54 protein-coding genes and 1 tRNA gene (2 of these 55 cut by a window edge) are annotated in these 57,671 nt (G+C 64.7%); 25 read left to right on the forward strand and 30 right to left on the reverse strand.

Going from position 1 to position 57,671, the window contains the following annotated elements; translation table 11 throughout:
- The 3 genes from DFR67_RS06145 to DFR67_RS06155 form a co-directional block, all read right to left on the reverse strand.
- Nucleotides 1–93 carry the start of a phenylacetate--CoA ligase family protein gene (locus tag DFR67_RS06145; RefSeq protein WP_110468744.1) on the reverse strand. The gene continues 1,317 nt to the left of window position 1, outside the view, so only the first 93 of its 1,410 coding nucleotides appear in the window; its start codon is at nt 91–93; its stop codon lies off the left edge, out of view.
- Nucleotides 94–169: 76 nt separating this feature from the next.
- Nucleotides 170–931, reverse strand: a complete 762-nt coding sequence (locus DFR67_RS06150; protein ID WP_110468533.1) for an SDR family NAD(P)-dependent oxidoreductase — start codon at nt 929–931, stop codon at nt 170–172.
- A 293-nt stretch (nt 932–1,224) separates the two neighbouring features.
- The gene (locus tag DFR67_RS06155; RefSeq protein WP_158539910.1) at nt 1,225–1,806 is read right to left on the reverse strand and encodes a TetR/AcrR family transcriptional regulator; all 582 of its coding nucleotides are present in this window, start codon (nt 1,804–1,806) and stop codon (nt 1,225–1,227) included.
- 204 nt (nt 1,807–2,010) lie between these two features.
- On the opposite strand from DFR67_RS06155, the gene DFR67_RS06160 reads away from it, so the two are divergent.
- From DFR67_RS06160 to DFR67_RS06195, 8 genes are all read left to right on the forward strand, one after another.
- Nucleotides 2,011–2,334 carry a 2Fe-2S iron-sulfur cluster-binding protein gene (locus tag DFR67_RS06160; RefSeq protein ID WP_110468535.1) on the forward strand — a complete coding sequence of 108 codons (324 nt, stop codon included), beginning with the start codon at nt 2,011–2,013 and terminating at the stop codon, nt 2,332–2,334.
- Complete coding sequence (locus DFR67_RS06165) at nt 2,331–3,551, forward strand: NAD(P)/FAD-dependent oxidoreductase (protein WP_110468536.1); 1,221 nt, start codon at nt 2,331–2,333, stop codon at nt 3,549–3,551. The genes DFR67_RS06160 and DFR67_RS06165 overlap by 4 nt, the downstream gene beginning before the upstream one ends.
- Before the next feature lie 133 nt (nt 3,552–3,684).
- The gene (locus tag DFR67_RS06170; RefSeq protein WP_110468537.1) at nt 3,685–4,185 is read left to right on the forward strand and encodes a flavin reductase family protein; all 501 of its coding nucleotides are present in this window, start codon (nt 3,685–3,687) and stop codon (nt 4,183–4,185) included.
- 110 nt (nt 4,186–4,295) lie between these two features.
- On the forward strand, nt 4,296–5,405 hold the full coding sequence (locus tag DFR67_RS06175; RefSeq protein WP_110468538.1) for an LLM class flavin-dependent oxidoreductase: 1,110 nt from the start codon (nt 4,296–4,298) through the stop codon (nt 5,403–5,405).
- Between the two features lie 133 nt (nt 5,406–5,538).
- Nucleotides 5,539–5,883 (forward strand): Zn-ribbon domain-containing OB-fold protein, encoded by a 345-nt coding sequence (locus DFR67_RS06180; protein ID WP_110468539.1) that lies wholly within the window; start codon nt 5,539–5,541, stop codon nt 5,881–5,883.
- Complete coding sequence (locus tag DFR67_RS06185; protein WP_110468540.1) at nt 5,880–7,025, forward strand: thiolase family protein; 1,146 nt, start codon at nt 5,880–5,882, stop codon at nt 7,023–7,025. Before DFR67_RS06180 ends, DFR67_RS06185 begins: the two co-directional genes overlap by 4 nt.
- Nucleotides 7,022–8,260, forward strand: a complete 1,239-nt coding sequence (locus DFR67_RS06190) for a cytochrome P450 (RefSeq protein ID WP_110468541.1) — start codon at nt 7,022–7,024, stop codon at nt 8,258–8,260. Before DFR67_RS06185 ends, DFR67_RS06190 begins: the two co-directional genes overlap by 4 nt.
- Nucleotides 8,257–8,748 carry a hypothetical protein gene (locus DFR67_RS06195; protein WP_110468542.1) on the forward strand — a complete coding sequence of 164 codons (492 nt, stop codon included), beginning with the start codon at nt 8,257–8,259 and terminating at the stop codon, nt 8,746–8,748. Before DFR67_RS06190 ends, DFR67_RS06195 begins: the two co-directional genes overlap by 4 nt.
- A 70-nt stretch (nt 8,749–8,818) precedes the next feature.
- Here the strand turns inward: DFR67_RS06195 and DFR67_RS06200 are convergent, their stop codons facing one another.
- From DFR67_RS06200 to DFR67_RS06225, 6 genes are read right to left on the reverse strand one after another with little or no spacing between them, the layout of a single operon-like run.
- Nucleotides 8,819–10,438 (reverse strand): AMP-binding protein, encoded by a 1,620-nt coding sequence (locus DFR67_RS06200; RefSeq protein ID WP_110468543.1) that lies wholly within the window; start codon nt 10,436–10,438, stop codon nt 8,819–8,821.
- A gap of 20 nt (nt 10,439–10,458) precedes the next feature.
- The gene (locus DFR67_RS06205) at nt 10,459–11,295 is read right to left on the reverse strand and encodes an HpcH/HpaI aldolase/citrate lyase family protein (RefSeq protein ID WP_170135198.1); all 837 of its coding nucleotides are present in this window, start codon (nt 11,293–11,295) and stop codon (nt 10,459–10,461) included.
- Between the two features lie 23 nt (nt 11,296–11,318).
- On the reverse strand, nt 11,319–11,840 hold the full coding sequence (locus DFR67_RS06210; RefSeq protein WP_425451251.1) for a MaoC family dehydratase: 522 nt from the start codon (nt 11,838–11,840) through the stop codon (nt 11,319–11,321).
- Nucleotides 11,837–13,009 (reverse strand): acyl-CoA dehydrogenase family protein, encoded by a 1,173-nt coding sequence (locus tag DFR67_RS06215; RefSeq protein ID WP_110468544.1) that lies wholly within the window; start codon nt 13,007–13,009, stop codon nt 11,837–11,839. Before DFR67_RS06215 ends, DFR67_RS06210 begins: the two co-directional genes overlap by 4 nt.
- Nucleotides 13,006–15,033: an acetyl/propionyl/methylcrotonyl-CoA carboxylase subunit alpha gene (locus DFR67_RS06220; RefSeq protein ID WP_110468747.1), complete on the reverse strand. Its 2,028-nt coding sequence runs from the start codon at nt 15,031–15,033 to the stop codon at nt 13,006–13,008. Before DFR67_RS06220 ends, DFR67_RS06215 begins: the two co-directional genes overlap by 4 nt.
- Nucleotides 15,034–15,038: 5 nt before the next feature.
- Nucleotides 15,039–16,625: a carboxyl transferase domain-containing protein gene (locus tag DFR67_RS06225; protein ID WP_110468545.1), complete on the reverse strand. Its 1,587-nt coding sequence runs from the start codon at nt 16,623–16,625 to the stop codon at nt 15,039–15,041.
- Nucleotides 16,626–17,019: 394 nt separating this feature from the next.
- Between DFR67_RS06225 and DFR67_RS06230 the strand changes: the two genes are divergently transcribed.
- Nucleotides 17,020–20,571 carry an indolepyruvate ferredoxin oxidoreductase family protein gene (locus DFR67_RS06230; protein WP_110468546.1) on the forward strand — a complete coding sequence of 1,184 codons (3,552 nt, stop codon included), beginning with the start codon at nt 17,020–17,022 and terminating at the stop codon, nt 20,569–20,571.
- A 102-nt stretch (nt 20,572–20,673) separates the two neighbouring features.
- Here the strand turns inward: DFR67_RS06230 and DFR67_RS06235 are convergent, their stop codons facing one another.
- From DFR67_RS06235 to sucC, 8 genes are all read right to left on the reverse strand, one after another.
- The gene (locus DFR67_RS06235; RefSeq protein ID WP_110468547.1) at nt 20,674–21,309 is read right to left on the reverse strand and encodes a TetR/AcrR family transcriptional regulator; all 636 of its coding nucleotides are present in this window, start codon (nt 21,307–21,309) and stop codon (nt 20,674–20,676) included.
- Nucleotides 21,310–21,360: 51 nt separating this feature from the next.
- On the reverse strand, nt 21,361–22,032 hold the full coding sequence (locus DFR67_RS06240; protein WP_211324953.1) for a methionine ABC transporter permease: 672 nt from the start codon (nt 22,030–22,032) through the stop codon (nt 21,361–21,363).
- Nucleotides 22,033–22,034: 2 nt separating this feature from the next.
- Complete coding sequence (locus tag DFR67_RS06245; protein ID WP_245937756.1) at nt 22,035–23,111, reverse strand: methionine ABC transporter ATP-binding protein; 1,077 nt, start codon at nt 23,109–23,111, stop codon at nt 22,035–22,037.
- Nucleotides 23,104–23,973, reverse strand: coding sequence for a MetQ/NlpA family ABC transporter substrate-binding protein (locus tag DFR67_RS06250; protein WP_110468750.1), 870 nt, complete (start codon nt 23,971–23,973; stop codon nt 23,104–23,106). Before DFR67_RS06250 ends, DFR67_RS06245 begins: the two co-directional genes overlap by 8 nt.
- Nucleotides 23,974–24,356: 383 nt before the next feature.
- On the reverse strand, nt 24,357–24,821 hold the full coding sequence (locus DFR67_RS06255) for an RDD family protein (protein WP_110468548.1): 465 nt from the start codon (nt 24,819–24,821) through the stop codon (nt 24,357–24,359).
- Nucleotides 24,818–25,564 (reverse strand): hypothetical protein, encoded by a 747-nt coding sequence (locus DFR67_RS06260; protein WP_110468549.1) that lies wholly within the window; start codon nt 25,562–25,564, stop codon nt 24,818–24,820. The genes DFR67_RS06255 and DFR67_RS06260 overlap by 4 nt, the downstream gene beginning before the upstream one ends.
- 138 nt (nt 25,565–25,702) lie before the next feature.
- On the reverse strand, nt 25,703–26,593 hold the full coding sequence (sucD, locus tag DFR67_RS06265; RefSeq protein WP_084894088.1) for a succinate--CoA ligase subunit alpha: 891 nt from the start codon (nt 26,591–26,593) through the stop codon (nt 25,703–25,705).
- Nucleotides 26,594–26,606: 13 nt separating this feature from the next.
- Nucleotides 26,607–27,770, reverse strand: a complete 1,164-nt coding sequence (sucC, locus tag DFR67_RS06270; RefSeq protein ID WP_110468550.1) for an ADP-forming succinate--CoA ligase subunit beta — start codon at nt 27,768–27,770, stop codon at nt 26,607–26,609.
- A gap of 389 nt (nt 27,771–28,159) precedes the next feature.
- Here sucC and DFR67_RS06275 point away from each other — a divergent pair, with 389 nt between their 5' ends.
- Nucleotides 28,160–29,296: a M23 family metallopeptidase gene (locus DFR67_RS06275; RefSeq protein ID WP_245937757.1), complete on the forward strand. Its 1,137-nt coding sequence runs from the start codon at nt 28,160–28,162 to the stop codon at nt 29,294–29,296.
- A gap of 95 nt (nt 29,297–29,391) precedes the next feature.
- Here DFR67_RS06275 and DFR67_RS06280 read toward each other — a convergent pair whose 3' ends face one another.
- Nucleotides 29,392–31,908: a UvrD-helicase domain-containing protein gene (locus DFR67_RS06280; protein ID WP_211324954.1), complete on the reverse strand. Its 2,517-nt coding sequence runs from the start codon at nt 31,906–31,908 to the stop codon at nt 29,392–29,394.
- Between the two features lie 97 nt (nt 31,909–32,005).
- Between DFR67_RS06280 and DFR67_RS06285 the strand changes: the two genes are divergently transcribed.
- Nucleotides 32,006–33,538: a hypothetical protein gene (locus DFR67_RS06285; protein WP_110468553.1), complete on the forward strand. Its 1,533-nt coding sequence runs from the start codon at nt 32,006–32,008 to the stop codon at nt 33,536–33,538.
- On the opposite strand, the gene DFR67_RS06290 is transcribed toward DFR67_RS06285, so the two are convergent.
- Nucleotides 33,539–35,380: a hypothetical protein gene (locus tag DFR67_RS06290; protein WP_245937758.1), complete on the reverse strand. Its 1,842-nt coding sequence runs from the start codon at nt 35,378–35,380 to the stop codon at nt 33,539–33,541.
- Between the two features lie 69 nt (nt 35,381–35,449).
- Here DFR67_RS06290 and DFR67_RS06295 point away from each other — a divergent pair, with 69 nt between their 5' ends.
- A complete protein-coding gene (locus DFR67_RS06295) occupies nt 35,450–35,812 on the forward strand; it encodes a chorismate mutase (protein ID WP_110468554.1) in 363 nt (120 codons plus the stop codon).
- Nucleotides 35,813–35,923: 111 nt separating this feature from the next.
- Here DFR67_RS06295 and DFR67_RS06300 read toward each other — a convergent pair whose 3' ends face one another.
- Nucleotides 35,924–37,405, reverse strand: a complete 1,482-nt coding sequence (locus DFR67_RS06300) for an MFS transporter (RefSeq protein WP_110468555.1) — start codon at nt 37,403–37,405, stop codon at nt 35,924–35,926.
- A gap of 89 nt (nt 37,406–37,494) precedes the next feature.
- Here DFR67_RS06300 and DFR67_RS06305 point away from each other — a divergent pair, with 89 nt between their 5' ends.
- The 6 genes from DFR67_RS06305 to DFR67_RS06330 all read left to right on the forward strand — a co-directional run bounded on the left by DFR67_RS06305 (nt 37,495) and on the right by DFR67_RS06330 (nt 43,658).
- Nucleotides 37,495–38,175 (forward strand): TetR/AcrR family transcriptional regulator, encoded by a 681-nt coding sequence (locus tag DFR67_RS06305; protein WP_158539911.1) that lies wholly within the window; start codon nt 37,495–37,497, stop codon nt 38,173–38,175.
- Between the two features lie 99 nt (nt 38,176–38,274).
- Nucleotides 38,275–38,493: a hypothetical protein gene (locus DFR67_RS06310; protein WP_110468557.1), complete on the forward strand. Its 219-nt coding sequence runs from the start codon at nt 38,275–38,277 to the stop codon at nt 38,491–38,493.
- A 150-nt stretch (nt 38,494–38,643) separates the two neighbouring features.
- Nucleotides 38,644–39,513, forward strand: coding sequence for an FAD:protein FMN transferase (locus DFR67_RS06315; RefSeq protein WP_110468558.1), 870 nt, complete (start codon nt 38,644–38,646; stop codon nt 39,511–39,513).
- A gap of 135 nt (nt 39,514–39,648) precedes the next feature.
- The gene (gene pgi, locus DFR67_RS06320) at nt 39,649–41,331 is read left to right on the forward strand and encodes a glucose-6-phosphate isomerase (RefSeq protein WP_110468752.1); all 1,683 of its coding nucleotides are present in this window, start codon (nt 39,649–39,651) and stop codon (nt 41,329–41,331) included.
- Nucleotides 41,328–42,650 carry a condensation domain-containing protein gene (locus DFR67_RS06325; RefSeq protein ID WP_110468559.1) on the forward strand — a complete coding sequence of 441 codons (1,323 nt, stop codon included), beginning with the start codon at nt 41,328–41,330 and terminating at the stop codon, nt 42,648–42,650. Before pgi ends, DFR67_RS06325 begins: the two co-directional genes overlap by 4 nt.
- Before the next feature lie 51 nt (nt 42,651–42,701).
- On the forward strand, nt 42,702–43,658 hold the full coding sequence (locus DFR67_RS06330) for a mechanosensitive ion channel family protein (RefSeq protein WP_110468560.1): 957 nt from the start codon (nt 42,702–42,704) through the stop codon (nt 43,656–43,658).
- Between the two features lie 3 nt (nt 43,659–43,661).
- Here the strand turns inward: DFR67_RS06330 and DFR67_RS06335 are convergent, their stop codons facing one another.
- Complete coding sequence (locus DFR67_RS06335; RefSeq protein ID WP_110468753.1) at nt 43,662–44,195, reverse strand: hypothetical protein; 534 nt, start codon at nt 44,193–44,195, stop codon at nt 43,662–43,664.
- Nucleotides 44,196–44,247: 52 nt separating this feature from the next.
- Between DFR67_RS06335 and DFR67_RS06340 the strand changes: the two genes are divergently transcribed.
- Both DFR67_RS06340 and DFR67_RS06345 read left to right on the forward strand, forming a co-directional pair.
- A complete protein-coding gene (locus tag DFR67_RS06340; RefSeq protein WP_245937760.1) occupies nt 44,248–44,916 on the forward strand; it encodes a hypothetical protein in 669 nt (222 codons plus the stop codon).
- A gap of 140 nt (nt 44,917–45,056) precedes the next feature.
- Nucleotides 45,057–46,574 (forward strand): sensor histidine kinase, encoded by a 1,518-nt coding sequence (locus DFR67_RS06345; protein WP_245937761.1) that lies wholly within the window; start codon nt 45,057–45,059, stop codon nt 46,572–46,574.
- On the opposite strand, the gene DFR67_RS06350 is transcribed toward DFR67_RS06345, so the two are convergent.
- The 4 genes from DFR67_RS06350 to DFR67_RS06365 are packed head-to-tail and all read right to left on the reverse strand — an operon-like array spanning nt 46,491 to nt 49,920.
- Nucleotides 46,491–47,162, reverse strand: coding sequence for a response regulator transcription factor (locus tag DFR67_RS06350; RefSeq protein ID WP_110468561.1), 672 nt, complete (start codon nt 47,160–47,162; stop codon nt 46,491–46,493). The two genes, DFR67_RS06345 and DFR67_RS06350, sit on opposite strands and share 84 nt — an antisense overlap.
- 47 nt (nt 47,163–47,209) lie before the next feature.
- Nucleotides 47,210–47,950 carry an SDR family oxidoreductase gene (locus tag DFR67_RS06355; protein WP_110468562.1) on the reverse strand — a complete coding sequence of 247 codons (741 nt, stop codon included), beginning with the start codon at nt 47,948–47,950 and terminating at the stop codon, nt 47,210–47,212.
- A gap of 15 nt (nt 47,951–47,965) precedes the next feature.
- Complete coding sequence (locus DFR67_RS06360; RefSeq protein ID WP_245937762.1) at nt 47,966–49,048, reverse strand: Ca2+-dependent phosphoinositide-specific phospholipase C; 1,083 nt, start codon at nt 49,046–49,048, stop codon at nt 47,966–47,968.
- Nucleotides 49,045–49,920 (reverse strand): DNA-formamidopyrimidine glycosylase family protein, encoded by an 876-nt coding sequence (locus DFR67_RS06365; RefSeq protein ID WP_110468563.1) that lies wholly within the window; start codon nt 49,918–49,920, stop codon nt 49,045–49,047. The genes DFR67_RS06360 and DFR67_RS06365 overlap by 4 nt, the downstream gene beginning before the upstream one ends.
- A 25-nt stretch (nt 49,921–49,945) precedes the next feature.
- On the opposite strand from DFR67_RS06365, the gene DFR67_RS06370 reads away from it, so the two are divergent.
- Nucleotides 49,946–50,692: a 3'(2'),5'-bisphosphate nucleotidase CysQ gene (locus DFR67_RS06370; RefSeq protein ID WP_245937763.1), complete on the forward strand. Its 747-nt coding sequence runs from the start codon at nt 49,946–49,948 to the stop codon at nt 50,690–50,692.
- An 87-nt stretch (nt 50,693–50,779) separates the two neighbouring features.
- On the opposite strand, the gene cobF is transcribed toward DFR67_RS06370, so the two are convergent.
- Together cobF and DFR67_RS06380 are read right to left on the reverse strand one after the other, a co-directional pair.
- Nucleotides 50,780–51,544 carry a precorrin-6A synthase (deacetylating) gene (gene cobF / locus DFR67_RS06375; RefSeq protein WP_110468565.1) on the reverse strand — a complete coding sequence of 255 codons (765 nt, stop codon included), beginning with the start codon at nt 51,542–51,544 and terminating at the stop codon, nt 50,780–50,782.
- 4 nt (nt 51,545–51,548) lie between these two features.
- On the reverse strand, nt 51,549–52,355 hold the full coding sequence (locus tag DFR67_RS06380) for an SDR family oxidoreductase (RefSeq protein WP_110468566.1): 807 nt from the start codon (nt 52,353–52,355) through the stop codon (nt 51,549–51,551).
- A gap of 137 nt (nt 52,356–52,492) precedes the next feature.
- Here DFR67_RS06380 and DFR67_RS06385 point away from each other — a divergent pair, with 137 nt between their 5' ends.
- Nucleotides 52,493–53,512, forward strand: coding sequence for a hypothetical protein (locus DFR67_RS06385; protein WP_110468567.1), 1,020 nt, complete (start codon nt 52,493–52,495; stop codon nt 53,510–53,512).
- Here the strand turns inward: DFR67_RS06385 and DFR67_RS06390 are convergent.
- The gene (locus tag DFR67_RS06390) at nt 53,409–54,713 is read right to left on the reverse strand and encodes a family 1 glycosylhydrolase (protein WP_245937764.1); all 1,305 of its coding nucleotides are present in this window, start codon (nt 54,711–54,713) and stop codon (nt 53,409–53,411) included. The genes DFR67_RS06385 and DFR67_RS06390 overlap by 104 nt on opposite strands.
- Nucleotides 54,714–54,735: 22 nt before the next feature.
- Nucleotides 54,736–55,554, reverse strand: a complete 819-nt coding sequence (locus DFR67_RS06395; protein ID WP_110468568.1) for a maleylpyruvate isomerase family mycothiol-dependent enzyme — start codon at nt 55,552–55,554, stop codon at nt 54,736–54,738.
- A gap of 106 nt (nt 55,555–55,660) precedes the next feature.
- Here DFR67_RS06395 and DFR67_RS06400 point away from each other — a divergent pair, with 106 nt between their 5' ends.
- Nucleotides 55,661–55,909 carry a DUF2630 family protein gene (locus DFR67_RS06400; RefSeq protein WP_110468758.1) on the forward strand — a complete coding sequence of 83 codons (249 nt, stop codon included), beginning with the start codon at nt 55,661–55,663 and terminating at the stop codon, nt 55,907–55,909.
- A gap of 22 nt (nt 55,910–55,931) precedes the next feature.
- Nucleotides 55,932–56,007, forward strand: a tRNA-Arg gene (locus DFR67_RS06405).
- A gap of 86 nt (nt 56,008–56,093) precedes the next feature.
- Here the strand turns inward: DFR67_RS06405 and DFR67_RS06410 are convergent.
- Complete coding sequence (locus DFR67_RS06410) at nt 56,094–56,621, reverse strand: GNAT family N-acetyltransferase (RefSeq protein ID WP_110468569.1); 528 nt, start codon at nt 56,619–56,621, stop codon at nt 56,094–56,096.
- Between the two features lie 102 nt (nt 56,622–56,723).
- Between DFR67_RS06410 and dacB the strand changes: the two genes are divergently transcribed.
- On the forward strand, nt 56,724–57,671 hold the 5' portion of the coding sequence (dacB, locus tag DFR67_RS06415) for a D-alanyl-D-alanine carboxypeptidase/D-alanyl-D-alanine endopeptidase (RefSeq protein WP_110468570.1). The gene runs 714 nt beyond the window's last position; 948 of the gene's 1,662 nt are visible here — the first part of the coding sequence; the start codon lies at nt 56,724–56,726; its stop codon lies off the right edge, out of view.

Genomic DNA, 57,671 nt, shown 5'->3' on the forward strand with positions numbered 1-57,671 from the left:
GTCACTGCTCATCGTCTCGCGTTCCTCATCCCAGTACTTCGGGAATCCACGAGAGTCGGTCGACGAACTACGTGCTTCGGGGGATCTGGCCATCGAACTGGTCCATCCTTTACGAATGCTGGTGGAGGGGCTGATCAAGGCGTCGCCGGGTGCGACGCCTCGCCGCCGGTCAGCCGGCACTTCCCTTTGCGTTCCAGCCTCCGTCGACGGGCAGGATCTCGCCGGTACAGAACTCTGAGTCGTCGGAGAAGAAGAAGGCTGCTGCATTGGCGATGTCTTCTGGGCGGCCCAACCGGTGGATGATGTGAGCGTTCATGAAGTTCTCCCGCATGCTCTCCGTCGTGTTCGCCAGGATCGGGGTGTTTATCGTGCCCGGGCAGATGCAATTGCACCGGATGCCGCGTGGCCCGTACTCGAGTGCGACCTGCTTGGTGAGACTGACGACGCCGCCCTTGGCGGCGGAGTACGCGGCCAGGTTTTCCAGACCCTTCAGAGCAGCCATGGACGCGATGTTGACGATGCTCCCCGAACCCTTGGAGAGCATGTGCGGAATCACCGCCTGCATGCCCAGCCAGACACCGCGCAGGTCGGTCCCGACGACCAGATCCCATCCGTCATCATCGAGATCTACGACGGTGTCCGGTCCGAGCGTGTTGGTCACTCCTGCAATGTTTCCCAGAAAGTCCACACCGCCGAACTCCTTGAGGGCCGTCGCCACCAGATCATCCCAGCTGTCGCGTTGACGAACGTCCATCACCACGTGAACAGCCTTGCCGCCGTTGGCAACGATCTGCTTGGCAGTCCTGTCGTCGGCCTGCAGGTCACCGATGACCACCGCAGCCCCCTCGGACGCCGCGCGCAGCGCGGTCGCCTGCCCGATCCCCTGAACGCCACCAGAAATCACTGCGACCTTGTCAGCCAATCGATTCATCTCGCTACATCCTTTTCGTAGTGCCGCACTGGCGGTGAAAACCTCGCATTCGAGGATCGGACGTGTCGGCCGGTCATCGGGTTCGGCGGACTGGGAGTGATTGCACGCTGCCGGCAATCGTCCACGAGTGAGAACAGTGGCAGTCCACTTGCAACCGAAGGCAACCGTTCGTTTGCCTACACAAGACAAGTGTGTCCTAGGCCACTTTCACTGTCAAGCAGAATTTCAAACACCAGGTGGATTGCCGGGCCGGATTCATCGGCGATCCGGGCCGTGTCCGCCCCCGGGAACGGTCAACCACTCTTGCGCGCGAGGGAGCCAGAGAGAAATATGTCGGCCATCTGGCTGGCCTGCGCGCGGGCAACAGAACGATCCCCCGGGACGTACCACCGAGTCATCCAGTTGAGGGAACCCACCAGCATCCGCGCTGCGAGGTGGCTATCGATGGAGCTGTCGAATATCTGCATGCGTCGACCCTCGTCGATGATCTCGGTCAAGAGCGACAGGTACTCTCGGTCCATCGCCGCCCATTCCGGCGATATCCCTTTCCCGACGATCTCCTGCAGATATACCTGAACATACGGCAGGTTGTCCTCGATGATGTCCGCGTGGATCAACGCCACCCGGCGGACCTTTTCCGAGGGTGGCAGGTCCGACCCCGCAATCCTGCGGACCTCGGTGAGCAGATGATCCGCAGGTGATCTCACCACTGCGAACAGCAGGTCTTCCTTGTTGGTGATGTAGTTGTACAAACTGCCCTTGAACATGCCGACCTCGGCAGCGATGTCCTCCAGAGAGGCGGCGCTATAACCCTTCTGGCTGAACACCTTGGCAGCAGCCTGCACCACGTCAGGCCAGCGGCTCGGTCGCGGCACATCTTCTCCAATTGATCGATGGTTCAGTACTCCACATCATAGAACGCCCGCCCGGCTGCACTCGAACAATGCAGCCGGATCCACCGATGCCTTGGACCACGTCGCCGAGTGGTTCGCACTGGCCACCAGCTGGACTGTTTAAACTACCGTACGTTTGGTAACGTCTTGTTTCAGACGGTTCACCCGGAATCAAAGGAGGTCGACATGCCGATTGTCACGTACGTGGACGATGCTGGCGAAGCGCAAGAGATCGACGGCCAGGACGGAGACTCGGTCATGGAGACCGCGGTGACGAATGGCGTCTCGGGAATCGTCGGACAATGCGGTGGATCACTCGCCTGCGCCACCTGCCATGTCTACATTCATCAATCATGGAGAACCAGAACGGGCTCCGCCTCTGAACTCGAAGAAGAGATGCTGGAAGGGGCCCTCGCCGAGCACCGTCCGGAGAGCAGACTGTCCTGCCAGATCGTGCTCGACGACAGCCTGGACGGACTGACCGTGACCGTGGCACCGGACCAGTTGTGACCGGAGGAGTGGCCATCGTTGGCTCATCTCACGCCGGCGTGAACCTGGCCGCATCGCTCCGCGCGCTCGGCTACGCGAGCGAGATCACCATCTTCGGCGAAGAGTCCTCGGCTCCCTATCAGCGGCCACCGCTGTCCAAGAAACTGATGACCACGCCCACAGGGCCACTGCCGGTGCCGCTCCGGTCGCCGGCGTTCTTCGAGTCCCGCGCGATCAACGTCGTTCTCGGCACCCGAGTCCTCTCGGTGGATCGCGCGACGGGACTCTTGGAGACATCGCAACAGGCTCAGGTCCCGTTCGATCGGGTTGCACTCGCCACCGGCGCCCGCGCCCGCAAGTTGGACGTACCCGGTGGCGAGCTGACCGGTGTGCACTACCTCCGAACCTTGGAAGACGCAGGTCAGCTGCGTCAGCATGCGTGCGACGCATCCTCGGCAGTCATCATCGGGGGCGGTTTCGTCGGACTGGAGGTCGCATCGTCGCTGTCGGCGGCCGGAAAGTCTGTCACGGTTCTCGAGTCGAGCACCCAGCTCATGGGCAGATCCCTCACAGCGACCACGGCCGGCTTCTTCGAAAAGGTCCACCGCAGCGCAGGGGTGGACCTGCACCTGTGCGCACGAGTGGATGCGCTGGTCGGACAGGACGGTGATGTCATGGGCGTTCGGCTGGCAGACGGCACCGAGATTCCCGCAGACCTTGTCGTGGCAGGCATCGGCGCCGTTCCGCGGACCGACCTGGCCCAGCAGATGGGACTCGAACTCGCCGACGGGATCGTGGTGGATGAGTACGCCCGGGCCAGCGATCCCAGGGTCGTCGCCATCGGCGACGCCGCGGTCTTTCCCCATCCGCTCCGTACCGGCGGGCGGACCCGTCTGGAGTCGGTACAGAACGCCGATGAGCAGGCGACCATCGCTGCCAACACCCTGCTCGGAAACCTCGTTCCCTACACCTCGGCGCCCTGGTTCTGGTCCGATCAATTCGGTTTCAAGTTGCAGATGGTGGGCGCACCGAAGGTCGTCGACCTAGAGGTCGTCCGAGGCTCGCCCGACGGCGACGACCTGTCCGTGCTGCTCTACTCATCCGGCCGAATCGTCGGCGGCGAGTTCGTGAATTGTCCGGCAGATTTCGTCGCGGTACGTAAGGCCATCGGTGCCGGCACACATCTCCCACCCGAGATGGCCTGCGATCCCGGCGTCCCGCTGAAATCGCTCCTGTAATTGCCGACCTGCAGGTCTTCGATTGACCCGAGAAATTTCCTGTGATGGGCGCCACATCCGTGATAACCTACCGTTGGTTTGCATACGAAGTCCGCACCCGCCAGAGGTGCCCGCAACGAAGTCGAGGTGGAGCATGGAGGAAGTTACCGGCAGGTCTTTCGACCTCGGCGAACTGCGAAACATCTTCGGCAGCTTTCCGAGCGGCGTCACTGCCCTGTGCGCAATGGTGGACGACGTACCGGTAGGAATGGCTGCGAGCTCGTTCGCTTCCGTCTCGATGGACCCACCCCTGGTTTCGATCTGCGTGCAGAACGAATCCAGAACGTGGAAGCGGTTGCAGAACAGTACTTCTCTCGGAATCAGCGTGTTCGCAGAGGCACAACGCGAAGAATGCCTCAGGATGTCCCTGAAAGAGGGGGACCGTTTCGCGCGCGTCGAATGGGAGCAGTCCGGACGGGGTGCCGTCCACCTCAAGAACGCAGCGGCCACCTTGACCTGTCGGCTTCATTCGGTTGTTCCGGCCGGTGACCACGGCATAGCCCTGCTTCGAGTCGATGACGCTTCGTGCGACCACGACGTCGATCCCCTCATCTTCCATCGCAGCATGTTTCGAGCCCTTCAGCTACTGAGTTGATCCTGTACAGCGCGGTTCTGGCGAGTCTGAACAGCATCAGAAGATGCCTTCCCAACTGTTCCACCACAGCATTTTCGTTCAAATGAGTTTCCGATCAAGGAGGATTGACGATGAAATTTGGAATCTTCACGATGCCCGAGCATCCGCCACGGGAGAACTGGACTCTGTCCTACGACCGTGACATCGATGATGTCGTGCTCGCCGAGAAGCTGGGTTTCGACGAGTACTGGATCGGCGAGCACCACACCGGCGGCTACGAAAACGTGCCGGTGCCCGAATACATGCTGGCCAAAGCGTCGGCGGTGACGCATCGGATCAAACTCGCGACCGGAGTGGTCAATCTCCCCTTCCAAGACCCGTTCCAAGTCGCCGAGCGTCTCGCTTTCCTCGACCACCTGACCCACGGTCGGTTGATCTACGGATTTGGCGGCGGCGGTCTCCCGTCGGACAAAGCCCTGTTCGAGATGCCGGTCGAAGAAGGAACCCCTCGCACGAACGAGGCGCTCGAGATCATCGAAAAGCTCCTCGTCTCGGAAAGCCCCGTCGATCACGACGGCATCTTCTGGCAATACAAGAATCGTCAGCTACAGGTCGGGCCCCATCAGATGGTGCCGCCCTTCGCCGTCGCAGGCCTCACCGGCACACACAACTTTCGCAAGTGCGGTGAACGCGGCTGGATTCCGGTCAGCGTCTACTTCGCGCCGCTCGACTCCGCAGACAACCCACACGGTCCCGACCTAGTCGACCACGCGAATGCCATTGTCGCGGGCGCGAAGGATTCCGGCCTCGATCCCGATCTCGCCCGCGAACAATGGCGAATCTCGCGCGAGGTCTATGTTTCCGCGAACAAGAACCAGGCGATGAACGAGATTCGTGAAGGTGTCAACAGGTCGTACGATTACCTTCTCGGGTTGGGCCTGGGAGCGTTGATGAAACGTGACATCGAGATGGCCGATGCTGATCTCACCTTCGACTGGATGGTCGAGAACATTCCATGGGTGATCGGCAGCCCCGAGGATTGCACTCGCCAGATCAACGAGATCAACGAAGCCGTGGGCGGCTTCGGTCACTTCCTCATCAATTCACGCGACTGGGTCGGCACCGACTACTGGAACAGATCGCTCGAATCGTTCGCGCGCTACGTGATGCCACAGTTCCAACCGAACCAGCGACTCGCACGACGCGAGGCCTTGGCGGCGAAAGCCCTGGGCAAGAGCTGACGACGACCGCTGATTGCCCGCTCGCCGGCCGGTCCGGCGGGCGAGTGGGCATGTCCCCGGCGCCCCGTCAGCCGGGTGTGGGCGAGATACTGCCTGGCCCGAGAACATCGACTTGTCGAAATGAGGTAGGCAGATGAAGGATCCGAGGCCTGTGGTCACCGACCTGCGCGTGCACGGAGTGGTCTGTGAGACATGCGGATTGGCGATGGCGACCGCACGCCCGAGGTGCGCCGAGTGCCGAAGTTCAGTAACCGCTGCAGAATTCGGCCCCGAGGGCTCTGTCTTCGCATCGACCATCGTGAGAATTGCAGTGGCAGACCGTGAACCGCCCTATGCGCTCGCATACGTGAACCTCGACAACGGGCCACGGGTCCTCGCACACGTCGTTGGCCCACTCGACCTGCCGCCGCAAGTCGGTGGCAGGGTTCGCCTCCTACCCCAGGTCGACGGCGATCTCCGCGTCGAGGTGACTCGATGACTGCCTGGATCACTGCGGCCGGCACCTCCCAGTTCGGAAAACAGCGGGACAAGTCGATCAGCGAACTGGCCTGGACGGCCATTGGTGAGGCATTCGATGATCTGGATGCCACGGCGCCACCACGCATCGACGCCGTCTACGTCGGCAACGTCTTCGGGGAACCAGGTATCGCGGTCCGCGCGGTGCAGGGCTTCGGGATAACTGAAGTACCGGTCTTTTGTTTCGAGAATGCTTGCGCAAGTGGCTCGGTCGCACTCCACGAAGCCAGGATCGCCATCGAAACCGGCAGGTTCGAGCAAGTTCTCGTGCTCGGGATCGAGGCCATGACCGGGCTCTTCACAGGGCCCATCTCTCCTCAGCAAAGCGACGCGGAAGGACGCAGTGGGCTGGCGATGCCCGCGCTCTACGCAATGTCCGCGAGCAGGTGGCTCGCCGAGGATCGGGTGACGGTGGATCAACTCGCGGCGGTGTCGGTGAAGAACCACGCACACGCGCTGTTCAACCCGCGAGCCCAGTACAGCGGCAGTTACGACATCGCCCAGGTGCTGGCGTCCCCGATGATCAGCGATCCGCTCACCCTCTTGCAGTGCAGTCCGTTGTCGGACGGGGCGGCGGCCGTAGTCGTCAGCGCACACTCGACAGGCGCTCAATCGGTGAAGATCAGCGCAACCGAACATCGATCCGGCAAGGCCTGGGACCACCGCAGCGACGCGGTCTGGGGCTACGACATCGTTCGCGCGACCGCCACTGCGGCGTATGACGCAGCCGCTATTTCGCCAACGGACGTCGACTTCGCCGAAATACACGACGCCTTCACCATCGGTGAATTGGTGACCACCGAGGCTCTGCGCCTGGCGCCCGAGGGCGCTGCCGGACGGTACGCCCTGGGCGGCACCACCGCGCTCGGTGGATCTCTCCCGATCAACCCGTCGGGCGGACTGCTGTCGCGGGGTCACCCGCTCGGGGCCACCGGGGTCGCACAGGCCGTCGAGGCGGTGTGGCAGCTCCGTGGAGACGCCGGAGGCCGTCAGGTCGACGGGGCGCGCCGAGCCCTCACCGAGACGATGGGCGGCGGAGTCAGCGGCAGTGACGGCAACTCCTGCGTCGTATCCATATTTGAGCGAAATGAGGACGCAGCATGAGGTCGGGCGCCGACGATATACTGGGACCCACAGCGGTCGCAGACCCCTACTCGTACTTCGCCGAGTTGCGCGCCACTGATCCCGTGCACTGGATCGCTTCCTATCGGTCGTGGTTCGTCGTTCGGCACGACGACGTCTCCGAGGCTCTCAAGAGTGAGGATTTCTCGTCGGATCGTATCGCCCCGGTCATCGAGCGTCTGCGATCGAAAGACAGACCGGACATCTCCCTCATCGAGACTCTCGAATTGCTCAACGGGTGGCTGGTCTTCCGGAATCCGCCTGAACACACGAGATTTCGGCGACTTGTACACAAGGCGTTCTCGCCGCGCATGATCGCCGCCATGCGCGAAGAAGTCGTCTCCGTCGCAGGTGAGCTGATGGACCTCGCGGTCGCACGGAGTTCACCCGACCGGCCGACCGACCTCATCCACGAGATCGCTTACCCATTGCCCGCCATCGTCATTGCCGGAATGCTGGGTGTACCACCTGAGGACAGGGACCTTTTCAAGGACTGGTCCGACGACATCTCGGCGCTGGTCTTCGGTGCACTCGACGACGAGGGAAGGCATGAGCGGGCCCGGCATGGAATGAGCGAACTGGTCCGCTACATCGGCGAACTTCTCGATCGCGTCCGCCTCCAACCCGGCGATGACCTCGCGACTGCACTCGTCGAGTCACGCGACGGTGAGGACGGGCTGACGAACGAAGAACTCATCGCCATCTGCGTCAACCTACTGTTCGGCGGACACGAGACCACTACGAATCTCATCGCGAACAGCATGCTCGGCCTACTGAAGAATCCGGAGCAGAAGGAACTCCTTCGCACCGATCCTGCGATCATCGGGGCGGCCATCGAAGAGTTCCTGCGCTATGACGGGCCTGCAAAATCCGTCGTCCGCGTCGTCGCAGCCGACACCGAACTGGGAGGGAAGTCGATGAAGCGCGGGGATCGGGTATTCCTCATGCTGGCGGGGGCCAATCACGACCCCGAAGTCTTCGATCGACCCGACGAGCTCGATCTACGGCGTAAACCCAACAAACACATCGGCTTCGGTGCCGGCGTCCACTACTGTCTGGGCGCATCTCTGGCACGACTGGAGGCGAGCGTCGTGATTCCTCTTATGCTGGAGCGTTTTCCCGAATGCGAGCTCGGTTCCGAACAACTAGAGTGGGATCCCGTCCTGCTGACCCGAGGCATGAAGCACCTGCCGGTGTTCTTGCACGCCGATCGATGACCGCGCACCTCTCGCTCGCAACCCGCAGTCCCCTGCGACTGTTCATACCGACCCGGTGTGGTGCGGCGCCCGTCGACCCCTCGGACGCCCGACAGTGGAGGGAGTTCACAGACCCGTCTGGTGACGTCACGTTCATCCGTTCCGACTATCTCGCGGGTGCCCATCGGCTGACCCAGAATCTGCGCAGTCGCAGTTCATCACCTACCTCCCAGCCCACCGCGGTAGTACTTCAGATCGAAGTGGTGATCGATCGCGACCCGGCGACCGCTCGCCTAGCACTCGGGGGCGAGCCTCGCCGCGTCGACCATGGGCGGCCTACCTTCCAATTCGTGGGATCGCCTGCCGGGCTTACCGGATTGGTGGCAGACATCTACATTGCCGAGGTGGCCGACGGTGTCGCCTTCGTCCCGCTGCTCCGGGCTCAGCACGCGCAAGACATCTGCGGGGATGTCGCAGCCCGGCTGCGCCGAAGAGGGATGATGTCCTGAACCGCGGCGCATCCGACGCGACCCCGAAACGAGCGAGGACCTTCCCGGGCCGGGCCGGGCCGGCCCGGGATCACCCCCCGAGTAAGCCGACGGCCTGCTCTCGCATCTGCACTTTCCGGACCTTGCCGGTGACCGTCATCGGGAACTCGTCCACGATGTGCACGTACTTCGGAATCTTGTGCCGCGCCACCTTGCCGGCCGCGAACTCTCGCAGGTCTTGCGCCGTGAACTCTCCGGCGCCGTCGCGCAGCCGGACCCAGGCCATCAGTTCTTCGCCGTACTTCTCGTCCGGGACGCCGATCACCTGGGCATCGAGGATGTCGGGATGGGTATAGAGAAACTCCTCGATCTCGCGGGGGTAGATGTTCTCCCCACCCCGGATGACCATGTCTTTGATCCGGCCCGTGATCTGCACGTACCCATCGGCATCCATCACGGCGAGATCACCGGTGTGCATCCACCCGTCAGAGTCCAACGCCTCCGCCGTCTTGTCCGGCTGATTCCAATAACCGACCATCACGCTGTAGCCACGTGTACAGAACTCGCCTGTCTCACCGCGTGGGGCGGTTTCGCCTGTCACCGGATCGACCACCTTGATCTCCAGGTGCGGACCCACCCGACCCACAGTGCCCACCCGGCGCTCGAAGGTGTCGTCGGCGCGGGTCTGTGTGGACACCGGCGAGGTCTCGGTCATGCCGTAGCAGATCGACACCTCGGACATGTGCATCTTGTTGATGACCTGTCGCATGACCTCCGCCGGACACGGCGAGCCCGCCATGATGCCGGTGCGCAGACTGCTCAGGTCGTACTCGTCGAAATCGGCGAGCGCCAGTTCGGCGATGAACATCGTCGGCACGCCGTAGAGACTTGTACACCGTTCGCCCTCAACCGCTTTGAGAGACAGCGCCGGATCGAAGCCGGGTGCCGGGATCACCATCGCCGCACCGTGGGTGGTGGCCGCGAGATTGCCCATCACCATGCCGAAGCAGTGATAGAACGGCACCGGGATACAGATCCGGTCGGCGTCGGTGTAATTGCAGAGTTCGCCGACGAGATAACCGTTGTTCAGGATGTTTCGATGAGACAGGGTGGCACCCTTGGGATTTCCCGTCGTACCGGACGTGTACTGGATGTTGATCGGATCATCCGGTGACAGTGCCGCTGCCGCGGCGTCGAGTGCCGAGAGTTCTGATTCGTCCGGTGTCGAGATGAGTTCGGCCCATTCCGGCGAACCGAGGAGTACCGCCGTCTCGAAGTCCGGACATTTCTCGAGCGCGGTGGCGAGCATCGCGGCGTAATCGGCATCGCGGAATTGCGGTGCAGCGATCACGATGCGGGCGCCGGATTGGTTCAGCGCGAACTCGATCTCGGTCTGTCGGTACGCCGGGTTCAGGTTGACCAGGACCAGTCCGAGTTCTGCGGTGGCGTACTGGGTCAACACCCATTCTGCGCAGTTCGGAGCCCACAGACCCACGCGATCGCCCCGCGTGAGCCCACTGCGTGCGAGCCCGGCAGCCAGCGCGCGGACGTGCTCGCGGAACTCACGGTACGTCCAGCGCCGCCCCGTCGGGACGTCCACGAGGGCGTCGTTGCCGGAGAAGTTCTCTGCGGTCTGCCGCAGCGATTCTCCGATGGTGACGGTCAGCAGTGGCGGGTTCGACTCGCCCTGGGTGTACGACAACTCGCTCATCTTCGACGCTCCTGATTGGTTTAGGTGCCGATGGACTCGGCCCGGCGCATGATCGCCTCCGCCTGACCGAGCAACGGCGAATCGATCATCTGATTCCCCACCCTGAAAACGCCCCCTGGATTGTGCTGCGCCGCATCGAGAATTTCCCTGGCCCAACTGACCTCGTCCTCGGTCGGGCGATACGCCGAACGCACGATCTCCACCTGCGACGGATGAATACATGCGGTGGCCTCGTAGCCGAGGTTCACCGCGTCGAGGGCCTCCGCGTGCAGACCGTCGGTGTCGGCGATCTCGATGTGCACCGAGTCGATCGCGAAGCGGCCATGGGTGGCGCAGGCCAACCGGACCATCGCTCTGACCTGACGGACCACGTCGCGATAGCGTCCGGTGTTGTCCTCGGCGGCGGTGAAACGACTCGAGCGACCCCCCATGGCGGCGACCAGGTCTTCTGCACCCCACATCAGTCCGATGCAATTGGGTGCCGCCGCGATCTCATCGGCGTGCATGGCACCGGTGGGTGTCTCGATCAGCGCGATCACCTGGTATCCGACGCCGGCGACTTCCTCTGCGCTCTCCGCCTTGGCCAGCATGACCACGCGGTAGTCGGTCTGTGCGAGCGCTTTGATGTCCCTGAAGTGATCACCCGTGCCCGCGGAGTTGATGCGCACGATCGTGATGTTCGGATCGATCGGCGTATTGACCAGGGCTTCGCGCGCCTCGTCCCGAGATTCAGCGCGAACAGCATCCTCGAGATCGATGATGACGGCATCGGCTCGCTCCGCCGCCTTGGCGTACCGCTCCGGTCGATCGGCCGGGCAGAACAAAATCGCCGGCCCGGGTGGGCTCCAGTTGGTCACCGTGGTTCCTCCTGTGTGGTGTTTTACGGTTCCTTGCGTATCAGGGTCGAGCGCTGCGCGATGGCCACAACATCGCCGTGCTGGTTCTTTCCGACATGCCGCAATGACACCACGCCTTCACCGGGCCGCGATTTGCTTTCCCGTTTTCCCGTGCAGACCGTTTCGGCGTACAAGGTGTCGCCGTGGAACATTGGTTTGGGGAAAGCGATCTCCGAGAAACCCAGGTTCGCCACCAGAGTTCCCTGCGTCAGCTGGCTCACCGACAGACCGACGATCGTCGACAACGTGAGCATCGAATTCACGAGGCGCTCTCCGCCGAACCCCGGTTGGGTTGCGGCGAAAGCAGCATCGAGGTGCAGCGCTTGAGAGTTCATTGTCAGTGTGGTGAACAGTACGTTGTCTGCCTCGGTGACGGTGCGCCCGGGTCGGTGCTCGTAGACCGTGTCGACCTCGAACTCGTCGAACCACAAACCTCGCTGAGTCACCTTCTTGGGCTCGTCACCACCACCGACACCACCACTGTGATCGAGCTCCGAACCGCTCACGAGAACCCCAATTCGCGGGCGATCAGCATGAGCTGGACCTCGGTGGTCCCCTCACCGATCTCGAGGATCTTCGAATCCCGGTAATGCCGCGCAACCGGGTACTCGTTCATGAATCCGTAGCCACCGTGAATCTGCGTGGCTGCACGGGCATTGTCCATCGCGGCTTCACTGGAGACCAGTTTCGCGATGGCCGCTTCCTTTTTGAAGGGCTTGCCGGCCAGCATTTTCGACGCGGCGTGGTAGTACGCCGTCCGCGCGGTGTGTGCCCGCGCCTCCATCCGGGCGATGGCGAACGACACCGACTGGTACTCCCCGATCGCGCGGCCGAACGACTGCCGTTCCTTGGCGTATTTGACGCTTTCGTCGACGCATCCCTGCGCCACGCCGGTCGCCAGCGCCGCGATGGCAATGCGGCCCTCATCGAGGATCGACAGAAAGTTTGCATATCCGCGACCGCGCTCGCCGAGCAGGTTCTCCACCGGCACCCTGGCGTCGGAGAAGCTCAGCGGATGGGTGTCCGAGGCGTTCCAACCGACCTTGTTGTAGGCAGGTTCGGCCACGAATCCCGGTGTGCCGCTCGGCACGATGATGGTGGACAGCTCCTTGCGGGGCCGACCGTCCGGACCTGGTGTGCGATCGCCGGTGACCGCGGTGACCGTCACCAGCGAGGTGATGTCGGTGCCCGAGTTGGTGATGAACTGCTTCGAGCCGTTGATGATCCAGTGATCACCGTCTTCTTTCGCGGTGGTCGCCGTCGCCCCGGCATCCGACCCGGCACCGGGCTCCGTCAAACCGAAGCCGGCCAGTGCACGACCAGCGGTCAAGTCGGGCAGCCAGGTCTGCTTCTGGTCTTCGCTGCCGAACCGATAGATGGGCATCGCTCCCAGGCCGACCCCGGCCTCGAGGGTGATGGCCACCGACTGGTCGACCTTGCCCAGTTCCTCCAGTGCGAGGGACAACGCGAAGTAGTCGCCTCCCATGCCGCCGTATTCCTCCGGGAAAGGCAGTCCGAACAGGCCCATCTCCCCCATCTGGCGCACCACGTCGTAGGGGAAGCTGTGTTCGGCATCGTGTTTCGCCGATACCGGTGCAACTACGGATTTCGCGAAGTCGGCAACGGTTTTGCGTAGCTCGTCGTATTCCGTTGTCAGATCATCGGTCACGCTCATGCGGGGGTTCCTTCCGAATTGTCGGCCACGCTCGTATCGGTGATCGTGGCAAGAGTCGCACCGGAGGTGACCTTGTCGCCGACCGCAACGTTCACGGTGAGGTCTCCGGCTCGCGGGGCAGTGAGGGTGTGTTCCATCTTCATCGCTTCGACCACCAGGACCGGCGCTCCGGCCTCCACCGAATCGCCGCCCGCATTCAGCACGGCGACCACCGTGCCGGGCATCGGGCTGGTGATGACGCCGAGAGCTTCGGCGTCCCCGGAGGACTTGAGAATGCGCGCCTTTCCGACCTGCCAGGTGCCGGGTGCTCCCGCGACCGTGCCACTGACCCAGTAGGTGTGGTCGGTGTCGGTGACGTGTTCGAGTTGCGAACTCGGCTTCGTCTCTGCGATCAGCCAGCGCGCGCCTGCGCCGTCGATGACGAGCCGCTCGCCCACCAGGGACGCCTTCGCGGTCCACTCCCCGACGCTCACGTGGGCGTCGGTCTCAGGACCGGTGACATCCACCGTCACCACCTCCTCGCCCACCTGCAGTCGGGTGCGGGTCGGTGCCGCGCCGCCGATCCGCCAACCGACCTGTGAGGTCCACGGCGAACTCCCATGCCGGGCCTGCCGCACCCGATGCAAACCGATGAGCGCCAACGCCTCCGGAGGCACCAACGTAGGCCGGTAGTCCACGATCAGCCGATCGAGTAGCTCGGTGTCGAGGTCTCCGTCGCGCACCTTCGGCTGGTCGAGGACGAAGTCGCAGAAGTCGATGTTCGTCTGCACACCCAGCACGTGGGTGCCTGCCAGGGCGGCCCGCAGCCGATCGATGGCGTCGGCCCGGTCATTGCCGTGCACGATCACCTTCGCGAGCATGGGGTCGTAGTCGCTGCCGACTACGCCTCCGGTGACGATGCCCGAATCGACCCGGATGCCGGGGCCGGCCGGTTCGTCGACCAGCAACAGGGGTCCGCCCGTGGGAAGGAAACCGGCCGCCGGGTCTTCGGCGTAGACCCGGGCCTCGACGGCGTGCCCGGTCATCGTCACGTCGTCCTGCCCGAAGTCCAGTTTCTCACCGGCCGCGACCCGCAGTTGCCAGTCGACCAGGTCGATACCCGTGACCAGCTCGGTGACCGGATGCTCCACCTGCAGCCGAGTGTTCATCTCCATGAAGAAGAACTCGTCGGGCTTGTGCGCGGACACGATGAACTCCACCGTCCCGGCGCCGGTGTAACCGACCGAGCGGGCGGCATCGCGGGCGGCGGCGCCGATCCGCGCCCGGGTGACCTCGTCCAGCAGTGCCGATGGCGCCTCTTCGATGACCTTCTGGTGGCGCCGCTGCAGTGAACACTCACGTTCCCCGAGATGCACGACGTTGCCGTGGGCATCGGCGAGGACCTGCACCTCGATATGTCGCGGGGTGTCAACGAACCGCTCCATGAAAAGCGTGTCGTCCCCGAACGCGGCAGCGGCCTCACGGCGGGCTGTGCGCAGCGCTGCAGGCAGTTCGGCCGGATCGGCGACGCGGTGCATCCCCTTGCCGCCGCCACCGGCGCTCGGTTTGATCAGCACAGGGAATCCGATGTCGGCTGCTGCACCGATCAAATCGTCGTCGGTGAGTCCTGGGCGCGAGATTCCGGGCACCACGGGAACATCACGCTCCGACACCGCGGCGCGGGCGGCGATCTTGTCGCCCATCACCTCGATGGCCTTCGCCGGCGGCCCCAGGAAGATGATCGACGCATCCGCGAGCGCCGTGGCGAATGCGGAGTTCTCCGACAGGAAGCCGTAGCCGGGATGCACCGCATCGGCGCCCACCCGCTTGGCGGCCGCGATCACTGCCTCGATGCTCAGGTAGCTCTCGGTGGCGGAGGCCGGGCCGATTCGGACCGCTTCATCAGCGAGTCGCACGTGCAGGGCATCGGCGTCGGCGTCGGAATAGACCGCGACACTGCGAATTCCGGACGACTTGAGCGTCCGGATCACCCGGCAGGCGATCTCGCCTCGGTTGGCGATGAGGACCTTCTTGATTGTTGTCATCTCACTCACATCCGGAAGACGCCGTAGGAGACCGGCGCGAGCGGCGCATGACGCGCGGCCGCGAGTGCCAGTCCGAGGACGGTACGGGTGTCGGCGGGATCGATCACGCCGTCATCCCAGAGTCGGGCGGTCGAATAGTAGGCGTCCGACTGACGTTCGAACTGCTCGCGGATCGGCGTCTTGAACTGTTCCTCGTCCTCGCTCGACCATTCGTCACCACCGCGTTCGATCTGATTGCGCCGCACGGTGGCCAAGGTGTCGGCGGCCTGCGGGCCACCCATCACCGAGATCCGGGCGTTCGGCCACATCCACAAGAAGCGCGGCGAATACGAGCGCCCGCACATCGAATAGTTCCCCGCCCCGAAGGATCCACCGATCATCACGGTGAACTTGGGTACTCGCGCACAGGCCACCGCGGTCACCATCTTGGCGCCGTTCTTCGCGATACCGCCCTGCTCGTACTCCTTACCGACCATGAAGCCGGTGATGTTCTGCAAGAACACGAGCGGGATCTTGCGCTTGTCGCACAGTTCGATGAAATGCGCTCCCTTGAGGGCACTTTCGCTGAACAGGACGCCGTTGTTGGCGATGATGCCGACGGGATGGCCGTGGATGTGCGCGAAAGCGGTCACCAGCGAGGTACCGTATCCGGCTTTGAACTCATTGTATTCGCCACCGTCGCTGATGATCTCGATCACCGAACGCACGTCGTACGGCGTGCGCGCATCGGTGGGCACCACATCGTAGAGGTCGGTCTGCGGCACGCGAGGCTCGCGGATCGGCTGCACGTCCCACTGCGGCGGTTCGGCCGGGCCCAGGGTCGCGACGATGCCGCGCACCCGCTCGAGTGCGTCCTCATCGTTGTCGGCGAGATGATCGGTGACGCCGGAGACGGTCGAATGCATCAGTCCGCCACCGAGGTCCTCGGCCGTGACGTCTTCGCCGGTGGCGGCCTTCACCAGCGGCGGACCCGCCAAGAAGATCGTGCCCTGGTCGCGGACGATGACCGTCTCGTCACTCATCGCAGGCACGTATGCACCACCCGCCGTCGACGATCCCAGGACAGCGGAGATCTGCGGAATGCCCGCGGCACTCATGTTGGCCTGGTTGAAGAAGATTCGGCCGAAGTGATCACGGTCCGGGAAGACCTCGTCTTGCTGCAGCAGCATCGCGCCGCCGGAGTCGACGAGGTAGATGCACGGCAACCGGTTGGCGGCGGCGATCTCTTGCGCCCGCAGATGCTTCTTGACCGTGACGGGGTAGTAGGTACCGCCGGAGACGGTGGCGTCGTTGGCGATGATCAGACATTCGCGGCCGGCGACGCGGCCGATCCCGGCGATCACACCGGCGGCCGGCACCTTGCCCCCGTACATGTCCTCGGCCGCCAGCGGCGCTATCTCGAGGAACGGGCTGCCCGCATCGAGCAGGGTGTCGATGCGCTCCCGTGGGAGCAGTTTGCCGCGGCCCAGGTGCCGCTCACGCGCCTTGTCGCCTCCACCCAGCGCGACGCGATCGAGTCGGCGCCGCAGCTCGACGAGATTGCTCTCGTGCGCCTGCCGCCACTGGGACGTGGCTGCCGTCGTGGACACCAATGTCCACCCCTTTCAGTTAGGAGCGATTAACTGAAATCACCATAAGCGCTGGCAAGCCCATTGTCACGTGATTCGCCAGTTTGATTAGCCGGGACGAGCGAACTCGCACCGCCCGCGTGCGGCCCGCGTGCTCTGGACGAGGGAGCGAGGGAGCGCAGCGACTGAGTCGACCGAGGAAGAGCACGCGATAAAGGGCCGCACGCCCCGCGTAGCGAAGCGGAGCGAAAAAACACAGCTGGTGAGACGAAGAAACAAACCCGACCCACTCGCTACCCGACCACCACTCCCGTGACCACCGTCACAACCGTGCAGTACGATCGGCGTTACCCAAGTGCACGTCCTCGCCCCACCACCCCCGGGGCGGAACAACAACATAGAGAGCCGGGAAACACCCATGACCCTCGCAACGCAGCACCACAACGAAGGCGATCACGATCGCGATCCACTGGGCGGTAACGCCTCGCCCGTGGAATCCTTCTCGCTCGACGACCGGTACACCAGAGAGACCGGAACGGTGTATCTCACCGGTATCCAGGCCCTGGTCCGCATGGTCCGTGACCGCGCAAAACTGGATCGTCGCCAGAATCTCGACACCGCCTCGTTCATCTCCGGTTACGAGGGCTCACCGCTGGCAGGGTATGACCTGGAGATCGCCCGGCGCGCCCGGTACCTCGCCCCCTTCGACGTCGTTCATCGCCCCGGACTCAACGAGGAAATCGCCGCCACCTCGGTGATGGGTTCGCAGGTCGCTGCCCAGGTCGGCACGCTCGCCGGAACCACCGCGGGCATCGTCGGCTATTGGTACGGCAAGGCGCCCGGTCTCGACCGCGCGACCGACGCCCTGCGACACGCCAACATCATCGGCACCCACCCGACGGGCGGTGCCGTCGCCCTCGTCGGCGACGATCCCGGTGCGAAGAGTTCCACCGTCCCCTGCGCGTCCGAGATGGCGCTAGCCGACCTGTACATGCCGATCCTGTACCCGGCCGATTCCCAGGACATCCTCGACCTCGGCGTGCACGCCGCCATCATGTCCCGCGTGTCGGGTCTGTGGACCTCTATGAAGATCTCGGCGCACGTCGCCGACGGTGCTTCCACCGCCGACGTGCACCCCGACCGCATCCTCCCCGTGTACGGAGACCTCGGCACCAGCCCACACGTTCCGAGCGGAAAGTTGCTGGGCGCCAACCTGATGGAGCTCGAACAAAACCAACTCACCACCAGGCTCCCACGGGCGGTCGAGTATGCCCGTGTCAACCGACTCAACCGGATCACCACGCGCTCCGGCGACGACCGCATCGGAATCGTCGCGGCAGGCAAGACCTACATGGACGTCCGGGAAGCACTGCGGCTCATCGGGATCAGCGACGCCGACCTGGCAGGCCTCGGGATCCGCATCCTCAAGATGGGTATGGTCTACCCGTTCGAACGCGAGATCATGGACGACTTCATCTCGGGTCTCGATGAGGTGATCGTCGTCGAGGAGAAGCGCGATTTCCTCGAGACGATGATGCGAGACATCCTGTTCCGACGTCCCGACGTACCGAACATCGTCGGGAAACTCAACGAAGACGGTTCGACCCTGTTCTCGCGGTTCGGCGAGCTCGACATCGATTCGGTCACCCGCGGGCTGGCCAACCGACTGGCGAAACAGCACCGCGTGCCGGCCGCTGTCAACTGGCTCGAGACGAAAGGCCGCGGACGCGGACGCATCGAGCTGCCCCTGGCGGTCCGCACCCCGTACTTCTGCTCGGGTTGCCCGCACAACAGCTCGACGAAGGTCGCCGACGGCACCCTGGTCGGCGCCGGGATCGGTTGCCACGCGATGGTCCTGCTGATGGACCCGAGCCAGGTCGGCGATATCGCCGGCGTCACCCAGATGGGCGGCGAGGGCGCGCAGTGGCTCGGTATGTCGCCGTTCGTCGAGCAGCACCACTTCGTCCAGAACATCGGCGACGGCACCTTCATGCACTCGGGATCGCTGGCGGTGCGGTCGGCGGTGGCCTCCGGCGCCAACATCACCTACAAGCTGCTGTTCAACGGAACCGTGGCCATGACCGGCGGACAGGACCCCGTCGGCCAGATGACCCTGCCCCAGATCGTCAATCTGTTACTCGCCGAACGTGTTCAGAAGGTGGTCGTCACTTCGGACGATCCCATCCGCACCAGGGCGCTGGGCTTGCCCGGCGGTGTCGAGGTGCGTCCTCGCGACGAGATGATGCAGATCCAGCAAGATCTCGCGACCACATCGGGTGTCACCGTTCTCATCCACGACCAGGCCTGTGCAGCCGAGACGCGACGCAAGCGCAAGCGCGGCAAGGTCGAGACCCCGAAGCAGCGCGTGATGATCAATGAGCGGATCTGCGAGGGCTGTGGCGACTGCGGCGAGAAGAGCAATTGCCTGTCGGTGCATCCGGTGGACACGGACTTCGGACGCAAGACCCACATCGACCAGAGTTCATGCAACCTCGACATGTCGTGCCTGAAGGGAGACTGTCCCTCGTTCGTCACCGTCACCCCTTCAGACAAGGAACGGGCACGCCATACCGTCGCGGACATCGCGGCCGGTGTCCTACCTGCCCCGACGATCACGAAGGACATCAACGACGGGTTCACGTTGCGCGTCACCGGCATCGGTGGCACCGGCATCGTGACGGTGTCGCAGGTGATCGCGACCGCTGCCGTCCTGGACGGGCATGTCTCCCGGACCGTGGACATGACCGGGATGGCCCAGAAAGGCGGTGCGGTGGTCAGTGACGTGAAGGTGAGCGCGGGCGTCGTCGAGCAGGCCGCCAAGGTCGCCGCGGGCGACTGCGACCTCTACCTCTCGTGTGACGGCCTGGTCGGTGTCGATCCGGCGAACCTGAAGGTCGCGTCGCCGGAGAAGACGACTGCCATCGTGTCCACCACCAAGATCCCCACCGGCGCCATGGTCATCGACACCTCGGTGTCCTACCCGACCGACTCTGAGATCTCGTCATCCATCAACCGCTCCGTTCGTCGAGGTATCTACGTCGACTCCGGCGCACTCACGCTCGACCTGTTCGGTGACGAGCAGTTCGCGAACATGCTGATGGTCGGCGCGGCGTACCAGTCCGGTGCGATGCCGATCTCGGCCGAATCGATCGAACGGGCCATCGACCTCAATGGCGTTGCCACCGAACGCAACCTGCAGGCATTCCGGCGCGGTCGCCAGGTGGTCGCCGACCGCGACGCTGTCAGCGAGGCCATTGCGGCGGCTCACCCGGCGCCGGCACCGTGGCAACCCAGTGCCAGGGCCGTGGCTCTCACCGCATCGATCGCGTCCGCCAGTCCCGAGGTGATCGCCACGGTGCAACGACGTATCGACGAACTCACCGAGTACCAGGACTCGGCGTACGCATCCGACTACGCGCAGTTCGTTGCACGGGTCGCTCGCGCCGAGGGTGATCCGGCGGCGTCTGGTCTCACCGACACCGTGGCCCGGAACCTATTCAAACTCATGGCCTACAAGGATGAGTACGAGGTCGCCAGGCTCACCCAGGATGCCGCGTTCGCCAGTGAGGTCGCCGACCAGTTCGGTGACGACGCCAAGGTCGCGGTACGTCTGCACCCGCCGACGTTGCGGGCACTGGGCATGAAGAACAAGATCGCGATCGGCCGGTGGGGCGTGCCCGCCATGTCGGCATTGGCGAAGGCGAAGCGCCTGCGCGGGACAAAGCTCGACCCGTTCGGCCGTGCAGAGGTGCGGCAGACCGAGCGCGCGCTCATCGCCGAGTACCGGGACATGATCGATTCCCTCCTGGCTGCCATGGCCAAGGGAACCGTCGGGAAAGACCTGCGCCACAGCGCCATCGCGCTCGCCGGCCTACCGGACATGGTCCGCGGCTACGAGGACATCAAGATGGGCAACGTGGAGCGGTATCGCGCCGCGGTGGCCGAGCAGCGAGCGGCACTGGGCATCTGACTCGACCCCGCTCATTGCAGACGCTCCACCTTTGCGAGGACGCGCCACATATTTGTGGCGCGTCTTCGTACAGGTGGAGCGTTTGTGGGAGGAACGCCGTATTCAGCTCAACAAAGCCGAGTGTGCCATCTCGGCGAGCAACGCCGACTGGCGGGCAGTGTCGAGTTCGGGCAATCGGGGTGATGAGTTGATCAGTCCGAACACCGCTTGAACCCGTGTTTGGGCCTCCTGGCGTGGCATCGGATCACCTGGCATCGGATCACTCAGGCGGACGAGCACATCGGTCCACAGCTCGACGTACTTACGCTGCAAACGTCGGACTTCGCGCCTGGCTTCGGGTGTGAGCGATGACATGTCCCGATCCTGGACCGTGATCAGTTCGGGCTCGGTGGTGGCGAAGCGCACGTGGAAGGCGATCAACCCGCGCAGCGCGGTCTCCGCGTCGTCGGACTCGCTGAGTACATCCTGCCCACCGCCGAAGAGCCGTTGCGATATGTCGACGAGCATCTCCGCGAGAACTGCGTCCTTGCCGGAGAAGTGCCGGTACATGGCAGGGCCGCTGATACCGACCGCAGCACCGATGTCCTCCAGCCGCACTCCTGCGAACCCGCGTTCGGCCATCAACCTCGCAGCGGCCGCCAACAACTCCCGGCGCCGGGCTGCCTTGGCCTGGCCACGGCGGGTCACCGGCGCCGGTATCGGCGTCGGACCTTCTGCATCGTCAGCTGCTGCGGTCATCGTCGAATCAGACTACCGGCCCCGAGCAAGGCACCTACCCGGCGATCGGTGTCATCGATGCAGCGCCCGCTTGGCCAGCCAGTTGCCCAGCAGTTGGCCGAGCTGCACCAGGACGATCAGCATGGCGATGACGACAACAGTGAGCTTCCAATTGAACTGCTGGTAGCCGTATTGCTGTGCGAAGTCGCCGAGTCCGCCGCCGCCGACATAGCCGGCCATCGCGGACATGTCGACGATCGCCACGAAGACGAACGCATAACCCAGGATCAGCGGCGGTAGTCCTTCGGGGATCACCACGGTCAGCAGGGTGCGGGTGCGGCTGGTGCCCATCGCCCGGGCGGCTTCCACCACACCGGGGTCCACGGCGATCAGGTTCTGCTCCACCACACGACCGATGACGAAGACGGCCATGACGGTCATCGGGAAAATCGCCGCTTCGGTACCGATCCTCGTTCCCATCACCTCTTTCGTCAGCGGCGCCATCGCCGTGATGAAGATGATGAACGGGATGGGTCGCACGATGTTCACGGCGACGTTGAGGACGTGGTAGACCACGGCGTTCTCGAGGAGATTGCCCGGGCGGGTCGCGTACAGCAGGCCACCGAGTCCGAGTCCGATCACGCCGCCGATGACGAGGGTGAACCCGACCAACTGGAAGGTCTGAATCACCGCCTCCCACAACACCGGACGCAGTTCCGGGGTGATGATGTCTCCGAGAAACACGCCTACGCCTCCCCTGCGAGTGGTTTGTCCGTGAGGTGATGTTCGGTCACTGTGGTCAGCCCTCGCAGTCGCTCGATCACCCGGTCCACCTCGGCATCGGGGCCCTGCACAGCGAACGTGAGTGAACCGATCGGGCGCCTCGACAACTCGGTGATGCCCCCGAAGATGACAGAGGCGCTGACCCCGGGCACTGCGAAGTAGGCGGTGACATCTCCTGCATCGGAGTCGAATTCGCGGATCGCAACGGTCAGCAGTCGACCCTGATGGCGGCTGCGCAGACGCGCGAGTACCGCGTCGGTCGGTATGTCGCCGATGGCAGAACGCACCAGCCTGCGGGTGATCGGCGAACTCGGTTCGGAGAAGACGTCATAGACCTTGCCATGTTCGGCCAGGTTGCCGTCGTCGAGGACGGCAACGTGATCACAGATCTCCCGGACCACGTCCATCTCATGGGTGATCACCACGATGGTGGTTCCGAACTCCTGGTTCACGCGGCGCAGCAGTGCCAGGATCTCCGTGGTCGTATCCGGGTCGAGGGCGCTGGTTGCCTCGTCGGCGAGCAGAATTTTCGGATTCGTCGCCAATGCTCTGGCGATGCCGACCCGTTGCTTCTGACCACCCGAGAGTTGCTGCGGATACTGCTTCGACTTGTCGCCGATACCAACGAAGTTCAGCAACTCGGCGGCACGGTCGGCACGCTCGGCTCTGGGCATTCCCGCGACCTTCAGCGGATACTCCACGTTTCCCGCGACCGTCCGGGAGGCGAAAAGGTTGAACTGCTGGAAGATCATGCCGATCTCCCCGCGTACCCGTCGCAGCTGCCGCTCGCCCGCGGCGCTGATGTCCTCGCCGTCGATCAGTACCTGTCCGTCGTCGACCTTCTCGAGCCCATTGATCAGACGGACCAATGTGCTCTTGCCTGCACCCGAGTAGCCGATCACGCCGGCGATGGTCCCTGCGCTCACCTCGAGGGTGACGTTGTCGACCGCGATGAGCTCCTTGCCTTTTCGGCTTCGGAACTTCTTGGTGACCCCGCGCAGGGCTATCGCCGGCGCATCGACCAGTGTCTTCTCAGGCACCGCTGGTGTCGACCTGGGCTTCGAGTTCCTTGGTCAGTTCCTGGAGCTCGGTCGGCGGGTTCGTCTTGAACACACCGCTGTCCCCGAGGTCCTTCTTCGCCGCGGCCTCGACCTCGGGATCGTGATAGATCTCGGCCAGCTTCAGATAGTCGGCGTTGTCCTTGTCCTGCTCACGTGCGACAAAAGCGTTGATGTACGGCTTGGCGATGTCACTGTTCGGGTCGTCCTGAGCAATGACCTTGTCTGCACCCAGGTTCGCCGACGTCGCGTAGTTGTTGTTGACGATCGCAGCATCCACCGAATCGAGGCTCTGCGCAGTCTGACCGGCGTCTACCGCGGTCACCTTCACCTTGGACGCGGCCTCGTCGATGTCGGCGAGGGTGGAGAATGCGCTCCCACCGTTCTTCAGCGAGATCAGCCCCGCCTGCGCGAGCACGAGAAGTCCGCGCGCCTGGTTCGTCGGATCGTTGGGGATCACGACGCTGCCGCCTTGCGGAATCTGATCCACCGAAGTGTGTTTGGTCGAGTACAGCGGCAGCGGGTACACGGCTGTCGCCCCGATCGGCACCAGAGATTGGTTGTTCTTGGCGTTGTAGGTTGCCAAGTAGAGAAGGTGCTGGAACTCGTTGAGCTGCAGCTCGCCTTCGGCAAGAGCAGGATTGGGCTGGTTGTAGTCGGTGAAGTTCACCAATTCGACGTCGATGCCCTCGTCGGAAGCCTTCTGCGTGAACACGTTCCAGTAGCTTTCGCTGGCATCGGCCACGCCGATCTTGATGGTGTCGGAGTCGTCACTGCCACAAGCCGCCACCCCCAGTGCAAACAGCGGCACCACCAGCAGGAGGGCAAGTCTCTTCAGTCGCATGACACTCGTCACCTTTCGTTTCACGGCCCGGATCGACTCCGGCGCCTGAAAACTGTAACGACCACCATTGACGATCGGTGACAACAACGGCGACGCAGAAATGCATCAAAGTCATTGACCTGGTGCGATATCCGCGTGTCGAATTAGAATCCCGCAGATTCTAGGGAATACCTCGACCGTGCCCATCCGACCGTTCACCGTGCCATACCGGCGACCGAGTGGGCCGAAACACCGAGCCCTAGTTCGCCGGCGGGCATGACAGGGCCCGGTCGATGGTCAGTAGGGCCCGGTCGATGGTCAGTAGGGCCCGGTCGATGGTCAGTAGGGCCCGGTCGATGGTCAGTAGGGCCCGGTCGGCGGTCAGTAGGGCCCGGTCGGCGGGGTTACCAGGCGTAGATCACGCGGCTGCGCAACACGATGTCCTGCACCGACCGCCGACGGCGATCGACGGCAACCCAGGCCAGTCCGATCGGGAAGAAGGCACAGAACAGCGCGCGCAGCAGACAGCGCGAGGGGCCGATCCGTTTTCCGTTTCGGCTGACCACTTCCAGGCCCATGGCGACCGATCCCACAGTGCGTCCCGACACCGCCCAGCAGCCTGTGAGATACAGGATTGCGGTGGCGTAACCCACCACGCCCGTGAAGAGGATGTTCGGACTCGGCGGCGAGAAAGTACCCGAGTTGAACATCAAAGCGACGAGCAACAGACCCAGATACATCCCACCGAGGATGAGGGCGACGGCGGCCACGTCGATCCCGGCCGCGACACCGCGGCTGACGATGCCCGCAGTCCGACTCTCGAGGGCATCGTGATCGGTGTGTGGCGGCTGGGGCGCCAGTTCGCTCATGGACGGCTCACAGGCGGACCATCGGGATCGCGACGGTGCACATCGACGACAACCTCGGTGACCGATGTCGCGGAGTTCGGCACCGCGCCTGCCGGAATGGTCCCGTTCAGTCCGGGCCTGCCGCGTGGCGGCGGGACCGACCGGCCGAGCAGCCGTCCGAAGACCCCTGCGACGACGTCGTCCGCACGGGCGCCCTGCGTTCTCACATCATCGAGCACGCCCGTCGTCAACGTGGTCGTCGACTCCCGGACGATCGCCTGCAGGTCCACACCGTCGATGATGTCGTTGGCCAGACCGATCAGGTCGACCCGGCCGATGACCGCCTCGATGTCGATCTTCGCGGCGATGGCGTCGAGGTCCACACCGCTGACTGCCCGGTTCAGATCCACGGTCTCGATCACCGCGTCGAGGTCAACCCGGTTCAGGATGGCGTCGATGTCGATCCGGGCGGCGATGGTGTCCAGGTCGATCACGGTGGCGATCTGGTTGATGTCCACGTGGCGTTTGACGAGTTCGGTGAGATCGACTTCGACAACAAGCGCCTCGATCACCTCCCGGATGATCACCTTCAGCGCAGACCGGGTCAGCGCGAGTGCGGTGTCGAGTGCCCGTTCCCCCAGCAAGATTGCTTCTGACGTGGTTCGGGTCAGAACCGGTCCAACGACCGGGACCCGGGCGGCAAACGAGTACAGCGACCCGGCCCTTCGAACCAGGCCGGACCCCGATGTTCCGCCGGTGACCATCTGCGCGCGTTTCCTTCACTCGCTACCAGTAAGAATCAGAACATTACCCGCCAACGCGGTTGCGGGGCGGGACATGGCAAAGGGCGCCGGTTCGAGTGAACCGGCGCCCTTCGACGAGCGAACGTGTGGCGAGAAGCCTTACAGGTTCTTGTAGATCTCGCGCGCGAGATCGGCGGTCTCGGACGGCGTCTTGCCGACCTTGACGCCTGCGGCCTCGAGTGCGTCCTTCTTGGCCTGCGCAGTGCCCGAGCTGCCGGAGACAATGGCGCCGGCGTGGCCCATGGTCTTGCCCTCGGGAGCGGTGAACCCTGCGACGTAGCCGACGACAGGCTTGGTCACGTTGGCCTTGATGTAATCGGCTGCGCGCTCTTCGGCGTCGCCACCGATCTCACCGATCATCACGATGACCTTGGTGTCCGGGTCCTGCTCGAATGCCTCGATGGCGTCGATGTGAGTGGTCCCGATGACGGGGTCTCCACCGATGCCGATGGCGGTCGAGAAACCGATGTCCCGGAGCTCGTACATCATCTGGTAGGTCAGGGTGCCCGACTTGGAGACCAGGCCGATGCCGCCGGTGCCGGCGATGTTGGCCGGGGTGATGCCGACCAGCGACTCACCGGGGGTGATGATGCCGGGGCAGTTCGGTCCGATGATCCGTGTCTTCTTGCCCTTGGAGACGTTGTAGGCCCACGCGTAGGCGCTGTCCTGCACCGGGATTCCCTCGGTGATGACAACGAGCAGCGGGATCTCGGCGTCGATGGCCTCGATGATCGCGTCCTTGGCGAACTTCGGCGGCACGAAAGCGATCGACACGTCTGCGCCGGTCTCCTTGATGGCCTCGGCGACGGTACCGAACACCGGCAGCTCCACGCCGCCGTCATGGCTGACGGTGGTGCCGGCCTTGCGGGCGTTGACACCGCCGACGACCTGGGTGCCTGCCTTGAGCATCAGTGCGGTGTGCTTGGTGCCTTCACCGCCGGTGATGCCCTGAACGATGACCTTGGAATCTTTGTTCAGAAAAATCGACATTGATCTGTTGCTCCTACTTGCTCGCCAGTTCGGCGGCCTTGTCGGCGCCACTGTCCATGGTCTCGGCGAGCGTCACCAGAGGATGATTCGCGTCGGCGAGGATCTTGCGGCCTTCTTCGACCTTGTTGCCGTCGAGGCGAACAACGAGTGGCTTGTTGGCGTCGTCACCGAGCTTCTTCAGCGCTCCGACGATGCCGTTGGCGACCGCGTCACACGCGGTGATGCCGCCGAAGACGTTCACGAACACGCTCTTGACCTGCTCGTCGCCCAGGATGACGTCGAGGCCGGCAGCCATGACCTCAGCCGAGGCGCCACCACCGATGTCGAGGAAGTTGGCGGGCTTGACACCGTTGTGCTTCTCACCGGCGTACGCGACGACGTCGAGCGTCGACATGACGAGTCCGGCACCGTTGCCGATGATGCCGACCTGGCCGTCGAGCTTGACGTAGTTCAGGTCGTTCTCTTTGGCCTTGAGCTCGAGAGGATCGGTTGCGTCCTTGTCTTCGAACTCGGCGTGGCCTGCCTGGCGGAAGTCGGCGTTGGCGTCGAGGGTGACCTTGCCGTCGAGGGCCAGGATCTCGTCGGTCGGTGTACGCACCAGCGGGTTGACCTCGACCAGGAGCGCGTCTTCGTTGATGAAGACCTCCCAGAGCTTCTGGATGGTCACGGCTGCGGCGTCGAGCACCTCGGCAGGCAGCTTGCCGGCTTCGGCGATGCTGCGCGCGAACGCGAGGTCGACGCCCTTGACGGCGTCCACGGGGATCTTGGCCAGCGCGTCGGGGTTCTCCTCGGCGGTGACCTCGATCTCGACGCCACCCTCCACCGAGCACATGGCCAGGTAGGTGCGGTTGGTGCGGTCGAGCAGGAAGGAGATGTAGTACTCCTCAGCGATGTCACTCGCCTCTGCGACCAGCAACTTCTTGACGACGTGGCCCTTGATGTCGAGGCCGAGGATCGACTCGGCGTTCGCGACTGCCTCGTCTACGTTCTTGGAGTATTTGACGCCGCCGGCCTTGCCGCGGCCACCGACCTTGACCTGCGCCTTGACCATCACGGGCTTGCCGATTTCTTCGGCGATCTGCCGTGCGCCATCGACGGTGTCGGTGACACGGCCGGCCGAGGTCGGCACCTCATGCTTGGCGAAGAGCTCCTTCGCCTGGTATTCGAAGAGATCCATTCAGCTCACCATCTCGTAGATTTGCCCGCAGTTGGTGTTGCGGGCCGAAGTGACTGTAACGCCGCGAGAAACAGCACTTATCACTGCTCCCGCAGCTTGTGCCACAGATCACTGACTCGGTCCCGGTCAGTGGAAGCTCACGCTCTGGCACCGACGACCGGTGAGGTGACCTGGGAACCAGCGGTTCCACGGCAACGGACAAAGCGTACGCGGCCGAGTGATCCACCTCACATCGAGGACTCAATTCCCGCGTCCGGTTGCGCGCGTCGCAATCATTTCGTTACCGTCGCTGAGTCAGTCAGGTCACGGATCCATCACGTCGGGTCCGTGCGGACGCGCCACAGCACTCTGCTGCGGCCGTCGGATTCACGCCAGAAAGGTCCAATCTGTTGTCAGCCCGTGGAACGATCTCCGGTGGCGGCGCGCCAGCGCTCCCTTCGGCCCGAACCCGCGACGAGCTGTCGGCAGACATGCGACACGACGAGATCACCTCGATCATTCCCATCGAAGACTTCGGTCTCGAGGAGTATGCCGATGGACCGCTCACCGAATGGCGCAACGAGTCCCTGACCACCAGCGGTCGCCGCCGCGCCGACCGTTCCGGAGCTCGCCGTTTCGACCGCGACGCCTATGACCAGCCCCGGCCGGCAGAGATCACGCAAGACATCGTCGTCGCCGAGATCGAGTTCGACGAGTACGCCCACGAGCATCCCTTTCAAATCCACGGTGCCGAGTTCGACGACTTCGAACCAGAGTCCGAAGAGCCGTTGTGGACTCCGCAGAAGCAACAATCCCCACGGCGTGGATCCGGCAAACATCGCATCGCGGCGCCGCCGCAGGCCCTCAAGGGGCGCGCCGCGCTGCTCGCGGTCGCCGCGGGCGCCGCAGTCGCAGCGGCAACAGGAAACTTCGCCCAGCCGGCCCAGGACAACCCCCAGCCGGCGACTCCTACGCCTGTAGCCGTCACCAACGGTGATACCGAAGGTCCGGCCGCCGGCATCGCGGGCGCGCCCGTACCGGCCAACATGGACACCTTCACGAGCCAGCTCGCCGAGGGTCAGGAGATCGCCGCGGCGAAGGCCCAGGCAGACGCCGCAGCTCGCGTCCCGCTGTTCGTCTCGCCCATTGCACCCGGCGCGTACACATTCACGTCCACCTACGCGAACCGTTGGGGCTCGTTCCACGGTGGCATCGACATGGCTGCGCCCCTCGGGACGCCCATTCACGCCGCCACCGACGGCGAAGTGATCGACGCCGGTCCGGCCTCGGGATACGGCAACTGGGTGCAGATCAAGTCCGACGACGGCACCGTCACCATGTACGGCCACATGGCCTCGAGCGGCGTGCTGGTCACCAAGGGTCAAAAGGTCACCGCAGGGCAGATCATCGCGCTCGTCGGCAGTGAAGGCTTCTCCACCGGCCCGCACCTGCACTTCGAGGTCTGGAAGAACGGCACGATGAAGATCGACCCGGCGCCCTGGCTCGCCTCGCACGGCATCAGCCTCGCGTCATACACCGGCAGCTGAACCAACTCCCTCACACACCCACCCGCTCCAGGCAAACCCACTTGCCGCAGCGGGTGGTTTTGCCTGGGACGGGTGGGTTTGTGGCTGTACTCCCGCTAGAGCTTCTCGACGGGTAGCCCACCCAGGGACATTAGGGTGATCCGGCCGGCGCTGCCGAAGTCGAACATCACCCGCTCGGTCGGTCCAGAACCTTCTTTGCCGACGACCTTGCCCATGCCGTACTTGGGGTGGGTTACCCTATCCCCCACCTCGACGTGAATCTGCTTGTTACGCCCACGCGTCGGCGATCCGAACGAGTCCTGGCGTCGTGAGCCGCCGCCGAACGACCGCTGCTCACCGAAACCGCTACCGCTGAAGCCACGGCCGTTGTCACCGTAGTCACGACTGCCATCACTGGATCGACGACCCATGCTTCGCTTGGGTTCGGTGCGACGCCAATCGATGAGGTGCTGCGGAATCTCTTGCAAGAAGCGCGATTCCGGGTTCTGCATGGGCGTACCCCACGCCGAGCGCACCATCGCGCGACTCAGATACAGCCGCTTGCGCGCGCGGGTGATACCCACGTAGGCGAGGCGGCGTTCCTCCGACAACTCGGCCGGGTCACCGAGGGCGCGCATGTGCGGGAACTGTCCGTCCTCCCAGCCGGTCACGAAGACCACCGGGAACTCGAGCCCCTTCGCCGTGTGCAGCGTCATCAACGTGACGACGCCCTCCTCGTCGTCGGGAACTTGGTCGGCGTCAGCGACCAGGGCAACACGCTCCAAAAACGCTGCGAGAGAACCCGGGTCGGGTTCACCTTCAGCTGCGGCGAGGCCATCCTCATCCAACTCCGCCTCCGGCTGCGTCTCCGCCGCAGCCGCTTCGGCGCTGAATTCCCGTGCCACCGAGATGAGTTCGTTGATGTTGTCCAGACGGGCGCCGTCTTGGGGGTCGGAGGAACCCTCGAGTTCGTAGCGATATCCGGTGCGCTCGGCAATGGCCTCCACCAGCTCGCCGATGTCGCCGGCTTCACTACCCGCGTCCACCGAAGCGACGTCGGCGTCCGATGACCCCGCCGCACCGAAGCTGGACAGGAAGTCGTTGCGCAGGCCTTCGATCAGTTCCACAAAGCCTGAGATCTGTTTGACAGCACGGGTTCCCAACAGCGGAACCTTGCCGTCAGCGCCGTCGATGAGCGCCTGATAAAAGCTCGTCCCGGTATTCTCCGAGTGCACCGCCACACAGGCCTCCGCCCGGTCGCCGATACCGCGACGCGGGGTGTTGAGGATGCGGCGCAGGCTCACGGTGTCGTCCGGGTTGGCCACCGCACGCAGGTAGGCGACGATGTCGCGGACCTCTTTGCGCTCGTAGAAGCGAACGCCACCGACCACCTTGTAGGGAATGCCGAGCCGGATGAACACCTCTTCCAGGGCGCGCGATGCGGTGTTGGTGCGGTAGAAGGCCGCGACGTCCGAGTACTTGAACTCACCTGTGTCGGAGAGCGCATCGATCTCGCGGGCGATGAACTGAGCCTCGTCGTGCTCGTTGTCGGCGACGTACCCGACGATCAGCTCACCATCACCGCTGTCGGTCCACAGCTTCTTCTCCCGACGCCCGGCGTTGCGGGAGATCACCGCGTTGGCGGCCGACAGGATGGTCTGGGTCGAACGGTAATTCTGTTCGAGCAGAATGGTTTCGGTGTCGGGGAAGTCGCGCTCGAACTCCTCGATGTTCCGGATGGTGGCACCGCGGAACGCGTAGATGGACTGATCCGCGTCTCCGACCACGCAGAGTTCGGACGGGCTGACGTTGCCGACGCCACCGGTGCCGACGAGCTCCCGCACCAAGACGTACTGGGCGTGGTTGGTGTCCTGGTATTCGTCGACCAGCACGTGCCTGAACCGGCGCCGGTAATACTCGGCGACCTCGGGAAAAGCCTGCAGCAGTCCTACGGTCTCGCCGATCAGGTCGTCGAAGTCGAAGGCGTTCGCCGATCGCAGCCGCTGCTGGTACTGCCGGTAGATCTGCGCGATGGTCACCAGCGCAGGTTCGGCCTTCTCCTCCGCGTCCGCGATCGCGGCATCGGGGTCGACGAGTTCGTTCTTGTAGTTCGAGATCGCGATCGCGACACCACGCGGGCTGAACTTCTTGGGGTCCAGATCCAGGTCGCGCACGATCATCGACAGCAGGCGCTTGGAATCGTCCGCATCGTAGATCGAGAAGTTGGAGTTCATCCCGGCCAGCAGTGTCGCCTGGGCGCGCAGGATCCGGACGCAGGTGGAGTGGAACGTACTGACCCACATGCGATGCGCGCGCGGGCCCACCAGAGCGGCAACACGTTCTCGCATCTCGGCAGCGGCCTTGTTGGTGAAGGTGATGGCCAGCACCTGACCAGGGGTGACGTCGCGTTCGGCGAGCAGGTACGCGATGCGGCGGGTGAGGACTGCGGTCTTACCCGAACCGGCACCGGCCACGATCAGCAGCGGCGACCCCGAGTGCAGGACGGCCGCCCGTTGCTGAGGATTGAGTCCATCGAGCAGTTCGCGAGCGCGACTCGACTCGGACTGGGGAGTGTCCTGCAGGTTTCCAGTGGCCATTCCCGGGAGCGCGGGGTGCGGAGCAGTGCTTTTCATCGTGTTCCAAAGTTACCCGCTGACCCCGACAGTTCCTCCATCACGGCGCGAAACCGGCATTCGGTAACATCAGCGCCACTCGAGCTGGGGGCTGACGATGAGAAGCAAGGCACTACCGGGAGCGTTGCTGGGGGCAGCCGTCGTGGCCCTGGTCGCGGTGCTCGTGTTGATTTTTTTGCCACGCAGCGCCGACGGGACGGCCAGCGCCCCCGCGTCCGTCCTGGCCTACAAGTCGCTCACCGAGGTCGCGACCGCGTTCGCCGATCAGCCGGGCGCGAAATACACCGGGTCGGTCACCGCAGGCGACATGAAGATCAACCTCACCGACGTCGAGGTCTCGGCCAGTGGGGATCTGCAGGGCCAGATCAAGGTCGGCGGCGAATCCGCTGAGATCATCGGCGTCAACGGACTTACCTACGCCAAGGGTTCGGCCAGCTTCTGGAAGAGCCAACTCGAAAAGCCCAAGATGAACTATGAGGCGGTCGCGAGCGGCTGGGCCAAGCTCGATCCCGCGACCTTCCCGAATCTGGGGTGGCTGCTGGCCTCACCCAACCTCGCCTTCGCCCTCTCCAACGACGAGGAAGCCGTGGACCTCGAGTCCGAGGGGCAGGCGATGGGACTCGTCGACACCCCTGACGGCCGCTTCCTACCGGCAGGCCTGCCCGATGTGATCGTCGAAGGCGACAGCACCTTCGTCTCCGGCGGCACCATGCGCGCCACCACCGGACCCGACAAGATCCTGACGACCGTGAAGGGCCCGATCACCCAACCCGGCGGTGACCGGGTGGAGGTCGACGTCGCGGTGACGCCCATCGGGCCCAACGAGATCGGCCGCCTGTACGACCGGATCGATGCTCAGGCCCAGACCCTCGCCCATATCCCGGCGCCCTACCTGAGCCCCGACTTCGCCGCCAGCGGATTCCGGCTCACGGTGTCGCCGTGCGCTCCGCCTGTGTGCGAGTACATCGTCACCTATGTCGCCAGAACGCCCAACGCGACGCAACCCGGGTCCATCACGGTGGTCGGCGACATGACACTGACCCTCAACGATCGCCCCGTCGGCGGCACCTGCACACGTACCGTCACGGTTCCGCTCAACGGCCAGGCCGAGACCCGCTGCCCCTTCACCGTCCCCAACGAGGACGGCACCCTCAAAGGCGATGTGGCATATGTGTTCACCGCCTATGTCGATCAGGACCCCACTGTCCTGACACGCGCCCTCGCCGCCAACGAGCAGATCTCCACCGCCGAAGCCCAGGGCACCTGGACCCCGACCGGTTTCAAAGGCGACGTCGCTGCCAGGGACTACAACCTGCAGGTGACGGGCGCACCGTCGACGTACACCTACGTCGTGAACGACGCGGCCTTCGACGGACGTGCACCCGACGGCACCCTGCTGATGACGTTCGGGCCGGGTTACTCCCAACACATCGGCGCAGATGACGCACTCGACCCGGGCTGGGAGGCAACCGATGCTCTCGTCGAGACCGCGCGCGCACAGATCAGCGCGTCGAAGTCGACCCCTGTGCGCTGGGTGTTCGCGGAGCAGGACTCGGCCGACGCCGTCGCGAAAACACTGCAGGACAACGGGGTACGGGGTATCGACATCGTCCACCTACCGCCCGCCTAGTCACGGCACGCGCACCACTTCCCCGATGCGCGCGGAGCCGATGTGCAGGGCCAGCCCCGGCGTCCTCGGGCGGACCTGCAGCTCGGTGCCCGCGCCGGAGAGTTGGACGTACACCGAATGCAATCCGGCCCGGACCGGGACCGTCACCGGCTCGCCGCCCGCCAACCCGACCACCAACTCTCCGTCGGTGTTGGCGCAGTAAGGCAGGGCCACCGTCCACAGCCACTCGAGCAGCGGCCCGTCCAGACCGATCGACACCGGCCCGGTGACCTCAGGCCGGTCGCACGCACCGTCCCCGGCCTCAGTGGAGCGTCGTTGGGTCACCTCCGCGGGGGCGAGGTCCCCGTTGTCGTCGAGCACCTGCAGCTTGTCGGTCCACTCACCGAACTCCGGGCGCTCGGAGAGTCCACCGAACACCTTGCTCACCTGGTTGTAGGGATACGCCACCGGGAGCAGCACCAGCAACGGGAGCGGATGGTCGACCATCGGGGTGTCCTTCGCTGCCGCGAGCGACGTTCGAGCGTTCGACAGGTAGTTGGCGGTGGGATCATTGCGCCACTCATCGGAGAACCTGACTGTCGAGACGAGTGAACTGGCGATGAAGGCGAGGGTGGCCACCACCGCGACCGGACGAACCCACCGCGACCCGACACCGGAGATCTCAGATGCTTGCATCCTGCGTGGGGCCGCCAGGATCAGCGCGGCGCCCACCGCGATGATCAAGGCACTGTCGGGCAGATAGCGCAGTGTCTGCGCGAGTTCGAGCGCGGTGTTCTCGCTGGTACGGCTCCACAGCAGCGGAAGTTGCAGCACGGCGACGTAGCCGATCACCGCGCCGATCACCCAGCCTGAACGGCGCCTGGAGTACAGCGCGTATCCGATGCCGCCGATGACCACGAGCCAGCCGGCGGCGATGAGCCACCACGACGAGAACCCCATCGGCGGGCTGGGGATCCAACGCTCCCACTCCCAGGGACCGCCGACCGATGCCGGGACCAGTCCGTTGTTGATCGACCGCCACACCAGCGCAATCGTCTGACTGATCGAGTGTTCGCCCGCGGTGGCCGAGGTCAACGTCAGATACCCCACGGCCCATACGGCCGTGATGGTCACCAGAGCGATCCAGAGCTCGCGTGCTGCGCGCCAGGCCGACAGCAGCGCGGCCCGCGCTCCGCGCTCGTCGGCGAGCAGACACCAGAGAAAAGCTGTCGCCGCCGCCACCGGCAGGATCAGCACGGACTTCTCGAAAAACGCCAGCGCCACCACGAACACCACGAGCGAACGGATGATCACGCGGCGCCGGTCCACCCCACCCCGGCACAGGAGAACCACGTCGGCCGCCACCACCGCCATACCGATCTGCAGGGGCAACGTGTTGAGGCCTGCGGCCCACCAGTTGTAGGCGGGCACGGTCATCGGGGTGAAGAGGTAGAACGCAAACGGCACCAGCACAGCGGGCCGGTATCTCCCGACGATGACGATCAACAGCCGCAACACCGCCAGGGAGGCGAGCAGCTGGCCGACCACCAACGTGATTGCGGGTACCACCCAGTTCAGCGGAGCGATCTCCGTGGTGATGCCTGCGACGAGAAACGCTGCGGGCATGAGATGCCCGTCGTGGTCGTGCATGAGGAAGTCCCACGAGAAGATCGACCCGTCCGAGGCCCGGCCGATGATGATGAGGTCATCCCAGTAGAAGTTGCCCCGGACCACCAACCACGAGCGGACTGCGAGCTGGATGGCGATCAGGCCCAGCGCCACCGGAATCACCCACCGCGCCGTCGACGGCAACGCACCAGCCGCCGGGGCGGCCGGTGACACCGTGGAGCCGGTCGGTGACACTCACCGCTCCTTTCTGTGCAGTCTCGGGGGAACAGCGACGCAACAGTAAAAGAGTGCCGTAGCTCGCCGATGCATCGGACCACTCTTACCAGTGGCCCCACCTCGCGTGGCACACTTGGGCCCGTGACTGCTGACCAGCCAATCGATCTGTCCGGGCTCAATCTGGGCTCTGACGTGGGCGATATCCCCGAAGACATCGAAGAGTTGCGCTCCGAGATCGACCGTGTCGATGCGATCATCCTGGCGGCGATCAAGCGGCGCACCGCAGTCTCGAAAAAGGTCGGCCAGACTCGGATGGCTACCGGCGGACCCCGGTTGGTCCACAGCCGCGAGATGAAGGTCCTCGACCGTTTCAGCGAGCTGGGCCAAGAAGGTCACACACTGGCCATGCTGCTGCTCCGCCTTGGTCGCGGCCCTCTCGGTCGTCAGTGACACGAAGAGCAACACCACAAACGTCCCCGTGTGCGGCCGCCGAGGGCTATCTGCCCTTCGGCACCGCACACGGGGACGAATTCGGTGCGCTGTCGTTGTAAAACGGTCCGGTCAGCTCTCCGACCGCTGCATCAGCACACCGACGACAACCGCCGCGGCCAGCACCGCGACGGATGCGACCAGGAGCGCAGACTGCATGCCGCTCGCGAAGGCGACGTCGGCATGGGCGGCGATCTGACCGCCTGCATGTGAGGCACCCGCAAACGACTCCTTCGCCTTCGCCAGCATGTCCGCGGGGACGCCGGGCAGTTCGAGATTGCTGCGGTACCCCTGGGTCAGCACGCTGCCGAGAACTGCGATACCGAGTGCGCCGCCGACCTCGCGGGACAGATCGTTCATCGCCGATGCGACACCCTGTTGCGCCATCGGGAGTGCACCGGTGATGGCACTGGTGGCCGGTGTCATGGCGGTACCCATCCCGATACCGAGCGGTATCAGTCCGGCCAGCAACAGCCAGTACGAACTGTCGACGTCGAGCTGCGAGAGCACGAGCAGGCCTGCCGACACCAGAACCAGGCCGGCGACGCACACCGGACGCGAACCGAACTTCTCGGTCAGTCGAGGTGAGATGCGAGCTGACGGGATCATCACGGCGGCCATCGGGAGCATCGACACCGCGGAGATCAGCGGCGAGTCGCCGCGCACCAACTGCAAGTACTGCAGCACCACGAAGATGAAGCCGAAGAACGCGAAGAACTGCATGAAGATCGAGAGACTGCCCGCGCTCAGCCCTCGGTGGGCGAAGATCCGGGGGTTGAGCATCGGATTCTTGGTGCGAAGTTCGAACAGGATGAACACTGCCAGGATCACCAGGCCGCCGACGATGCCGATCAGGGTCCGGCCGCTGAGCCACCCGGCTTCAGGCGCTTCGATGATCGAGTAGACGACCACGACCAGACCTGCGACAGACAGCGCGGCGCCGATCAGGTCGAGCTTGGGTGCGGATGCATCGGCGGACTCCGGGACCACCCGCCACGCCGCGACGATGGCCACCGCTGCCAGTGCCACGTTCAACCCGAACACAGAACGCCACGAGAAGAACTCGAGCAACGTTCCCGACGCGAGAATTCCCAGGATCGCGCTGCCGCCCGCGACCCCCGCCCAGACTCCGACGGCTTGGGGCCGTTTGTTGTCCGGGAACGTGCTGGTGATGGTCGACAGCGTGGCGGGCATGACCAGGGCCGCACCGACACCCATCACCCCGCGCAACCCGATGAGCTCGGACGCCGAATCCGCGGTCATCGCCGCGATCGAAGCGATCCCGAAGATCGCCAGCCCGGTGAGCAATGTCTTGCGACGGCCGTAGCGGTCGCCGATCGCCCCGGCCGGCAGCAGCAGCGACGCAAAGACCAGCGAGTAGGCGTCGATGATCCACGACAGCTGGGTCTGACTCGCGTGAGTCGACCTCGCGATGTCGGGCAGGGCGACGTTCAGCGACGACATCGCAGCGACCACCGCCGCAAGGGCGAGGCACACCACGACCATCACGGCGCGCGTGTTGATCGGCTTCTGGGTGGTGGGAGGGGTGGTCATGGCAGATCCTTCGGAGTGAACCCGGCTTGGTTGGAGTGTCGTTCTAATGATTTAGAACGTCTTTCCAAAGCATGGCATACACTGGTCACATGGGCAAGAGTGAGACGAACAAGACGACCCGGCGCACCAGCAGGCAACGCGAGGCCGGAGCCGCCATCAGGGCCGAGACCCGACGTCGGATCCTCGAGGCAGCGATCGAGGTCTTCACCGAAAGTGGTTATGCGGCAGCGACTGTCACCAAGATCGCCGACCGGGCCGACGTTTCCGTCCAGAGCATCTATTCATCGTGGGGCAACAAGAGAGGCTTGCTGCGCGGGATGATGGAGTCCCAGGTGATCGGGACGCAGCCCGGGTCGGTCAACCCGCAGGACATGCCCGCCGCCATGCTGGCGAACTTCGACCCGGCCACGGCCGGGCCCCGGGAACTGCTCGCGCACCTCAGCCACCAATTCCGGCTGCTGACCGAGCGCGCCGCCAGCGGATTCCACACGTACGCCCAGGCGGCGGCCGTCGACCCCGAGGCCGCCTCCGATTGGCAGAACCTGATGGAGATCCGCCGGATGGCGATCCGCAATCTGGTGGGCGTCGTGCCCGCCGACCGGCTACGCCCAGGTCTGACGCACGACTCGGCCGCCGACACCGCCTGGGTGATCGCGAGCCCGCAATCCCACGACCTCCTCGTCGTGCGCGCCGGGTTCTCCTACGACGAGTTCGAGGACTGGATCCGCACCACGTTGACTTCTGCACTGCTGCCCGACGTCCCCGCCTGACTCGCGGGAACATTTCGTCGACCGCCGATCTCTTATCTCCGAAATGCAGCGAACAAGCTGCAGGACAGCGTCATCCACCTTCGCGAGAAAGAGAAACCCATGGAAACCCAGTACTTCGACACCAATGCAGACGGCATCGTCGACACCATCGTCACCGACACCAATGGCGATGGATACATCGATGTCACCGAATGGGACACGAACGCCGACGGGATCGCTGACGAGGCCGAGGTCGACACCGACTACGACGGCTACGTCGACGAGTACGTCTCCGACGTCGACTACGACGGGGTCTACGACATCTCGATCTCCGCATAGCGCACACCCCATCCGGGCCACCTCCCTCGAGGTGGCCCGGATTCGGGCATTTCACCAGGCTGCTCATCCCCTACTCACAGCCCCTTACCAGGTTCAACGCTCACAGTGGAAGACACCAAGAGAAGACAACCCGGACGAAGAGGTACGACGATGATCGCCACTACTGCGCTTTTCGGTCTCGACACCGACATCGTGGTGTCAGTCACCGCGCCCGACCACCACGGCCGTGCGGTCGACCACGTCAGCGCGCTCGCCGAGCGACTCGATCGCACCGTGAACCGCGCCCGGCCATCCGCCGAGGTGTTCGCGCTCGATCACGCCGCCGCGCAGCCGGTGATGGTGTCCTCGCTCCTCGATCAACTCATCATCGAGGCACTCTTCTTCGAGGACCTCACAGATGGTGCGACACGGGCGGTGCGGCGCTCGGACGCACCGGACTACCGCTACCTGCCGGGTCTGACGTTCTCCGCCTCGTCGGCGGGCATGACCTCGGCCGTCAGTTCTCCGATACCCGTGTGGCATCGCGTGCAGATCGGTCGTGGGACGGTGACCGTGCCGAACGAGGTCCGGCTCGAACTGCTGGCCACCGCCCGGGCGGTGCTGGCCGATCAGGCCAGTGCGCACCTGGCCGAACACCTGGGCTGCGGAGTAATGGTCCGGGTCGGCAACCTCGCCGCGACCGCGGGTGCCTCGCCGGAAGGTGGCTGGGACTGCGGATTCCCCGGCATGGACGATCTGCTCCCCGAGGGGATGGCCGTCGCCCGGGTCACGGCAGCGGACCACCGCAGCTTGCCGGTGGCGCCCGACGACGTCCCGCCCCAGAGTTTCCTCGAGTGCGTGAGCGTCGTGGCCGAATCAGCCGCCCTGGCTCAAGCCGCCGGCCTCAGATCTCATGTCGATCCCGCCGCCGCAGCTCACTGGCTCGCTGCCCAGGGCCTCACCGCTCGTATCGAGACCTCCGATTCCGACGTGGTCCAGGTCGGCCGGGTGCCCGCGACCGGACACGCGCTGGCCGCCTGAGGGATAGGAAACCCGAAGTCCTTCGACCGGTTATGTCGCTCGGGTACAAGTACGACCCCAAGCCTGACTAGGCTGATACTCAAGGTCACCAAGTGCAGATTTGGCAATCTGCAACCGATGAAGGGGTCTGTCGACATGAGCAGCGGTCCGAGCGAGTCAACCCGGGAGTTCGACCTCACCGGCTCCCACGCCTGGCAGGAACTGTCCGCACATCAACCGCACGTCTACGCGATGCACCTTCGCGAGATCTTCGCGGTCGACCCCAAGCGAGGCGCCGAACTCACCATCGACGTCGGCGACCTCCACATCGACTACTCCAAACATCGGGTCCTGCGCGAGACCATCGAGTTGCTGCTCGGCCTGGCGCGCGAGGTCGGCCTTGCCGAAAAACGCGACGCGATGTTCTGGGGCGAGCACATCAACACCTCCGAGGACCGCGCCGTCCTGCACACCGCCCTGCGCCTGCCCCGCGATGCGACCCTGAAAGTCGACGGCCAGGACGTGGTGCACGACGTCCACGAGGTGCTCGACGCGATGGGCGCGTTCACCGACAAGCTCCGCTCGGGTGAGTGGAAGGGGCACACCGGCAAGTCGATCAAGACCGTCGTCAACATCGGTATCGGCGGTTCCGACCTCGGACCGGTCATGGTCTACCAGGCCCTGCGGCACTACGCCGACACCGATATTCGCTGTCGCTTCGTCTCCAACGTCGACCCCGCCGACCTGGTTTCCACCCTCGCCGATCTGGACCCCGAGACGACACTGTTCATCATCGCGTCCAAGACGTTCACCACCCTGGAGACCCTCACCAACGCATCGGCCGCGCGCACCTGGCTGCTCGACAAACTCGGCGCGGGCGACGACGCAGTCGCGAAACACTTTGTCGCAGTGAGCACCAACGCAGAGAAGGTGTCGGCGTTCGGGATCGACACCGCCAACATGTTCGGCTTCTGGGACTGGGTCGGTGGACGTTACTCGGTGGATTCCGCGATCGGGTTGTCGGTGATGGCCGCGATCGGGAAAGAAGCGTTCGCCGACTTCCTCGACGGGTTCAACATCGTCGACCGGCATTTCCGGACCGCGCCGCTGCACCAGAACGCTCCGGTGATCTTGGGCCTGATCGGCCTCTGGTACTCGAACTTCTGGGACACCGCATCCCGCGTGGTGCTCCCCTACTCGAACGATCTGTCCAGGTTTGCGGCGTACCTGCAGCAACTCACCATGGAGTCGAACGGCAAATCCGTTGACACCCATGGTCATCACGTCACCACCGACACCGGTGAGATCTTCTGGGGCGAGCCCGGTACCAATGGTCAGCATGCGTTCTATCAACTGCTGCATCAGGGCACCCGGATGGTTCCCGCCGACTTCATCGGGTTCGCCGAGCCCACCGATGATCTCCCTACCGCCGATGGCACGGGCAGCATGCACGATTTGCTGATGAGCAACTTCTTCGCCCAGACCAAGGTGCTCGCGTTCGGCAAGACCGCCGACGAGGTCGCGGCCGAAGGTGTCGACCCACACGTGGTGGCGCACAAGGTGATGCCGGGCAACCGGCCGTCGACCTCGATCCTGGCGCCCAAACTGACCCCGTCTGTGGTGGGCCAGTTGATCGCCCTCTACGAGCATCAGGTGTTCGTCGAAGGCGCGATCTGGGGCATCAACAGCTTTGATCAGTGGGGTGTGGAGCTGGGCAAGAAGCAAGCATCTGAGCTTCTCAAGGTGATCACCGAGGACGAATCGCCCGAGACACACGACGACTCGTCCACCGATTCACTGGTGCGCTGGTACCGGACGCACCGGGGCCGCAGCGCGTGAGTTCCGCCGCCGGGGTCAGCCGCCTGGGTGTCGCGGACGACATCTTCTGGCGGACCCATCATGGAATGGGCATCCCCATTGCCATGCAGGGTCTCTGGCGCTTTGATGCCACGTTGACCGCGGCGGATCTCGAGTTGCCCCATCGCACCCTTGCGGCCGGCCCACTGACCAGGCGAGTGGTGCGGCGTCGGGTGTGGCCGGCCCGCAATCACTTCGCTGCCGGCGCTGCCCTGACTCCTGTCTACGTCGAACCCGAGCCGCTGGCGCCGGGAACGATCACGCAATGGGCTGATGGCCGCGGCGACATCGACCTCGACATCACTCACGGTCCGGTGTGGGAACTGTCACTGGCACACCTGGAGACGGGTGGTTCGGTCGTGTCGCTGTTGTGTTCGCACGTGGTGGCAGACGCCGAATCTCTCATCCGCGCCGCCGCGATGGCCGTGGACGAGTCCGGCGCAACGATGCCGGCACTGGCACTGCCGACTTTCGGCGATGACGCCCGAGATGCCGTGTCCCAGCTGCGGATCGCAGTCGGCGGTGTGGCCCGCAGTGTGTGGCGCGGGGTGCGCGACCCGGCGCACCGCGCAGAACTCTTCGCCGCCGCGCGTCGGCCGGCATCGCCGCAGGTGCCGAAACCTCGAGGATTTGACCTGTGGCGTGAGCCGACTGCCATCTTCTCGATCGACTCCGGCACCTGGAATGCTGCGGCCCGGCGACACGGCGGCACCCCGAACACCCTGTTCACCGCACTCATCGGCGAACTCGTCCTGCAGATCCGTGGATCTGGACCCGCGCAGTTGGCGGTGCCGGTCTCCTACGGCGGCGAGGGCGCCAACACACTCACCGCCGCCTCCATCGACGTCGCGTCGATCGACGAGTGCCGCGACCTGCCACTGCTGCGGGATCGGGCTCGCGCCGCGTTCACCGATGCCGGCGCAGGCCGAGGAATGGGACCGCCGGCGGGTATGCCCGAAGAGGCACTCGGGGTCATCGGCAACCGCGCCGCGCACGCGCTCGTGCCCGATCCCGGGTCGCGGGATGGGCTGGCCTCGAACATGGGCGACCTGGACGGGTTACTCACGATGCTCTCCGGACATCGGGGCCGGGCCATTGCAGCACGGTCGGTACATCCCCATCTGACCGCCGCCAAAAGCGCAGAGACCCGATGCTCCGTCTCAGGCTGGGCCGCAACGGCCGGTGGCGACGTCACCATATGTATCGGCATACCCGATCCCACCGTTGCGCATGATGCAGACCTTCGCGAGCTGATCAACAAGGTTCTCGGACATTGGGATCTGACCGCAGATCATTGGTGAACACGACCACTGCGGTTGGACAGATGACAACAAATCCGTAACGTCGGGGCCATGAGTGTTACCGCAGTCGCATTCGAATGGACTGATACCAACCGTCTTTGGCTCATCGAGAATCCGATCAGGATCGTGATCTATGTCGCGGTCGGACTGATCGCCCGATATGTCGCCCACCGGGTCATCAACCGGGCGACCCGGCGACCTGCCCCCGGCTCGGGCGAGGAAGGCAAAAAGCCTGCCTTGCTTCGCCATCTGCGCGATCGGAGCCCCAAGGCGCTGCGGGATCCACAGGTGATCGAACGTCGCCAGCAGCGCGCCGAGACCATCGGCTCTGTGCTCAAGTCCACAGCGTCCATCCTGATCCTCGCGTGGGTGGTACTGACCTGCCTGAGTGTGTTGCAGGTCAACATCGCGCCGTTCCTCGCCTCGGCGGGCCTCGTCGGTCTGGCGATCGGTTTCGGTGCCCAGAATCTGGTGAAAGACTTCGTATCCGGCGTTTTCATGTTGCTAGAGGACCAGTACGGCGTGGGCGACATCGTCGACCTCGGCGAAGCGATCGGTGAAGTGGAGACAGTCGGCCTGCGCGTGACCACCGTGCGGGACATCGACGGCACCCTGTGGTACGTCCGCAACGGCGAGATCGTCCGCGTCGGGAACATGAGCCAGGACTACGCGGTGGCGCGGATCGAGGTTCCGGTGGCGCACAACGTGGATCTCGAGCGGGCACAGCAGGTGGCGCTCGAGGCCGCGCAGGCGGCCGTCGCCGACGACACCGCCGCCAAGGACGTGCTGGGCGCCCCCGAAATGCTGGGTGTGCAGGAGATTTCGGCCGACATGGTGACGCTGCGGATCCTCCTCAAGACCCGACCCAATGCCCAGTGGGCGCTGCAGCGGCGCATTCGGCTACAGATCCTGGCGGCGTACGAGGTCAACGGGATCCGGATGCCGTACCCGACCGGGCGCGAGGTGGGTCCCTCGACTCTCGTCAAGGCCGGCCAGAGCGGCGAGTAGCTCTCATTCCCAGCGCGTTTGGTCGAAGATCTCGTCTGGGATCGGGTCGCCGGGCTGAACGTCGAGAGCTTGCAGCCGACCCATGATCACGGCGGCCAGCGCCACATGGGTCACCACGTCCCGCGGTTCGGTGACGCGTTCATCCGGTGAGCCACCGATGAACTCGAGTTCAACGGTGGGCGCGCATGTCGCCACCGCCAGTTCCGTGCTCCCCGTGTCGGCCAGCCACTTGGCGAACCCCGTCCCGTCGACCGCGTCGGTGATGTCGCCGCGGTCGATGGCGGCCATCAACTCGGGCAACGTCGCGAGTTCTCCGCTGTCGCCGGTGGACGGGTCGAACCCGAAAAGTTGCTGCGGGTCGACGCCGTCCTCGTCGTCGAGGGTGAAGTACAGGATTCCGCGCCAGTCGCCGGCCCAGCAGGTGAGGTCATCGCGCCCGAAGACGTCGGCCAGCAAGTCGCTGATCTTCACCTGCAGTTCGCTGCCGTAGAGCTGGAAGGCTCCGCGTCCGTACACCTCGTCCTGTTGATTTCCCATGGTGCACACCCTACGTCGCCCGGCTTCGGCGTTAACCACATACGATCAGCAGATGACTGTACGTAATGCCCTGGCGTTTGCCGTGGTCGCAGGATCGCTGCTGATGACTTCGGCCGCGTGTTCGAGCGACGGCGACTCGGACGAGACGACTCGGGCGACCCCCAGCGTGGCGGTGCCGACCTCCGCGAATGTCGCGCTACCGGCCGGACCGCTCGCACTGACTGATCCCGGCGAGGCACTGTTGTGGTCGGACACGGCGCTGCTGCCCTCGGACGCTTTTCGACCTGATCAGCAGCTCGCGGGTTTCACGGTCACCGGGATCGAACCGGCACCCGGCGGGGCCCTTCCCGACTCGTTCACCCACGGCGGCAGCCCCTTCTACATCCACCTCACCGTCACCCAGGCCGTGGACCGGCAACGTAACGCGCTGTCGACGGCAGGATTCGCCGGCAGTGCTGACGGTGTGACACCGGCGCTCACCCTCACCCCGCCGCCCAATGTCGCGGGGTGCCAGGCCGGCCCGCCGCCGCAGACACTCGCCAAAGGGCAGTCCTACGCCACCTGCCTTGTGGCGCTGGCAGATCCGGACACGACGCTGACGCGGGTCATCTACTGGGCCGACACCGGTGACGACCGGTACGACTACAAATCCGCACCGGTGGTCTGGTCGGACGGCACTGCGCCGGCGGCTCCGTCCTCGTCCACGCAGCCGACCGGCTGACTCAGCGCGCCCCGACGCCGATGAGCCTTCCCTACGCGACGCGGGCGAATCCGGCGCTGAAAGACTGCTTAGAGTACCTGCTGGTCAGGCTCAGGCCACGGGCATACCATCGGAAAAGCCCCCGCTAGGAGATCTCCCAGGTGTTCGCACACAGCACAGACGGTTTGCGCGCGGTGTTTCGGCGCAACCAGGGCGTCCGCGTGCGCTCCACGATCGTCGCGACGATCATCGTGGCCCTGGCGATGCTTGCCGGTGCGGCGATCATGCTGTTCATGCTGGACCGCCACCAGGATTCGCAGATGTACAAGTCGACCGGAACCCGGTCGTACGAGATCGCCCATCAGATCAACGAGGGCGGGATGAACAGCATCGATTCTGAACTCTTGCGTCCCACAACAGGTATCGACGTCATCCAGATCGTCGACAACAACGGCGTCGTACTGTTCAGCTCGCCGGGCGGCGACACGGCTGCCATCTCCGACATCACCCCCGGCTGGTGGAACACCGAACGCGTCGACGGTGTCGAACTCCCGGGCCGGTCGGGCACCTACTGCGGACAGATCACGGGGGCCCAGTTCGACGGCGTCGACTACAACGTCATCACCGCGGTGTCCACCCAACCGTACTTCTCCGGACTTCGCGGCACTGCAACGATTCTGGCGATCGAGTTCCCCATCGTCATCGTGATCGCCGGGGCAGGAATCTATTACTTCGTCGGCCGTGCCCTGGGGCCTGTGGAAAAGATCACCCGGCAGGTCTCGGCGATCACCAGTTCCGATCTCAGCCGCCGGGTTCCGGTCCCGTCCACAGACGACGAACTCACCACGCTCGCCGTCACGATGAACGACATGCTCGACCGACTCGAGCAGAGCCGGACCAGTCAGCTGCAGTTCGTCGGGGACGCCTCCCATGAGCTGCGCTCGCCGTTGACCACGCTCGTCGGCATCCTCGACCTCGCCGACGACACCGACTCCCCCATCGACGTCGACACCGTGAGATCCATCCTGCTGCCCGAGGCGCAGCGGATGAGCAACATGGTCGCCGATCTCCTGCTCCTGGCGCGAGCCGACGAACGAGGAATCCCGCTCACGGTCGACGATGTGGACCTCGACGACATCGTCGGTGCCGAGGTCACACGATTGCGGTCTCTGGGCCTGGCCAAGGTGGTCGCCGACGTGACGCCCATCCGGGTGATCGGCGACCCGGACAAGTTGTCACGGGCGATCCGCAACCTCACCGACAACGCCGCCCACCATGCGTCGTCGACCATCACGCTCGAGATGGAGCAGGATGCCGACGAGTCCGTGGCGATCATCCGGGTCATCGACGACGGGCCGGGAGTTCCGGGTGACGTGCGGGACAAGATCTTCGATCGCTTCTACCGGCACGACGCCGACCGCGGCCACCATCAGGCCGGCTCAGGTCTGGGTCTGCCGATCGCCGCGGAGATCGCCAGGGCCCACGGCGGCACCATCACGGTCTCCGACGGCCCGGACGGCGGCGCATGCTTCACGATGACGATCTCGACCGGACTCGAGGACGCGCAGTCGGCCATCCCATCACTCGTCGACCCATCACTCATCGACCAGGCAGTAACCCGTACCTCGAACGGTGCGAATCGAGTTGGCTCCGAACGGAATATCGATTCGCTTACGTAGATAGCGGATGTACACCTCGACGATGTTCACGTCACCGTCGTAATTCTCGTCCCAGATCGATTGCAAGATCTCGATTTTTGTCACAGCGCGACCTTTGTTCCGCATCAGGAACTCGAGCAGCGAGTACTCGCGCGGGGTGAGCTTGATCGGCGCGTCATCGCGGCACACCACGTGATCTGACGGATTGAGGGTCAGCGACCCCGCGGACAACACCGCAGGCCGCTCCTTGCCTCCGCGACGCAGCAGGGCGCGCAGGCGGGCCTTGAGCACCACCACCGAGAACGGTTTGATCAGGTAGTCGTCGGCGCCGTAGTCGAGCGCCTCGGCCTGGTCGTATTCGCCGTCCTTGGCCGACAGCATCAGCACCGGGGTCCAGACCTGACGATTCCGCAGCTCCTTGATGACCTGGAACCCGTTCATCGTGGGCAGCATGATGTCCAGCACGATGACGTCGAACTCGCGCTCGGTGCCCTGCCAGAGTCCATCCGCGCCGTCACGGGCGATGACCACGCTCCACCCGTCGCTGACGAGCATGCGGCGGACAGTTTCTGCGGCTCGGACATCATCCTCCACCACCAGAACGCGCACCTTGTGACACCTTTCGCAGTGTTGACCGGCCTGAACCAGCCCTTGGTTCAGACCATCCGGCGGGTGATCGCGGCCGGCAGGTGGCGCAGCGCGAGATCGATGGGCGTCCACGGCCACCGGGGCACCGGGGTCCGGGCGCGCTCGGCATCGATCGCGGCGACGAGCGCGCTCACGCCGGTGTCGCGATCGGCCATGAGCTTGGTCTTCACCCCGGCATTGATGTCGGTGGAGATGTAACCGGGCAGGATCACGCTGACCGTGATGGGTGATCGGGCGAACTCCGCCTGGAGTCCCTCTCCCAGTGCGGAGAGCCCGGCCTTCGACGCCGAATACGCCGCCTGCGCCTTCGGCAGGCCGCGGACCGCGCTCATCGAGCTGATCAACACCAGGTGCCCCGAGTTCTGCTCGCGAAAGATCTCGAGTGCCGCTTCAACCTGGGCCAGCGCTCCGACCAGATTCGTTTGCATCGTCTCGATGTTCGCGTGCGCCTTGCCGGTACCGATCGGGGCCCCTTTGCCGAGTCCCGCGTTGACGATCACCCGGTCGAGCCCTCCGAGGTCGTCCCGCAGTTGCCGGAAGACGGTCGGCACAGTCGGCAGGTCGGTGACGTCGAGACGGGCCACCGCGACCTGTGCCGCCTGCGGTTCGAGCTCTGCCTTGAGCTCATCGAGCCGGTCGGTACGGCGTGCACACAGGGCCAGCGCGCGCCCCTGCGCTGCGTAGGCTCGGGCCATCCCCTCGCCCAGACCTGAGCTGGCACCGGTGATCAGGATCTTGTTCCTCGTCATGGCTGCAACCTACCGCTACGCCATCCGCGACCGGATGGGGCAGTGACCGGATGGGGCAGTGACCGGATTGGGACGTACCGCCGCACCTGTCGGGAGTTGCGCCACGAATGAGCCGTCACCCCAACGAAACGCCAGCCCCGGTTGCGGGAAGTCTGTGCTGATCATCTGCGCACCGGACGCCATCGCGATCGCCGGCCGAGTGTGTTCGTCGGTCTTGGCTGTCGATACCGGCTCATCCGAACGGGTACGGACGAAGTAGCCGCGCCGCACCAGCTCCGTGATCTTGTCGGTGTTGGACCCGCGGGGATCGTTGCACATCACGAACGCCGAATCACGATGGCCTGCAGCAGGTGCCGTGAACGCAGCCCGCCCCTGCAGGCTCGGCCGTCCGCGCCGGTAGTGCTCGCGGACGTATTCATGGTCGCCGTAGTCCAAGAAGAACAGCACAGTTCCGCGCACATCGTCGACGAACGGCCACCCCGTGGTCGACACCGCTTCCTCCAGAGTCGTCGCGGCCCCGCGAATCCGGTCCGGGGTCAGCAGCGCCGACTCGTCGAACACCCGGCGGATGTCCTCGTCGAGGTCGTCCAGGATCTCCGGTGACCACCGCGGCACCCGGGCACCACCGGTCAGCAGCGCCCACGGCCAGGACGCCTTCAACTCGAGTTGGATCACGATCGGAACATGCCAGGGATGTGCCTGCGACCAGCCCCGGATGGTGCGCAGGGCACCGCTCAATGTCGGGCAGCTGGTGCCGTAGTCGGCGTCGGGGCCATGCATGACCTTGAAACCGGGCTCATTCCACAGGCTTTCGGTCCTGGGCCCGCGCCGCCGCCACCGTCGCGCAGAAGGATACCGATACCGCCCGCCATCCGGATCGGGGTAGAGGTCCAATTCGACGCCGCGCACACGTTGCTCCCCCAACTGGACGTCCAAGGGTGGGTGTTCGTATCGATAGGAGTCGAGATTCGACCCCATCAGCAGTGGGAAGCGTTCGTCAGGCGGCATCAGCTGATGGCACGAGTTGTGCGTCGCCATGAACTGGATCTCGTTGAGCCGCAAGCCCGGTGGCAACACATCCAGGTCGCTGCCGATCACTTCAGCAATCGCGACATCCGCCGGTCCGCCAAGACCTTGCCGCCGGTTTGGCAGGTCGGACAGTACTGGAACGAGCGATCGGTGAACGAGACCTCCCGCACGGTGTCACCGCATACCGGACACGGCATCCCCGTCCTGGCATGGACCCGCAGACCCGACCGCTTCTCGCCCTTGAGCCGGGCTACCTCCTGACCTTCGAGTCGACCGATCGCGCCGGTGAGCACCGCGTGAACCGTCGCGTACAGCACGTCGATCTGCTCGTCGGACAAGTTCTTGGAGGTCGCGAACGGCGACAGCTTCGCCGTGTGCAGGATCTCGTCGCTGTAGGCGTTGCCTATCCCGGCAATGGTGCGTTGATCGGTGAGCACGGTCTTGATCCGCGCCCCGGTGGTCGCGAGCAGCGCGGCGAACTCGTCGCGGGTCAGGGCAAGGGCATCGGGGCCCAGGGTCGCGACCCTCTCGACCTCGGCAGGGTCGCGGACGATCCACACTGCCAGGCGTTTCTGGGTTCCCGCCTCGGTGACGTCGAAACCCTCTCCCGGTAGGCCGCAGTGCACCCGCAGGGCGATCGGACCTTTGCCGCCTGGCCGGGGCGGGGTCGGCGAGAGATTGTCCGACCACCGCAGCCAGCCCGCACGCGACAGGTGGATGATGAGGTGAATCGGACCATCGTCCGTCCCGGTTGTGGTGATGACCAGGTATTTCCCGACCCTGCCCACGCGGTCGATCATCCTTCCGGCCAGCGCGGTGTACGGCGGATCGGCGGTCTTGAGGACCGCCAGGGACGCGACATCGACTCGTCTGATGGGTAGTCCGGCGGCGCGGCCATCGACATAGTCGGCGATGGCCTGCACCTCAGGTAACTCGGGCATGGGACCAGTGTGCTCTAGTAAACGGATGCGCTCCAGTGGTTCGGCGACCGACGCCGAGTTGGCCAGAATGCTGGCCGAAGGCGCGGGGAAGATCCTCGTCGACATCCGATATCGGGAATTGCTCCGCGGATATCTGCTCGGCGACGTCGGTGATGCGATGGCGCAGACGTGGATCGCGGCGGTCCTCGCCGAATATCGTCCCGGCGATGCCGTGCTGTCCGAAGAGGCCACGGACACCGGACGACGCCTCTCCTCCGATCGCGTGTGGATCATCGATCCCCTCGATGGCACCCGCGAGTTCTCCGCCGGCCGCAGCGACTGGGCCGTGCACATCGCGCTCACCGAAGGTGGGCAGCCGACCGACTGTGCGGTGTCACTCCCGGCCATCGGTCAGGTGTTCAGTACCGATTCAGTACCGAAGGTCGACGGCGAACTCAGCGGCCGGATGGTCGCGAGCCGCGGCTGGACGTCGTTCGAAGCCGGTCACGTCTCGCAGCGCCTGGGACTGAAGGTGATGCCGATCGGGTCTGCGGGAGCCAAGGCGATGGCCGTCGTGCGCGGTGACGCCGACGCGTACGTGCACGCCGGCGGGCAGTACGAGTGGGACAACTGCGCTCCGGTGGGCGTCGCGCAGGCGGCCGGCCTGCACTGCAGCCGGATCGACGGGTCGAAGCTCGAGTACAACCGCCCCAATCCCTTCATGCCCGACTTCGTCATCTGCCGCCAGGAGCTGCGTGACCCGATCCTGAGCGCCTTGGACGAGATCCTCTGACTCCCCGCCCTCCGATAATGGGTCGTTCTGGCGACCAAAAGCCCTGGTCAACTCCGCCACAACAACCCATTATCGGGTAGGCCGGGGTCAGCGTCGGAGCAGGTAGATGTCCATGATCCAGCCGTGCCGTTCGCGGGCGGCAGTCCGGGTCTCGCGGATTCTCTCCCCGACGTCGCCGACCGTTCCCTCTATCAAGATCTGATCGGCGGTCCCGAGGTAGGCGCCCCACCAGATGTGATCCGTCGGCGCAGCTGTCTGCAGGAACGTGCAGTCGGCGTCGAGCATCACGACCTGGTTCGCTGACGCCCCCTCGGGGGTCTCGGAGAGCCTGCGGCCCGTCGTGATGTGGATGGGCTCCCCGATGCGATTGAGCAGGATCTTGTGGGCGGCGGTCAGCGACGCGAAGCTGGTGATGCCCGGGATCACCGTGTAATCCAGGTCGATACGACCGCGGGCGATGATCGTGTCGACGATGCGTAGCGTGCTGTCGTACAGTGCGGGGTCGCCCCAGACCAGGATGCCCCCGACCCCGTCCTCCGCCAGTTCGGTGGCCAGGGCCTCCTCGATGAGATCGGCCCGCGCATCGTGCCAGCGGCGCACCTCGGCGCGGTAGTCGGCGGGGTTGCGATCCCGAGGCGGGTCGGGCACTTCGACGAACCGGTAGTCGCCGTCGATGTACCGGTCGCAGATCTCCTGCCTCAGCCCGACCAGCGAGTGCTTCACCGCCACCCCACGTTCGGGCGCCTTGTCGAGGACGAAGAACGCGTCCACGGACTTCATCGCGTCGATGGCCTCGATGGTCACCTGCCGCGGATCGCCGGGACCGATGCCGATGACGAGTAGTTTCCGCATCGCCTCAGGGACGCGCTTTCGACAGACCATGGAAGCGACCGATGATGTCAAGGATCGCTCGGCGCGGCAGCAGCCGGCGTAGGGCGAACACGACGGGCGCCCGGTTACCTTTGGCGTACAGCGGTTTCGGGTCATCGGACAGCGCGGCCTCGACGATCACCGCGGCCATCGGCTCCACTGCCAGCCCGGATTTCTCATTGCGCCGGGTGGCCTCGGCGACGGTCTCATAGTCGGCCCGGTAGGGCGAGTCGTCGGCTATGTAGTAGCCACGCCGATCGCCGATGCCGGTCGCGATGGTGCCCGGTTCGACAGTGCAGATGGCGATCCCGAACGGGGCGAGTTCACGGCGGCTCGCGTCGGCGAAGGTCTTCATGGCCGACTTCGTCGCCGAATAGGTCGATCGAAAAGCCAGCGGGAAACTCGACAACATCGACCCGACCATCACGATGGTCCCGCTCCCGCGCTCCCGCATTCCCGGTAGTACCGCCTTGGTCAGCGCGATCGGCCCGAACACGTTGGTCGCGAACAGCTTTTCGATGACGTCCATCGGGGTGTCCTCGAGAGGGCCCATCTGGCTCTCACCCGCGTTGTTGATGAGGATGTCGATCGCACCTGCCTGCTCGGCGCACCGCGCGATGCTGGCGGGGTCGTTCTGATCGAGTTCGAGATATTTCACTCCGGCGATCGGCGTCGCGATGGCGTCGGGCGCGCGACTCGTACCCAGGACGGTGAGGCCCCTGGCGACCAATTGGCGAGCGACCTCCGCGCCGATTCCGCTGGATGCGCCTGTGATCAACACGGTTTTGCTCATCGCCCAACCCTAGTGGCGACCGGCCACAGTGTGAACAATGCCACCCCGCCTGAGAAAAATCAGTGGCGAAGCTGGGAATTACCTGAGCAGACTTGGTTGTTGTCAGATACGAGTTGTGCGGAAAGTGGGTGTTCTAAGTGGTCGTCGGAGTCACGTTGGCGCTGATCGCGGCGGTGGGTTACGGCCTGTCGTCGGTGATGCAGGCGCTCGGTGCGCGGCAAGCGGCCCGCGAGAACTCCGCCGATCACCGCATGTCGACCGCGACGGGCGCGCCCTCGCTACGCTCCACGGCAGCGACCGCGATGACCGGCGTCTTCATCGTCGGTGCGATCTTCGACGTCCTCGGTTTCATCGCGGGGGCAGGCGCCGCGAGGATGTTGCCGCTCTTTCTGTCCCAGACGATCGTCGCGGGCAACCTGGTCATCACCGCTGTCCTGGGTATCCGGTTGCTCGGGATCAGGCTGCACACCCGGGATTGGGTTGCCATCGGCACCGTGCTGGCCGCGCTCCTGATACTCGGTGCCGCCTCGCGGCCCCACACCGCGGGAGCAACCCCACGCTCCCTGCACTGGGCCTTGCTGATTGCGACAGTGGTTCTCGTCGGACTGTCCATCTACGGCGTCCGGAGGATGGGGCCTGCAGGCTCGGTTGCTGCCGGCGCAGCAGCGGGACTGCTCTTCGGTGCGGTCGCCATCGGAGTTCGGGTGCTCGACGGCATCGACCCGTTCTCGCTGCCCGTGATGCTGGCCGACCCTGCCGCCTGGGTGATCGCCATCGCCGGGGCATCGGGTTTCTATCTGCACACCGTCGCGCTGCAGCTGGGCGCCGTCAACGGTTCGACCGCCGCCCTGGTGGTCGGTGAGACCGCCGCGCCGGGCATCGTCGGGGTGATGTGGCTGGGCGATTCGACTGTGCCCGGTCTCGAGTGGATGGCATTGGCCGGCTTCACATTCGCTGTTCTCGGCGCTGTTGCGGTGGCACTGTTCGGATCCGCCGAAGCCGAACGGTCCGCCGACGAGAACCTCGCCCCCGCTCCCGAACTCGACGACTCGTTCACCGTACCGGCTGACTGCAGCTCGTTGGAGCATCAACCAGAGAGCAGAACTGGGCCGGCCTGGTGGGTCGATAGTCTGAGCGAACGCCTCCATTGGCGATGACGTCCCGATAGGCCGCGACGGCTGCTGTCGGCCGGCGCAGCAAGGCGGGGTCTGTGGTCACGTCCACCTGGTATAGCCCGAAACGCGGTGTGTAGCTACCCCACTCGTAGTTGTCGGTGATCGACCAGTAGTTGTAGCCCACGACGTTCATGCCGTCGGCTTTGGCACGAGCCAGCCAGTAGGCAGCGTCGCGGAGCTGGTCGGCACGCCGGTATCCGTCCGGCCGCGGCGCCCCGTTCTCGGTCGGCATCCCGTTCTCGACGATGTAGAGCGGTTTGCCCGGGAACTTCCGGTCGTAGTAGCGCAACGCGTAGTACAGGCCGTCGGCAGATGTCGAGGCCTTCCAGTACTCCTCGGTCGCCGCGTTGTAGGTGTTCAGGTCGGTCGCCGAGACGGAGTAGTAGTAGTCGATGCCGACGAAATCTTGCTTGTCCTTGATGCGATCGAGGAACATCGCATCCAGAACCGGCTGCACCGTAGGGAGATACGCGGAGTTCGAGCTCACCCAGGCACCGGGCTGGCGGCCGTGGATGTAGTCGTAGATGGTGCGATGTGCCCGTACCAGCTGGTCGAGCATCAGCGGCACATTCTGCGGCGCGATGCCACCGAAGCTCAGCTCTTTGAGATACGTGTACACGATCGGTTCGTTCACCGTGATCCAGATGGGGTCGAAGCGCGCGTAGCGGTCGACGACCTTCTTGGCGTTGGTCAGCCAGTCGCGCACCATTTTCGGGTTGTTCCAACCGCCCCGATCGACCGCCCAGCCCGGGTACACCCAGTGGTCGAGCGTGATCATCGGCCGCATTCCCGAGAGCAGGATGTAGTGCATGACGCGGTCGTAGTACTCGAGTTCGCGCTGATCCCACACACCCGGCTCCGGCTGGATACGCGCCCACTCCACACTGATCCGGTAGACCTTGACACCCATCTGTTTGGCGTTGGTGATGTCCTCGGCGTACCGGTGGCGGAAGTCGACCGAGGTGCCCACGGGATCGTGTACCCGCCCGGAGTTCGAATAGCGCAACCAGTTGCTGTCGGGCGACGAACCTTCGGATTGGAATCCCGCCGAACCCACGCCCCACAGAAAGTCTTGTCCGAGGTTCGGCGTCTGCGCCGCAGCCGGGGCTGCGGGGATCGCGAGCGCGACGATCACCGGCAACGCGATGATCAACAGCCGCCGAATCATGGTCTTTCCGTTCATCAGTCCTCCCCCGACATCGGCCTCACATCGCGAACGTCAGGTTCCCGAGCACATCCTCGCCGAGTGCGCGGTCACCGGCGACGACGGCGACGGTCGGATCCGCTGTTGCGCGCCCCGCGGTGAGACGAGCGAAATCAGCATAATTGACCGTCACGGTCACAGTGGGCTCCACGTCGAAATCGGACACTATCGAAGCCCGACCGTCCACCGCGACGTTCACCGTGCTCTCGACGAGCCCGGTGACGACGATGCGGACGCGGCTGCCTTTCGGCGCTCCCGCTTTCTTGCCCACCAGAAACGGCAAGGCGCGATAGATCTCGTCGAACGCGAGTGCAGCGCTCGCAGCGTCGGCGGGCGGCGCCAATCCCAGGGTGTCCCGCAGGTCCAGTTCATGCATCCAACTGTCGAACACCCGGATCCGCATGAAGCGTCCGTAGGTGTCGGGGCCCGCCGGCGTGAACGAGTCGGCGTCGAAGTCGTCCTGGGTCATCGCCTGCAGTGCTTTTATCCGCCTCGACGTCGTATCGTCGAAGTCGGCGAGCACCGCCACTCGGCCACGGGCCCGATAGTGCTCCAGCCAGCGTTCGTTCATCGCGCCGATCTCATTGTGGACGTGTTCGAACGACTCCACATCGACGTCGGTTTCGGGCACCGGGTCGCCCAGCAGCAACAACTCCGTCGTCATGACGTGGGCGACCACATCGCCCACCGACCATCCCGGCAGAATCGACGGACCGTCCCACTGCTCGGCGGTGAGTTCGCCGGCGAGCGCCCGGATGGACCCCCACACCGAGGCCAGTGCAGCAATTGCCGGTTCCTTCGGCACGATTGTTCGCGTCATGATTCCAGAGCATAAGGTCCCTTACCTGCGGCTGCGGCCGAACAGGCGGTAACCGCCTCCATGCGGCACGTGCACTCACCCGGGGACGGCGCCTAGAGTTTGTGTGGTGACCACTGACAAGAACCTCCACGCCCAGATCACCGATTTGATCGCACACGAAAAAGAACTCCGCAGTCAGCTGACGGACGGCGAGATCACTCCCGAAGAGGAGCACGCGCAGCTCCGCGAGGTCGAGGTGCAGCTCGACCAGTGCTGGGACCTGCTCCGACAGCGCGACGCGCTGCGGCGTTCCGGCGGCGATCCCGACGACGCCGAGGTGCGGTCGGAGAACGTGGTCGAGGGCTACCTCAACTGACTTGGTAAGTTCTCTCCCGTGCGCCCCCGTAGCTCAGGGGATAGAGCAACCGCCTCCTAAGCGGTAGGTCGCAGGTTCGAATCCTGCCGAGGGCACCATCTTCTGCCCCGAGAGCACCCATCAAGGGCACATAGCCCTCGGCGGGAGCTCTCGGGGACGATTCTGGTGGGCATTGGCAACACAGTCAGGGCAACGCCCGCTCGAGGATGTCATCGTCCTCGTAGACCCCGCCGATCAGGAACCGCTTGCCTCCGACCTTCCCGAAACCGTTCTTCTCGTAGAACCGGTGCGCGCGGACGTTGAGTTCATTCACACCGAGCCACACCCCCGCACCACCGCGAGCCTGCGCCAACGTAAGGGTCTGCGCCATCAGCTGATGCGCGACCCCACCTCCGTGCGCACCGGGCAGCACGTAGCACTTGCTGAGTTCGACGGTCGGTCGCAGCGTGATGGCTGCCGCGACGTCGGGGTCAGCGGGCTCACCGAACACGATCATCGTGTAGCCGCTCAGGTGGTCAGAGTCGTCCGCGACGACGATGATTCGCTCCGGGTCGGCCAGGTACTCGTCGAAACGCTCCCGCGACAGCTCGGTCGCGATGAAGTCGGCCTTCGCGGCCGCGGTCGTCTGCGGTGGGCAGGCCAGCGGAAAGGTGGCGGCCGCAACCACTGCGAGCGCGTGGGCGTCGTCGCGGGTTGCCTGACGGATCAACATTCGGCCCAGGCTACAAGAGTTGACCCTGAGGACATTTCGACGCAAGCATGGCAAACTTCGGTGTTGCCGCAAGTTGCAGTAACCAGGCCCGAGGGAATCACCATGTTCAGCAGCACGATCAAGCGCCGTTCGTTTCTCGCCGGGGTCGCCGGCGTCTCTGTTGCTGCAGTGGCCTGCAGCACCGACTCCGACAGCGCCGGCCCGTCGGCCGGCGCCTCGAAGTCGGCCACCCCACTCCCGGACAGCATCCGTGCCGTCCTCGACAAACCCCGCTACCTCGAATCCGGCGCGACGTGGAGTCTGCTGGTCAGCGATGTAAAGACCGGAGAGGTCTTCTACGACCTCAACCCCGACGACATCGCACTCACCGGGTCGACGCGAAAGCTGTTCTCGGTCGGTATGGCGCTGAACACTCTCGGCGCCGACCACCGGATCACCACGCCCGTGTACCGCACCGGAACCGTCGTCCAGGGCACGCTGAACGGCGATCTGATCCTCGTCGGCAACGGTGACCTCACCTTCGGAGGCCGTCGCATCGACGCGGACACCGTGGAGTTCACCGACTTCGATCACAACGACGCCAACAACCTGGGCACCGCGATCCCGACGCCGCAGGATCCGCTTTTCGCCATCAACGACCTCGCCGCCCAGGTCAAAGCGGCGGGGATAAAGACCATCAGCGGGAATGTGATCGTCGACGACAGACTGTTCACCCCGTACCGCGTTCCGAACGGCAACTTGCTGATCACTCCGATCCTCGTGAACGAGAACATGGTCGACGTGATCGTCGATCCGACGCAGCCCGGCGGGCCGGCGACGGTCGACTATCGACCGAAATCGTCTGCCCTGACCGTCACGGGCGCGGTCACCACGGTTTCCGCAGGCACCGACAGCAAGGTGACGTTGTCCGACAACGGCCGGATCGAGTGCGTCGGCGTCGCCGGGTGCACCGGCACCGTCGGCGGCGACATCGCCGCGGATTATCAGGCACCGCTCACCGGCAACGAGACCTTCGTCGGCACGTTTCGAATCGAGGACCCTGCGGCCTAC

The organism is Williamsia limnetica (genome assembly GCF_003217475.1).
GTDB lineage: Bacteria > Actinomycetota > Actinomycetes > Mycobacteriales > Mycobacteriaceae > Williamsia > Williamsia limnetica.

Coding starts and splice junctions, on each gene's coding strand:
- pgi (WP_110468752.1), top strand. CDS start 39,649: ATGAGCAGCGGTCCGAGCGAGTCAACCCGGGAGTTCGACCTCACCGGC.
- DFR67_RS06170 (WP_110468537.1), top strand. CDS start 3,685: ATGGAGGAAGTTACCGGCAGGTCTTTCGACCTCGGCGAACTGCGAAAC.
- DFR67_RS06380 (WP_110468566.1), bottom strand. CDS start 52,355: ATGAGCAAAACCGTGTTGATCACAGGCGCATCCAGCGGAATCGGCGCG.
- DFR67_RS06180 (WP_110468539.1), top strand. CDS start 5,539: ATGAAGGATCCGAGGCCTGTGGTCACCGACCTGCGCGTGCACGGAGTG.
- DFR67_RS06250 (WP_110468750.1), bottom strand. CDS start 23,973: ATGCGACTGAAGAGACTTGCCCTCCTGCTGGTGGTGCCGCTGTTTGCA.
- cobF (WP_110468565.1), bottom strand. CDS start 51,544: ATGCGGAAACTACTCGTCATCGGCATCGGTCCCGGCGATCCGCGGCAG.
- DFR67_RS06365 (WP_110468563.1), bottom strand. CDS start 49,920: ATGCCCGAGTTACCTGAGGTGCAGGCCATCGCCGACTATGTCGATGGC.
- DFR67_RS06395 (WP_110468568.1), bottom strand. CDS start 55,554: ATGACGCGAACAATCGTGCCGAAGGAACCGGCAATTGCTGCACTGGCC.
- DFR67_RS06185 (WP_110468540.1), top strand. CDS start 5,880: ATGACTGCCTGGATCACTGCGGCCGGCACCTCCCAGTTCGGAAAACAG.
- DFR67_RS06150 (WP_110468533.1), bottom strand. CDS start 931: ATGAATCGATTGGCTGACAAGGTCGCAGTGATTTCTGGTGGCGTTCAG.
- DFR67_RS06230 (WP_110468546.1), top strand. CDS start 17,020: ATGACCCTCGCAACGCAGCACCACAACGAAGGCGATCACGATCGCGAT.
- DFR67_RS06280 (WP_211324954.1), bottom strand. CDS start 31,908: ATGAAAAGCACTGCTCCGCACCCCGCGCTCCCGGGAATGGCCACTGGA.
- DFR67_RS06160 (WP_110468535.1), top strand. CDS start 2,011: ATGCCGATTGTCACGTACGTGGACGATGCTGGCGAAGCGCAAGAGATC.
- DFR67_RS06175 (WP_110468538.1), top strand. CDS start 4,296: ATGAAATTTGGAATCTTCACGATGCCCGAGCATCCGCCACGGGAGAAC.
- DFR67_RS06260 (WP_110468549.1), bottom strand. CDS start 25,564: ATGGTCACCGGCGGAACATCGGGGTCCGGCCTGGTTCGAAGGGCCGGG.
- DFR67_RS06330 (WP_110468560.1), top strand. CDS start 42,702: ATGAGTGTTACCGCAGTCGCATTCGAATGGACTGATACCAACCGTCTT.
- DFR67_RS06335 (WP_110468753.1), bottom strand. CDS start 44,195: ATGGGAAATCAACAGGACGAGGTGTACGGACGCGGAGCCTTCCAGCTC.
- DFR67_RS06285 (WP_110468553.1), top strand. CDS start 32,006: ATGAGAAGCAAGGCACTACCGGGAGCGTTGCTGGGGGCAGCCGTCGTG.
- DFR67_RS06340 (WP_245937760.1), top strand. CDS start 44,248: ATGACTGTACGTAATGCCCTGGCGTTTGCCGTGGTCGCAGGATCGCTG.
- DFR67_RS06310 (WP_110468557.1), top strand. CDS start 38,275: ATGGAAACCCAGTACTTCGACACCAATGCAGACGGCATCGTCGACACC.
- sucC (WP_110468550.1), bottom strand. CDS start 27,770: ATGGATCTCTTCGAATACCAGGCGAAGGAGCTCTTCGCCAAGCATGAG.
- DFR67_RS06190 (WP_110468541.1), top strand. CDS start 7,022: ATGAGGTCGGGCGCCGACGATATACTGGGACCCACAGCGGTCGCAGAC.
- DFR67_RS06355 (WP_110468562.1), bottom strand. CDS start 47,950: ATGACGAGGAACAAGATCCTGATCACCGGTGCCAGCTCAGGTCTGGGC.
- DFR67_RS06195 (WP_110468542.1), top strand. CDS start 8,257: ATGACCGCGCACCTCTCGCTCGCAACCCGCAGTCCCCTGCGACTGTTC.
- DFR67_RS06315 (WP_110468558.1), top strand. CDS start 38,644: ATGATCGCCACTACTGCGCTTTTCGGTCTCGACACCGACATCGTGGTG.
- DFR67_RS06255 (WP_110468548.1), bottom strand. CDS start 24,821: ATGAGCGAACTGGCGCCCCAGCCGCCACACACCGATCACGATGCCCTC.
- DFR67_RS06235 (WP_110468547.1), bottom strand. CDS start 21,309: ATGACCGCAGCAGCTGACGATGCAGAAGGTCCGACGCCGATACCGGCG.
- DFR67_RS06300 (WP_110468555.1), bottom strand. CDS start 37,405: ATGACCACCCCTCCCACCACCCAGAAGCCGATCAACACGCGCGCCGTG.
- DFR67_RS06295 (WP_110468554.1), top strand. CDS start 35,450: ATGCATCGGACCACTCTTACCAGTGGCCCCACCTCGCGTGGCACACTT.
- DFR67_RS06390 (WP_245937764.1), bottom strand. CDS start 54,713: ATGAACGGAAAGACCATGATTCGGCGGCTGTTGATCATCGCGTTGCCG.
- DFR67_RS06305 (WP_158539911.1), top strand. CDS start 37,495: ATGGGCAAGAGTGAGACGAACAAGACGACCCGGCGCACCAGCAGGCAA.
- DFR67_RS06220 (WP_110468747.1), bottom strand. CDS start 15,033: ATGACAACAATCAAGAAGGTCCTCATCGCCAACCGAGGCGAGATCGCC.
- DFR67_RS06370 (WP_245937763.1), top strand. CDS start 49,946: ATGCGCTCCAGTGGTTCGGCGACCGACGCCGAGTTGGCCAGAATGCTG.
- sucD (WP_084894088.1), bottom strand. CDS start 26,593: ATGTCGATTTTTCTGAACAAAGATTCCAAGGTCATCGTTCAGGGCATC.
- DFR67_RS06410 (WP_110468569.1), bottom strand. CDS start 56,621: ATGTTGATCCGTCAGGCAACCCGCGACGACGCCCACGCGCTCGCAGTG.
- DFR67_RS06215 (WP_110468544.1), bottom strand. CDS start 13,009: ATGAGCGTGACCGATGATCTGACAACGGAATACGACGAGCTACGCAAA.
- DFR67_RS06200 (WP_110468543.1), bottom strand. CDS start 10,438: ATGAGCGAGTTGTCGTACACCCAGGGCGAGTCGAACCCGCCACTGCTG.